The organism is Citrobacter sp. 50677481 (assembly GCF_001463265.1).
GTDB classification, from domain to species: Bacteria; Pseudomonadota; Gammaproteobacteria; order Enterobacterales; family Enterobacteriaceae; genus Citrobacter_A; species Citrobacter_A sedlakii.
In genome coordinates, this window is the sequence record NZ_LNHZ01000075.1 from 1 (window position 1) to 56,984 (window position 56,984).

Below are 56,984 nucleotides of genomic sequence, written 5' to 3' on the forward strand. Positions count from 1 at the left end.
GACACCTCGGCGATGCTCGGCATTAAAGCGTCGTTCTGATAAATACGGCCCGGTGGCGCAATGCTTCCGGGCCTGTGACTTACTTTCCCGCCTCCGGATGCGTATCAAACGCCGCCATCACCCTTGCCAGTTCAGCTTCACTGATCCCATGCTTTGCATCGTCTACCCCGAGCCCAAAACGATCCTGGAGTAAGTCATACAGTGACGCGACGTCCGGACAGTGAATCTGCTCAACCGCGTGCCCGTGTTCATAATGGGTAAAGTGGAAATTGGTGAGCGTCAGCTTGCCGCCATCAGGCAAATGACGGCACATCAGCAAATGATGGCGAAAATGCGACTGCGGCCAGTGCGCGGACCAGAAGTTGCCCATCACATAATCGCTCTGATGCTGAGTAACCAGATCGAAACGGTACATCGACTGCCAGTGCGTGTGATGACGGAATTGCAAAATCCAGTCTTCGCCTTCCTGCAACAGTCGGTACTCACCATGCGGCGTCTGCTGTGGGATGTCCGCAAGCAGGCGAATCGGCGCAGTCAGCGTCTGTCCGCCAAAACCAACATCCGCGATCCACGCTTCGCCGTCCACTTCGACTAACAGCAGACGATGGGTTCGCGGCGGCAGGCTCGGCGGATTCGACAGCACAACCCGCCCCAGCAAGCTGCGAACGGTAAACCCCAGTTCGCGTAAGACCCGCTCGAATACGCCATTTTGCTCAAAACAGTAGCCGCCACGGCGGGCGCCGATCAGTTTCTCCGCCAGCGACTGCTCGTCCAGCTGCATTTCGCGCGGCAGCAGAACGTCCAGGTTTTCAAAAGGAATAGTACAGTTATGCTGTAAGTGCAGCGCCCGCAGCGTCTCAAGGGTGACGTCGGTCGGCCCGGACCAGTTCAGGCGGGCGAAGTAGGCATTCAGGATGGGGGTCATCGGGGTTCCTGCGGTGATCCGGTAAGGTGCGAAAGAGTATAAACGATGGATCCCGAAAGAGACGCCACTTATTGTGCAAATTGGCGCCCGGCCACTTATCATTAATACTCAGAAAACACTTTGCGAGACAACCCGATGAGTCTATTCCGCCCTGTCGAATTACGCCACGCCAGCCGCCTGCTCAATCACGGTCCCACGGTGTTGATCACCAGTCGCGACGACGCCAGCGCAAGACGCAATATCATGGCCGCCGCCTGGTCAATGCCGGTTGAATTTGAGCCGCCTCGTATCGCGATAGTGGTGGATAAATCAACCTGGTCACGCGAGTTGATTGAGCGCAGCGGCCTGTTCGGCATCGTCATACCCGGCGTAGCGGCGACCAACTGGACATGGGCTGTCGGCAGCGTTTCCGGGCGCGACGAGGACAAGTTCAACTGTTATGGTATCCCGGTGGTAAACGGCCCGGTGCTTGGCCTGCCGTTAGTCGAAGAAAAATGCCTTGCGTGGATGGAATGCCGCCTGCTTCCCGCCACCGCAGCCCAGGAAAAATACGATACTCTGTTTGGTGAAGTGGTTTCTGCCGCTGCGGATGCGCGGGCGTTCACGGAAGGCCGCTGGCAGTTCGATGACGATAAACGTAATACCCTGCACCACCTCGGCGCGGGTACGTTTGTAACCAGCGGTAAACGCGTCACTGCGGGCTAATTACGCCTTTATTACCGTCACGCCTTTCGCCCGCATGGCGGTGATCCAGCCGTTATCGGTGTTATCTTCCACCACGACGGTGTTGATCAACGACACATCGCCAATGGCGAAGGGCGAGGCCGTATTGATTTTTTCCGGTGAAGCCAGAACGATGGTTTCCGCCGCCCTGGCGGAAAATGCGCGCTTGATGCACGCTTCTTCGTAATCGCCCGTGGTTAATCCTACTTCCGGGTGGATCCCTGTTGCCCCCATAAAAAACAGATCGGCCTGAATATTGCGGATACCTTCCACCGCCGCCGCGCCAACGGTAACGATGGAGTGTTTATACACCCGACCGCCAATCAGTATGATTTCGATGAGAGGATGATTCACCAGCCCCAGCGCAATGCCCGGACTGTGCGTGACTACCGTAATGTTGAGATCGTCCGGCAGACAGGCAATCAGCTCGGTGGTGGTCGTACCGCCATCCACAATGACCACCTGGCCGTTTGAGATAAGCGTCGCGCCTTTCTGCGCCAGTCGTTTTTTAGCATCGGTTTTAAGCGTTTTTCGCTCCACAAACGTACCAACGGCGGAAGAGGCAGGCAGCGCGCCGCCGTGGACCCGCTGTAAACGCCCTTCTGCCGCCAGCTCCCGCAGGTCACGGCGAATGGTGTCCTCCGAAACCGCAAAACGGCTGCTGAGCGATTTTGACAACACCTGTCCTTCTGCGGCGAGCAGATCGAGAATCAATTTTTTACGCTGATCGGTAAGCATCGGTTTATTCCTGGTTTTGCACGATTAATCTTGATCATGCACGAATTTGCTGTTTATGATGCCTACTCTACAAATGCAGGGCCTCTCAGGCAACAAAAACGTGCAGAAATACGCAATTCTGCGCACTCTTTTTCTTTAGTGAGGACATGATGACAGCACAACTTATCTTGATCGCCGGACCGTATCGCAGCGGTACAGACGGTAAACAGGCATTGATTGATGCGAATTTTCACCGTCTGGAAGCCGCCGCGCTTGCCGTCTACCAGCGCGGGCATATCCCGGTGATTGGCGAATGGCTCGCCTTGCCGCTGGCGAAAGCGGCGGGTTCAACCTCGCTGGGCGATGACATCAGCGAAGCGATGCTCTATCCGGTCGCACATCGGTTGATCACCCGCTGTAACGCCATTTATCGTATTCCCGGCGCTTCCCGAGGCGCGGATAAAGATATCGAGATCGCCCGCCAACTGGGACTGAACGTCTACACCACTCTGGAGGCTATTCCGCAGGCCTGATGATAAATTGTGCAGATATCAATCACCTGCCGGTATCTGCACCGCCTTGCCGTCTTTGCGAAGCCCACTATAGTTAATGTTGCATTACCTCAAATTTCCACGCCAACCCTCCGTTGTGCATGACATACCTAAAAGCCTATTCGCCATTCTAAAGAGAGGTTATTCAATGCAACTCAATACCATCGCCAGAGGCTTCATCCTCGCTGGGATGCTGACGTCATATTCCCTGCCCCTTCTGGCTGTCGAAGCGCCGAAAGACGCCACAGCCGCCACCCAACAGGCCAATAACGCGCTTTATAATCAACTGCCCTTCTCGGATAACACAGACTTTACCGATGCGCATAAGGGCTTTATCGCCCCGATACCGCAGGAGGTAATCAAGGGTGAACAAGGCAATGTGATCTGGAACCCCCAACAGTACGCGTTTATTAAAGAAGGCGATAAAGCGCCGGATTCAGTCAACCCAAGCCTCTGGCGTCAGGCGCAACTGATTAACATTAGCGGCCTGTTTGAAGTGACTGACGGGGTATATCAGATCCGCAACCTCGATCTGTCCAATATGACGATTATCGAAGGAAAAGAAGGTATTACCGTTGTTGACCCACTGGTTTCAGCGGAAACGGCAAAGGTCGGCATGGATTTGTACTATAAGAATCGCGGAAACAAACCGGTTGTGGCCGTCATTTATACCCACAGCCACGTTGACCACTATGGCGGCGTGCGCGGCGTGGTGGATGAAGCGGATGTGAAGTCCGGCAAAGTGAAAATCTACGCGCCCGCAGGTTTTATGGAAGAAGCGGTGTCGGAAAATATCATGGCTGGTAATGTGATGAGCCGCCGGGCCAGTTATATGTACGGCAACCTGCTAAAGCCTGATGTCAAAGGCCAGGTAGGCGCGGGACTGGGCACCACGACGTCTGCAGGTACCGTCACGTTGATCGCCCCGACCCACTACATCACCAAAACAGGGCAAAAAGAGGTGATTGACGGCCTGACCTACGATTTCCTGATGGCGCCAGGCTCTGAAGCCCCTTCCGAAATGTTGTGGTATATCGAAGAGAAGAAAATCATCGAGACCGCCGAGGATGTCACCCACACGCTGCATAACACGTATTCTTTGCGCGGCGCCAAAATTCGCCAGCCGTTGCCGTGGTCAAAATACATTAATGAAGCGCTCAATTTATGGGGTGATAAAGCCGAAATTATCCTCGCCCAGCATCACTGGCCGACATGGGGTAACGACAATGTCGTGAAGCTGCTGAAGAGCCAGCGCGACCTGTACCGCTATATCAACGACCAGACCCTGCGCATGGCGAATCAGGGGCTCACCCGCGACGAGATCGCCGCTAACTTTACACTGCCGCCGTCGCTTGCCCACACCTGGGCGAACCGCGGCTACTATGGTTCCGTCAGCCACGACGTCAAAGCCACTTATGTGCTCTATCTCGGCTGGTTTGATGGCAATCCGGCTACCCTTGACGAGCTGCCGCCGGAAGAAGCGGCGAAGAAATTTGTCGAATACATGGGCGGCGCGGATGCCATCCTGCAAAAAGCGAAGCAGGATTACGATCAGGGGAATTACCGTTGGGTTGCGCAAGTGGTAAGCAAAGTGGTTTTTGCCGATCCGAATAATCAGGCGGCAAGGAACCTGGAGGCGGACGCGCTCGAACAGTTGGGTTACCAGGCGGAATCGGGTCCGTGGCGTAACTTTTATCTGACTGGCGCACAGGAATTGCGTAATGGCGTGCAAAAAATGCCTACGCCTAACACCGCCAGCCCGGATACCGTGCGGGCAATGACCCCGGAAATGTTCTTTGATTATCTCGCGGTTCACATCAACGGTGAAAAGGCGGCGGATGCGAAAGCAGTGCTTAATATTGACTTTGGGGAAGACGGCGGGAAATACAAAGTGGAGCTGGAAAACGGCGTCCTGAACCATACCGCAAACGTTGAAGATCCGCAGGCAGACGCGACGATCAGCCTGTCGCGCGACGCACTGAATCGCATTGTGCTAAAAGAGGAAACGCTGAAAGAGGCCACGGACAAAGGTGACGTAAAAATCACCGGCAATGCGGAAAAACTCAACGAACTGCTCGGCTATATGGATAAGTTCGAATTCTGGTTCAATATTGTCACCCCGTAATCAGCGTATGCCCGGCTCACTGCCGGGCATCGCTTTCTCTGTTTCCGCACTTACACAATTTCATTGCGCTTAAGCACCTGACGTAACGTCGGTAACTGGCACACCGCATCCGCTATCGCGCTGATATTGGGCGTGTTGTCCTGAAACCAGTCGTGTCCCGGTCCCCATGTGCGCATCACGCCGAGGTAGCAGTCCAGCAGGGTTAACTGCTCGCCAAACGCATACGGCTCAGCGCTGAGCTGGTCATTTAGCCACAGATAGAGCGATTTACGGTATTCGATAACGTTTTTTTTCAGCGCTTCTGGCGCCTGCGGCGACCAGCGTTCAGGGTAATCGGCAAAGGTATAGGTCGGATAGACGTTAGCGACCAGCCAGATCAGCAAACGTTGAAACTGCTGTCGTTCCGCACTGCCAACAGGGGGAGCCAGTTCGGGACGGCGGTCGAGGACCATTAGGGCGATGGCTGCCGTTTCGCTCATTACCGCGTCGTTTTCCAGCGTTAGCGTCGGCACCTGACACAGCGGATTCAGCTTTAACAGTAAATCGCGCTGCGGCCCGTCGCGGTCAAATCCGCTGACGTCAACGAACTGATAGGGAATGTCCGCCAGCGTAAGCATCAGCTCGCTAATCGCCGAACCCCAGCCCGGCGCGCCGTAGATCTTAATCATACTGCCTCCACCCGGTTAAAAGAGTAAGTGTAGAGTAACCTGGCAGATGCCGCCCGTAGCCCGATCCGGCGCGTTGCAGGTGCGCATTGCTTATTTATTACGCAGACTGACCATTCGTATTCGTATATTTTGCGCCGTTTATTATTTGCAGGTAGGATGCTTCGCCGGTGGTTTTATCCGTACACAGAATGACGGGAAAAATTAACCGCGTCGCGGCGGCTGTCGCGACAACAGTATTCTCACTTAGACAGGTAACAGGAAACGGAATGAATACACAAGACACCACGGCGTCGGCGCAACACGCGGCGAAACGACGCTGGTTGAATGCCCATGAGGAAGGCTATCACAAAGCAATGGGCAACCGTCAGGTTCAGATGATCGCCATTGGCGGCGCCATTGGCACCGGGTTATTTTTAGGCGCGGGCGCACGCCTGCAAATGGCCGGTCCGGCGCTGGCGCTGGTTTATCTCGTTTGCGGGATTTTCTCGTTCTTTATCCTTCGCGCGCTGGGCGAACTGGTTCTCCATCGCCCTTCCAGCGGCAGCTTTGTCTCTTATGCCCGCGAATTTCTCGGTGAAAAAGCCGCTTATGTGGCCGGGTGGATGTATTTCGTCAACTGGGCGATGACGGGAATTGTCGATATCACCGCCGTGGCCCTGTATATGCACTACTGGGGCGCGTTTGGCGACGTACCGCAATGGGTCTTTGCTCTCGGCGCGCTGGCCATCGTCGGCACCATGAACATGATTGGCGTAAAATGGTTTGCCGAAATGGAGTTCTGGTTCGCGCTGGTGAAAGTGCTGGCAATTGTGATCTTTCTGGTGGTGGGCACGGTCTTTCTGGGGTCCGGCAAACCGCTGGACGGCAACGCCACCGGTTTTCATTTGATCACCGATAACGGCGGATTCTTCCCTCATGGCCTGCTGCCCGCGCTGGTTCTGGTGCAGGGTGTCGTCTTTGCGTTTGCCTCTATCGAACTGGTCGGCACCGCCGCCGGTGAGTGTAAAGATCCGCAGACCATGGTGCCTAAAGCCATTAACAGCGTGATCTGGCGTATTGGCCTGTTCTACGTGGGTTCCGTGGTGCTGCTGGTTCTGCTGCTGCCGTGGAATGCCTACCAGGCCGGTCAAAGCCCGTTCGTCACGTTCTTCTCAAAACTTGGCGTGCCCTATATTGGCAGCATCATGAACATTGTGGTGTTGACCGCCGCGCTCTCCAGTCTGAACTCCGGCCTGTACTGCACCGGACGGATTCTGCGCTCAATGGCGATGGGCGGCTCCGCCCCGAAATTTATGAGTAAGATGAGCCGCCAGCATGTGCCCTGGGCGGGCATTATGGCGACGCTGGCGGTGTATGTTGTGGGCGTCTTCCTCAACTACCTGGTGCCTTCCCAGGTTTTTGAGATCGTCCTCAACTTCGCCTCGCTGGGCATTATCGCGTCGTGGGGATTCATTGTGGTGTGCCAGTTGCGCCTGCGCAAGGCAATCAAAGAGGGCAAAGCCGCCGATGTCAGCTTCAAGCTGCCGGGCGCGCCGTTCACCTCCTGGCTGACGCTGCTTTTCCTGTTAAGCGTACTGGTGCTGATGGCGTTTGACTATCCGAACGGCACCTATACCATCGCTTCCCTGCCGCTGATCGCCATTCTGCTGGTTGCCGGTTGGTTTGGCGTTCGTAAACGCGTTGCGGAAATCCATCGCACTGCGCCATAAAAATGACAAAGGCCTGACCGACGACGCCGATCAGGCCTGCTTTTCAACGGCGTCGACTAATCCGCTTCGATAAGCTGCGCCACGTCATTCCTGTTGATTTCCCGTGCATTCCCGTCCTGATCGGTATAGCGGGTCATTCCCGTCTCTTTATCAAGCTGCGGTTTTCCCTTCGTGACGATGGTTTGCCCGCTTTTGGTAGTCATAACGTAATTCGTGGAGCAACCTGCCAGCGCGAACAGCATCACGCCAGCGCAAAGGCAGAACAGTGGCTTTTTCATAGCATTCCCAAGTGATTCATTTAACCGAAGCGGGACAGTGTAATTCCCTGGGCTTATTCAGGCTATCAGCGGGATGTAACGAGGCGTATCGGCGGGTATGGGAACGTGAATGGAGGGGTTTCCCCCTCCTGCGGGTTTACAGCGCAATACGAATCACGTCGTCTGGCTGCGTGGCTTCTTTTTCGCGTGTCGACTTCTGCTTCACACTCACGTACAGGGTCTTGCCGTCTGCCGACAGCGCCAGACTGTTCGGGAAGGTCGGCGTATCGAAGGTTTTCACTACCTTGTAGCTTTTCGCGTCAATCACGCTCACTTTACCGGCCTGACGGTGGGTGACGTAGGCTTCATTACGCGCCGGGTTAAACAGCACGGCCAGCGATTCCGGCGCAGCGACTTTCGCCAGCACGTTGCCGTTGCGGGTATCAACAACCAGCACTTCCGCCGCTTTCGAGTCGGTAATAAACGCGCGGTGACCGGCGGTGTCCAGGCTCAGATTAATAAAGAAGTGCTCTTTACCGTCATCAAGCAGTTTCTTACGGCTGATGATGTTGTTCGTGGCGGTATCGATGGTGATCAGCTCGCCGTCCGCATTGGTGGTGTAAAGACGCTTCGCGCCGCTGTCGATAGCCAGACCCGTGCTCATTTTACCGGTGTTTTCAATGGTCGCTTTCAGGGCGATCTTTTCGCCGTCCACCACCCAAATCGCGCTCTCTTTGCCAATCCCGCTGATATACACCGTATTCGTTGCTTCATCGGCAACCAGCTCACGCGGCTGCAGCGGACGGACATCTTCGGAGCGTTTGCGGGCGTCCAGCACCAGTCGTCCTTTCACTTCGCTGGTCTTCGCATCAATGGCTGTGACCGCGCTATTCACCGTGTTACCAAACCACAGCGTCTGGGTCGCGTTATTAATGGTGGCGCCAAACGGTTTGAGATCGTTGTGAATGATCTGCGTCACGTCCAGCGTGACCGGATCGAGACGATAAACAATACCGCCTTTATCCAGCTTGCGACTTTGCGAGGTGGCGAGCCACAGCGCGTTTTCCTGTTGGCTGTAGGCCATTTCGTAAGCGCCCTTGCCCACGCCTTTACGCAGCATCTCTTCTGCCGCCTGAGTGCTGAACGATGAGGCAACCAGCAGTGAACCTAACAGTAAAGCACCACGCAGGCGCGGGGAAAACTGATGACGAAAATGCATGACGACTCCCTTTGATATATCGCTATTTTGCTGCTTCACATCGCTTCGCTGAGCAAGATCATGGTTTTGCTCTCTTTTATAAATGGGAATGGTAATCATTATTTGTCAGAAAGTGGAGCACTTCTTCGCATCCTGTCTACAATCTTCTTAATTTCTCCATTAATTATTAACGCATTGTGCCGTTAAAATTTTCAAAATTTTACAAACGAATTAACATGTAACTTACATACCTATGGGTACGTTCACTTTAACTGGCCTTTTTTCATGAAGATTATTTCCATACGATATACCGCAGTTCCCGCTCTGCTCTTTCCACTCGTGTTCTCTCCGCTGGCCGCAGCGGACAGCGAAGCCGATGAACAAACGCTGATCGTCAGCGCCTCACCCCAGGCCGTTTCTGAACTGGATACCCCCGCCGCCGTCAGCGTGGTCGAGGGCGAAGATATGCGCCGGGCGGCGCCGCGCATCAATCTTTCCGAATCCCTGACCCGCGTGCCGGGCCTGCAGGTGCAGAACCGACAAAACTATGCTCAGGACCTTCAGCTTTCTATCCGTGGCTTTGGGTCGCGTTCAACTTATGGCGTGCGCGGCATTCGTTTGTATGTTGACGGCATCCCGGCAACGATGCCGGACGGACAGGGGCAGACGTCAAATATCGATCTCAGCAGCGTGCAAAACGTTGAAGTACTGCGCGGTCCCTTCTCCGCGCTTTACGGCAATGCTTCCGGCGGGGTCATGAACGTGACGACACAAACCGGACAACAGCCGCCGACCATCGAGGCAAGCAGCTATTATGGAAGTTACGGCAGCTGGCGCTACGGGTTAAAAGCGACCGGCGCGTTGGGCGATGGCACCCAGGCTGGCGATGTGGACTACACGGTGTCGACGACCCGTTTTACTACCCACGGCTACCGCGATCGTAGCGGCGCGCAAAAGAATCTCGCCAATGCGAAACTGGGCGTGCGTCTCGACGAGGCAAGCAAGCTGAGTCTGATTTTTAACAGCGTCGATATTAAAGCTGACGATCCCGGCGGCCTGACCGAAGCCGAATGGCGCGATAACCCGCAACAGTCGCCGCGCGCGGAGCAGTATCACACGCGTAAAACCATCAAGCAGACGCAGGCCGGACTGCGCTATGAACGACAGCTTAGCGCCCAGGACGACATGAGCGTGATGATGTATGCCGGGCAGCGTGAAACCACCCAGTATCAGTCGATCCCGATGGCCCCTCAGCTCAGACCGTCCCATGCGGGCGGCGTAATCTCGCTGCAGCGTCATTACCAGGGCATCGACAGCCGCTGGACGCACCGTGGGGAACTGATTGTGCCCATGACGTTTACTGCCGGACTGAACTACGAAAATATGAGTGAGAACCGTAAGGGCTACACAAATTACCGTCTCACTGACGGCGTACCGGAGTACGGCCAAAAAGGCGAGCGCCGCCGGGACGAGCGCAACCTGATGTGGAACGTCGACCCCTACCTGCAGACGCAGTGGCAACTGACCGACAAACTCTCCCTTGATGCAGGCGTGCGCTACAGTTCGGTCTGGTTCGACTCTAACGATCACTACGTGACGCCGGGCAACGGCGACGACAGCGGCGATGCCAGCTATCATAAATGGTTGCCAGCCGGATCGCTGAAGTATGCCGTGACGGACGCCTGGAACCTCTATCTGGCAGCGGGCCGCGGTTTTGAAACGCCGACCATAAACGAGCTTTCCTACCGTGCGGATGGGCAAAGCGGGATGAATTTCGATCTTAAACCTTCCACTAACGATACGATAGAAATTGGCAGCAAAACCCGTATCGGCAACGGACTGCTGACGGCGGCGCTGTTCCAGACCGACACGGACGACGAACTGGTGGTGGATTCCAGCAGCGGCGGTCGGACAACGTATAAGAATGCGGGCAAGACCCGGCGTCAGGGGATAGAACTGGGGTGGGATCAGCGTTTTGGCGAAAACTGGCGCGTCAACGCCTCCTGGACCTGGCTGGACGCCACCTACCGTAGCAACGTCTGCAACGACCAGAACTGCAACGGTAACAGGATGCCGGGGATCGCCCGCAACATGGGTTTTGCGTCCCTGGGTTATGTGCCGGATGAAGGATGGTATGCCGGGGCTGATGCCCGCTACATGGGAGATATTATGGCTGACGATGAAAACACCGCCAAAGCGCCCTCTTATACTGTCGTAGGGCTGAATACCGGATATAAAATCAACTACAGTAATCTGACGGTGGATGTGTTCGGGCGGGTCGACAACCTCTTTGACAAAGCGTATGTTGGCTCGGTCATTGTGAATGAATCGAACGGCAGATACTACGAACCTGCTCCGGGGCGAAATTTCGGCGTGGGTGTAAACCTCGCATGGCGTTTTGAATAACCTGCGTAATAAGGGTAGTCATAGCGGGGAGATTCCCCGCTAAATTTAAGCAGTACTTAATTAAGGTATTGTCGTTTAACGATGGCGACATTTTTATTGATGATGTCGATTAAACAGTCGCGACTGGCCTCTTTATTTCCTTGGGCAATAACCTTAAATAATTGATGGTAATGATCGACACTGTGTGGATACGCGCCCTCTTTTTCCAGATCATAGAGAAAATGCAGGCTTGGCCCCATTTGTACCCACAGCTGTTCGATCATTTCGCACAGCGTCGGCATGTTGGCGAAGTGATAAATTTTGAAGCGTAACGCCCGGTTTGCCCGCAGTCGCTCGGCTACCGAGCCTCTTTCATGCGCCTGCTGATACGTCGCAAGCAGCGCCTCCAGGAGTTCCATCCGTTCCGGCGTAATCCGCCCCGTGGCTTCCATAACCGCCATCCCTTCCAGTTCACAGCGAATACGGATGATTTCCGCGAATCGCGCCATATTGATTTCCGGCACCATGAAGGCTTGCGCGGGCGCAATGGTTAACGCGCTGGCAGACACCAGACGTAACAGCGCCTCACGCACCGGCGTGATACTGATCCCCAACTCCTCAGCAATATTTTTGGTAATTAATCTGGCGCCAGGCTTCAGCTCGCCAAGACTTAATCGATCTTTTAATCCTCTTTCAACGTGTGTTGTCAGACTGATGTGCTGCGACTTTTCCGTACCAGGCATTCTATTTCTTCACCTCATCATATAGCCAATCGCAATTAAACCTGAAAGATTTAATTGTTTAAGATTTCGCCTGGTAAAAAAATAAAACGACAACCGTGATCATTTACCCGCGTTATTTTAACGGCCCTGGCAATTTAATTTGCCTTGCACGCGGTGATTTAATTAAAGCCGGAAATTTAAAAACTGCCCATTTTTTTATGGCGGCCAAGGCCGCCATGTTTGTCAGTCATCTTCCGCGACGCGAATCACGACTTTGCCAAAGTTTTTACCACTCAACAGACCGATGAAGACCTCTGGCGCGTTTTCCAGTCCTTCCGTCACCTGTTCACGGTAATGAATCTTACCTTCTTTAACCCAACGTCCCATCTGCTGTTGGAACTCATGAATACGGTGACCATAATCCTGCGCAATGATAAATCCCTGCAGACGAATGCGTTTCTTCAGTATCGTCGCCATCAGCAGCGGCAGTCTGTCCGGACCGGCGGGGAGTTCTGTCGCGTTATAGCCGCTGACCAGGCCGCAAAGCGGGATCCGCGCGCAGGTATTCAACAACGGAAGTACAGCGTCGAAGACTTTACCGCCGACGTTTTCATAATAGACGTCAATCCCCTGTGGACAGGCATTTGCCAGTTGCTCTGCAAAGTCATCCGCATGGTGGTCCAGACAAACGTCAAAACCCAGCACTTCAGTGGCATGACGACATTTTTCCGCGCCGCCGGCAACGCCGACCACACGGCAGCCTTTGATCTTGCCAATCTGCCCCACCGTCGCCCCGACTGGACCGGTTGCGGCGGCAACCACCAGCGTTTCCCCCTCTTTCGGCTGACCTATATCCAGCAAGCCCATGTAAGCGGTAAAACCGGGCATCCCCAATACGCCGAGCGCCCAGGATGGCTGTTCAGGATCGTTGCCGAGCTTCACCAGCCCCGCGCCGTCGGAAATATCATAATCCTGCCAGCCGCTGTAGCTCAGTACCCATTCACCAGGCTTGTAGTCTGGATGGTTTGACGACACGACGCGGCTCACCGTTCCGCCGACCATGACCTCACCCAGCGCGACCGGCGGCGCGTACGACGGTTCGTCGCTCATTCGTCCGCGCATATACGGATCGAGGGAAAGGTAAACCGTGCGCAACAAAACCTGGCCTTCTCCCGGGGTGGCGACCTCATCCTCTTCAAGACGGAAATTGTCCGCCACGGGCGCGCCATGGGGTCGGGAAGCTAAAACCCAGCGACGATTACGGTGTTCTTGTTGACCCATGATGTTCTCCTCAGCGTTTGGCATGAATCCATCAATAGTAGCAGGCCGCGCCTGTCTTTAACGTCCCGCGAGGTTTAAACGCACAACGAGGTAAACGCAGGTTTGCGCTGTTTCATTGATAAAACGGCAATCATTGGGCGGTCCCAGCTCAAGACAATCGCCCGCTTTCATCTCGTGGCGGGTTTCACCCTCAACGAACACCAGTTCCCCGTGCTGAAGCCAGATCAACTGCCGCGCCTGTACATAGGCTGAGGCGGGCATCGGGATATCACTTCCTGCGGGAAGCTCAATTTGCACCAGATCGAGAGGCAAGTCGCTGTGTGGCGAAACGTGGCGGCGCAAATACTGGCTTTGCGGATCGTGCCAGACGGGCTGATCCGCCGCACGCAGCAGTTTGCCTTCCTGCATTTCGGCGCGCGCAATCAGCGTTGACATACTGATGCCAAAGGCGCCGGAAAGCCTGCCGAGCAGCGTCGCCGTCGGGCTGCTTTCCGCACGTTCGATTTTATGGATCATCGCCCGTGAAACGCCCGCGCGTTCAGCCAGTTCAGTCAGCGACCAGCCGCGGGATTCTCGCTCAATGCGAATTCTTGCACTGATGCGTTGATTTATGCTGTCTTCAATAGTATTCATATCGTAATACTATAGTGAACATTTCCTGAGGTTCAAGATGCTTATTCGATTCGCGAGCAAAGAGGATTGCGGGGATATCGCAGCGATCTACAACCACGCCGTGTTACACACGGCGGCGATCTGGAACGATCAAACCGTAGACGCCGATAACCGCATGGCCTGGTTCGAAGCGCGTCAGTTGCTGGGGTATCCGGTGCTGGTAGCTGAAGAAAACGGTAAGGTGACGGGGTATGCCTCCTTTGGCGACTGGCGCAACTTTGACGGATTTCGCCACACGGTGGAACATTCGGTGTACGTTCACCCGGATCATCAGGGGAAAGGAGTGGGACGCCAGCTATTGAGCCGCTTGATTGAGGAAGCGCGCGCCTGCGGCAAGCACGTGATGGTCGCGGGCATCGAGTCGCAAAATCAGGCTTCGCTGCATCTTCATAGCACGCTCGGGTTCAAAATCACCGCGCAAATGCCGCAGGTAGGGACCAAATTTGGCCGCTGGCTGGATCTGACATTCATGCAGCTTCAGCTTGACGATCGTCTGCAACCGGACGCGCGCGGATGAACACATCGCTGACGCTCGCCTTTCTGATCGCCGCGGGTATCGGCCTGGTGGTGCAGAACACCCTGATGGTGCGCATCACCCAGACCTCTTCCACTATTTTGATCGCCATGCTGCTGAATTCGCTGGTCGGCATCGTGCTGTTTGTCACTCTATTGTGGTTTAGGCAGGGTATGGCGGGATTTGGCGAACTGGCCTCCAGCGTTCGCTGGTGGACGTTAATTCCTGGTCTGCTGGGTTCGTTTTTCGTGTTTGCCAGCATCAGCGGCTATCAGCATGTGGGGGCGGCGACCACGATTGCCGTGCTGGTCGCCAGTCAGCTTATCGGCGGACTGGCGCTGGATCTCCTGCGCAGCCACGGGGTACCGCTGAGGGCGCTGATTGGTCCGGTTTGTGGCGCGGTGATGCTGGTGGTGGGCGCATGGCTGGTGGCAAGACGTTCGTTTTAACGACCGCCCTGCCGCCATCTGGCCCATCACAGGATCGTGCCGCCTTTTGTCAACTGCTCGCGGCGCGCTTCGGCGTCTTCTTTATGCTGCCGGCCATGATGCGCGATGGCGGTTCTCAACCGTTGCTGCTGGGTGTAACGATCTTCGCGACTTAATTCGCCATCGTCGCTCAGGGCGATCAACAGCGTGTTCATCTGGGCAATAACGCTTTCCGCAATCGCGGCATCAACGCGGGCGCTAACCTCATCCAGGTGCGACATAGCTTCTCCTTTTCAACAGACTGATGAAACCTTCATCATACGCTGAAATCCGTTCGCTTGCGGCATTTAATCCGTAATGCATATCCGCCAGTTTCCCTTAAGTCTTTTTCACAACGTCAACCCCTCTATGGCGGGATAATTCGCCCCTTTATGCCTTTCTTCCACCGTTTGCTCGCGTTATGTCGCCGTAAAGTAGATGCGTGAAAAAGTCTTAAGGACCCTAACGTGGCAAAAACTCTCTTGCGCAGCGGCAATCTTGATGACTATCAGGCCGTCGGCGGTGGCGGCCAGGCCGTCTTTGATTCAGCGCTGCAAATTCGTGAAACACTCCGGCTGCGAAAGCAACTGGCGATGGTCGATTGTCTCGCCATTCCGCAAATTAACGACAGCGGTGACCGGGTGGACTGGTATTCTCCTGTAGAAGGCCAGGCCGTTGCGTGGAAAGCGGCTGACGTTGATGCGCGCCGTCGCGCCCTCCGCACGCTTTCCGCGACGCTGGACAGCGCCGCCGCCCTGAGCCGCAAGAGCCTGCAATCCGGAAAAACGGCGTTACAGCTTTTCGGCTCCTTGCTCGAAAAAGCCGTACAATTTCCCGGTGAAAACCACGTCTTCCTGGTGGATGGGAAACCGGTTATCACCTTCTGGGGTTTTATCAACCTTAACGAAAACGTGCGTGACGATGTGCTGGCATGCCTGTATCTCGAAGATTCGCCCGAAGCGGACATTCACGCTGACCCCGTCCCTGCAGAAGAAACCGCGCCAGAGAACGCTTTTCCCCAGGCGGATGAACCGCTACTGTCAGTCCCCGTCGTGCCGGTAACTCCGCCCGTCTCTGAAACCATCAGCCCGCCCGTCGCGCCGTCCGTCGTGGCGGAGGAAAAAGCGTCCGCGAAACCGGCGCGCCGACTGCCGCTGTGGAGCGTGCCGGTTGCCGCCGTCACCATTGCCGCGCTTGCCGCGCCGCTGCTCTGGCACGCGCAAACCCCCGCGGTCGCGACGGAAAGCGCCAGTGCGCCGCAACCCGCAATGCCTGCTCTGCCGGAACTGACCGCCACGCTACCGCTGCAGCAGGCGCACGTTATTCCGGAGGAGAAAAAGACCCCGCTCGCCGACGCACCGGTGGTCATTGCTGCGATACCGAAAGACGCGCTGGTCATGGAGGCTAATCAGGTGAAGGCCGGTACGACCCGTTTTCTCAACGGTCGCTGGCGCGTAGTAATGGAGGTGAAAGACCCCGCGACCGGCAAAGCGCCCTCGTTGCGCTATCAGATCCAGAATAACAAAGGGACAGCGCGACTGGTGCATGGCGACAGTATTGTCTGTCGCGCCGAGCTTTTTTCCGGTCTGCATCAGAGCGGCGAGCTCATGATCAAAAGCCGTGGAAATGCGCGCTGCGCCGATGGCTCCCGCTATCCGATGCCGGAAATCACCTGTAAAGCCGGGACAAATGACGTCGCCGCCTGTACCGCCCGCTTCGACGGGCAAGCGGAGATCCCGTTGACGTTTAAAAAGATAGGTGCCTGATCTTATGCTGGTGAATTTGTGTGATTACAAACAGAGCGTCACGCTCATCGCAAACAGCGGCGTTCAGTTTCTTGACTTCGGCCTGACGCCGCAGGAGTCGGCACATCATGGCCGTTTTGTGCGGAAAACCGCTAATGGCCCGCTGCTGCGTCTGGACTACGATCTGGTAAACGGTCGCTACACGCTGCCGGCGCGTCCGGGAATGCAGCCAGAAGTGGTTAAACCCGAAAGCACACAGTCGCTACAGTATTCGCTTTCGGTACTGGACGGCGTCTGGCTACCGCTGCCGTTTCTGCGCTTTAACCCGCCGCGCACCTTTGTTGAAGGTCCGGATAACTGGGCGCGCGTGCAGGTTCGCAAACTCGCCTTACCTGACAGCGCAGGTCATACCCACCGCGTTACGCTCGCGCTCGACAGTCAGTTGAGCGACGCGACTCCCTCCGCGCTCGCCCCCAGTGAAAACGATGTACTGAACGGTACCCGCTTTGCGCTGGCCTGGCGCGATGACGAAGTGGCTGATTTTCTCGATCAGACGTGGATTGATGGCTGGCTACGCGAGGTGTTTTTGCATCATGTCAGCCAGGTGGAAAACCGTCCGGAACAGGCCATCAATCAGGCGCTGCGCAGTTTTGAATATCAGGCGCACTGGCTGAATCTGCTGGCGTTACTCGGCGAACAGCTAACGGTGCCAGAGGTCAGGCTGGTCACAGAGACGCTGAGCACTCCCGCGATTCCGGTCGATTTGATCCTTGACGTTGGCAATACCCACACCTGCGGCGTGTTGATTGAGGATCACGGCGATGCCAACGACGGCCTGCGCCAGACGGCAGAACTGCAGGTGCGATCGCTGAGCGAGCCGCAGTTTTTGAACGATCCGCTGTTCACCAGTCGCCTTGAGTTCTCGGAAGCCCGCTTCGGCAAGCAGCATTTTTCCGTCGAAAGCGGACGCGAAGACGCGTTTATCTGGCCGTCGATTGTCAGGGTCGGCGACGAAGCGCGTAAACTGGCGATGCAACGAACCGGAACCGACGGCAATAGCGGTATTTCCAGTCCCCGCCGCTACCTGTGGGATGAAACGCCGGTACTGCACGACTGGCGCTTCAGCCAGATGAACAGCAAAACCCAGCGTGAACCGCTCGCGACCGCCTTTCCGCTGATGAATCTGATGAATGACGACGGCCAGCCGCTGTACGCGCTGCCGCAGGATGAACGCCTGCCGGTATTCTCCCCGCAGTACAGCCGCAGCACCCTGATGACCCATATGCTCTGCGAGATCCTCGCCCAGGCGCTGGGGCAGATCAACAGTGTGGCGACCCGTCTGCGGCTGGGGTTTCCCGCATCGCCGCGCCAGTTGCGTACGCTGATCCTCACTCTGCCCTCGGCAATGCCAAAGCAGGAGCGGGAGATCTTCCGCCAGCGTATGTTTGAAGCCATTGCCCTTGTCTGGAAAGCCATGGGGTGGCATCCGCAGGACGACGACTTTAGCAGCCGTAAACAGCAGGAAAAAAGCCGGGTGCCAGTGCCTGAGATCCAGATGGAATGGGACGAAGCCAGCTGCGGGCAACTGGTGTGGCTGTATAACGAAGCAATCTCCCATTACGCCGGACGTAGCGAAGCCTTTTTCCGCGCAATGGCGCGTCCGGACCGCCAGCCCGAGCCGGGCGAAAGCAAAGGCCGGGCGCTGCGCGTTGCCTCGATTGATATTGGCGGCGGCACCACTGACATGGCGATTGTTCACTATCAGTTGGACGACGGCGTCGGTACAAATGTTAAAATCACCCCGCGCCTGCTGTTTCGCGAAGGATTTAAGGTCGCAGGCGATGACATGCTTCTGGATGTCATTCAGAGATGCATCTTACCGGCGCTGCAAACCCGGCTGCAGCAGGCAGGCGTCACCGATGCCGCCGCCCTGCTCGCCACGCTGTTTGGCGATTCCGGGCGCATAGATACCCAGGCGGTGCTGCGCCAGCAAACGGCGCTTCAGCTGTTTATGCCGCTGGGGCACGCGGTGCTTTCCGCATGGGAAAAGTGCGACATCAACGATCCGCTGGCCGGGGTGCATGCCACCTTTGGCGAGCTGTTGCCTCAGCGCCCAACCCGCAACGTCATGAACTACATTCAGCAGGCCGTCGACCATGCGCTGCCGCCCGGCACGCCAGCGTTCGATGTGCTTAGCGTGCCGTTACAGGTGCAGTTCAGCCAGCTGCAAGAGGCGATGCTGGCCGGGCAATTCACCCTTACCTCGCCGCTGCATGCGGTGTGCGAAGCCATTTCGCACTATTGCTGCGACGTGCTGCTGGTGACCGGCAGGCCCGCCTGTCTGCCTGCGGTGCAGGCGCTGATCCGCCATCTTCAACCTGTTCCGGTCAACCGGATCGTATGGATGGATAACTATCGGGTGCATGAATGGTATCCGTTCAACCAGCAGGGACGGATCGGCAACCCGAAATCCACTGCCGCTGTCGGTGCGATGTTGTGCAGTCTGGCGCTGGATCTGCGTCTGCCGCGCTTTAACTTTAAAGCAGCCGATATCGGCGCCTGGTCCACGGTACGCTATCTCGGCGTGCTGGATAACACCGTCAACATCCTGCGCGACGAAAATGTCTGGTATCGCGATATCGATCTGGATAAACCCGGCGAAAAGCTGGATACCCGCGTCCACTTTCCGTTGCGTGGTAACGTGACGCTCGGTTTCCGCCAACTGGCGAACAGCCGCTGGCCCGCAACGCCGCTCTATACGCTGAGCATCAACTCCGCCGAACTGGCTAAAAATATTGCCGGTGACGGTGTGCTGAGCGTGCGGCTTCAGTTGCGCGGCGGCAGCAAAGAAAACGGTCCCGAATCGTTTGTCCTCAGCGACGCCTGGTTACAGGACGGCACACCCGTTCCGGCGGATGCCCTGACCTTAAAATTAAATACCCTGGCTGACCGTCGACACAGCGGCAGTCATTACTGGATCGACAGCGGGAGCGTGTACCTGAAATGAGCAAAACGTTAACCCTTTCTCAGGCCGCTATTGCCTGGGTAGAGCGCACCCGCCGCTACGCCGTCACGCTGGATGCCGAAGCAGACGCGCTGTTGACGCAGCTTCACGCCGCGAACGCCACGGAGATTGCACTGGAGACCGCCCGTCAGTCACGCGCCTGTATCGGGCTGTACGGTTATTCCCAGTCAGCGAAAGCCCATTTACTTTCCGCCCTGTGCAGCAGTGGAAACGGCAGGATGAATGTGGTGATGCCGGACCGCTATTTCGACTATTTCAGCCATATTAACCCCGGCCATGCCGCCGCCAACATGGCGCTACGCTTTACGCGGCAGGCCAGTTCGCCCGATGACGAATGGCCGTTACGTCTGCGGCTTCTCGCCGAAGCCGAACTGGTGCAAATCTTTATTACGATGGCCCACGCGCAGCCAGCATGCCGCCAGGCAGAAAAAGCGATGATTGAATCGCGTCTCGAAAAATGGCGGTCGCTGCGCCAGCGTCATCCCGTCCCCGGCGTTACGGCGGCGGAAGTCGCCACCGTCGCCCGCTTCTGTCGTCAATGCCGACCAGCTTCTCAACAACAGATTGACGATGCGCTCTGGCATCAGTTCGCGCTTGTGCTTCCGTATGTGGATCTCACTACCCGCGCCAGCATCTGGTCGCTGCTGTGGGGCGAACAGCCGGAACTAACGCAGCAGTGGCTGGCGCTGGCGCATGTGCTGCAACAGACCGGTAACGCTGGCGAAGTTGCTGCGCCGCTCAGCCTGCTGGTCGATCAGTTTGGTTTACCGTCCGAGCGTTTTCTCACCCAGGAAGCCCATGCCTCACCGGAAGCGCAAAATGACGTGGTGGTGCATCCCGTGGTGGAAGGCGCGCTGCTGGCGGCCGTGAGCCTGCCGCAAGATCCCCTTGCGCTGCTGACCCGCGAGCTGGTGCTGAGCGTGGAGGACAGCGTACTTGACGAGGTCGATCTGCTGGATATTCCGCTGGCGCCCGTCACCTCTCCACAGCCCTTATGGCAGGCTAAACTCGGCTGGCTGCTTGAGCACTATCGTCAGCAGCGACAGCCTGACGTGTTAGTTATCTGCAATGCCACCGCTAACCGCACGCAAACACCCGCTACCGCCAGGCGGCTACTGAACTGGGTCCACGAAACCCAACCCTTACGCGACACAGCGCTACCGGGCGTGGTATGGGCGATCACCCCGCAGGACGCGCGCTTTGTAAGCGGAGAGAATCTGGATGAAACCGTCCAGCAACTGATGGGCAATCCCGGTCAGCACTGGGGCACCCTTCAGGCGCTGGATAAAAACAGTCTGCAACGATTGATCGAATGGCTGTCCCACGCCACGTCGTTCCCCCAGCGGCAAGCACGCATTGAGGCGCTTCATGCCCGGCATCGGCAGTATCTGCGTGAACTGCTGTACCTGCTGCCTGACAACCTGTCCAGCGCCGAAACGGTTGTCCGTGAATTACAGCAACAGGCAGCACATCACGGCGATCTGCTGGATGGCCTTGTTCCCGAGGTGCAACAGTTTGAGAGCCTGCTCCAGATACGCCAGCCGAGGGAAGAACAGGTTAGCGGGCTGTTCAACGACGCTGTCGATCTTTTTGCGGAGGTTCACGACGCGCCTCAAACGGTTGAGGGTAATGATACCGGCGACCGGGCGCACAAATTGTGGATCAACCATCTTCGCCAGTGGAGCCGCGACGACAGCAATGCCACACGTTTAGGTCTGAAGCCCGCCACGCTCAGGCAGGTGGTCGCAATACTGATCGCCGCCAGCTACCGCTTGCAGCTTGCGCAGCAGTTACAGCAAATTGTGCAACAGGACGAGAACTGCGGCGCGCAGTTGCACGCCAACATCGCCAACTTTGTCGCCTGGCTCGGTTATGCCGACGTTGAAGAAAGCGAACGTCCTGCCAGTCGAATGGCCAAAGGCGAGACGATTTTCAGCGCGGCAAAACGTCCACCTATGGCACGCCTGACAGCGTTAAACGACCGGCCGGTACATGCCGCCAGCCGCTACGTCTATGACTGGCTGGTGGCGCTGTATACGCGCGCCCAGGAGAACAATGGATTCAGCCATCCACATGAAGTGACGCCAGAGGATAAAAACGCGCTGAACACACTGTTGAGCGGGGGACAATAACAGGCAGGAGGTGCATCACCGCCCTCCTGTTCAGCCGTGTTAAAACAGCGAAAACAGCAATGCGACCGGGAAGCTCATAGGCCAGGTCGCTCCCACCAGAAAGGCGCTCAAAAAACGGATACGTTTTTTATCGTGCGATAAAAACCAGGTGATGAGAAAAGTCAGCGCGGCCATTACCGCATAAAAAACGAGCATTTTTTGATACAAAGACATTGACGGGACATCCGGCCAGAGAAGTGAAACGCGCGCAATATGCTCTTTTTTTTGATGTACATCAAGTTTTATCGCTCTGGTCTGGCGCTGTTCCGATTTTATCGCTGCCGATGAATAACCCCGGGTTGTCCTATTGCGCAATTTGCGATCCCGAACTATACACAAAGGGGTAATAACTCAGGGTGGCCTAAATGAATGTCTCAAGCAGAACTGTCGTAGTGATCAATCTTTTTGCTGCCGTCGGACTGGTAACGCTTATCTCATTGAGATTTGGTTGGTTTATTTAATTTCTACATCCCTGCGGCGCAGACTGGCAGAGAGATTTTTCTCTCTGCCTGCAACGTACGATCTTTTCCCGCCCCGTTCGATCCCGCACTGATCATAAAGGCTATGAATGTTTAACCATGACGTGACGAATAACAGTGTAATCTTCCAGCCCATACAGCGACATGTCTTTCCCATAACCTGACATTTTCTGCCCACCGTGCGGCATTTCGCTGACGAGCATAAAATGGGTGTTTACCCACGTACAGCCATACTGGAGCCTGGCGCTGACCCGGTGCGCGCGCCCAACATCCTGTGTCCACACCGACGAGGCCAGACCGTACTCCGAGTCGTTGGCCCACGTCAGCACCTGTTCCTCGTCGTCAAACGGCGTCACGCTCACTACCGGGCCGAAGACTTCCCGCTGCACGATTTCGTCCTCCTGTTTTGCCCCCGCCAGCAGCGTCGGCGCAAAATAATAGCCGGGACCGTCCACCTTCTGTCCACCGGTAACCACCTTAATGTGTCCAAGCGCTTTAGCCCGTTCGACCGCTTTTGCGACCCGCTCAAGGTGCGCCAGTGAACTCAGTGGCCCCAGTTCAGTAGAGTCTTCCTCCGGCGCCCCCGTTTTCAGGCTGGCAACCGCCGCCCCAAGTTTTTCCACCAGCGCGTCATAGATCCCCTTTTGCGCATAGATTCGGCAGGCGGCGGTACAGTCTTGTCCGGCGTTATAAAAGCCGAATGTACGCACGCCCTCGACCACGGCGTCAATGTCGGCATCATCAAACACGATAACCGGCGCTTTGCCGCCCAGTTCCATGTGTGTACGCTTAATGGCGGGCGCGGTATGACGGATAATGTGTTCGCCGGTGGCAATCGAACCGGTTAACGACACCATGCGCACTTTTTTATGCCCGGTCAGCAGATCGCCAACCGTTTTACCACGACCAAACAGCACATTCAGCACGCCCGCCGGGAAGATATCTTTGGCCAGTTCGGCAAGTTTCAGCGCGGTCAGCGGCGTGATTTCGGAGGGTTTTATCACCACGCAGTTACCGGCTGCCAGCGCAGGCGCCAGTTTCCACGCGGCCATCATCAGAGGATAGTTCCACGGCGCAATTGAGGCGACGACACCCACCGGATCGCGCCGGATCATAGAGGTGTGTCCTTCCAGATATTCCCCGGCAGCCATACCGTTGAGACAACGAGCGGCGCCGGCAAAGAAACGGAACACATCGACAATCGCCGGGATCTCATCATTGAGCGCGCAATGCAGCGGTTTCCCACAGTTGCGGGATTCCAGTTCGGCAAAGACCTGCGCGTTCTGCTCTATCGCGTCAGCCAGCGCCAGCAACCGTTCACTGCGCGTTTTAGGCGTCGTTTGTCCCCATTCGCTGAACGCCCTGTCGGCTGCGCGAACGGCGGCGTCAACCTGCGCAGGAGAGGCTTCGGCTATTTCCAGAAGCACCTTGCCCGTCGCCGGATTATAGACGGGCTGCCTCTCGCCTTCACCGCAGACCAGCTCGCCGTTAATCAGTAAGAGATGTTGCATAGCATTTTCCCATGTCATTGTTTATTTACCGTTTCCGGCGACACTGTCACGACAGTCGTACCGCGGAATGTTGTTCTTTCCAGAGAATAGTCGGCGCACAGAAAGCCCACCGCCCGGAGAGAAGAAATTTGACCAGGATGTGACGTAACGCGCATTACGTCGCGGACAAGGGTAAAGAGTCTCTCTTCCCTAATATAGACAAGACGTTAGCGAGCAAAAGGAAAATTGACGGGTATTGATATTTCCTATGAATGACAGGCAAAAGCAGGCTCATGGATAATCAGAACCTGTTTTACAAATTACTACGCGCTATTTCAGCTGTTCGCGAATAAGCTGACCGAGTTGTTTAACGGCGCTCTCCTCTCTTTCCCCCCACTGCCAGGCGGTGTTGAAGCGGAAAAAACGTTTCCAGGTGTCCGAGGTGGAAAACATTTTCCCGGGAGCAATACTGATTTGGTGCGCCAGCGCCTGCGCGGTCAGGTCTCCTGCATCCATTGATTCCGGCAGTTCGAGCCAGAGAAAATAGCCGCTGTTGTTATGATGGATCTTCACGTCGGCAGGCAGGTGACGCAGCAGCGATTGCCAGGCCTGTTGTTTGCGCTCAGCAAGCTGACGGCGCAAGCGTCTAAGATGGGCGTCATAGCGACGGGTAGACAGGTAATCGACCAGCGCCAGCTGCATGGGCGAACTGGTCGACAGCGTGCTCATTAATTGAAGGCGCTGAATAGTGCGGGCGTGCTTGCCGGCAGCCACCCAGCCAATGCGAAAGCCCGGAACCAGACACTTCGAGAATGAAGAACAGTGCAGGATCCGGTCGCTGCGATCCCAGGCTTTGGCGGGTAACGGTTTTTCGCGGCCAAAGTAGAGTTCGCTGTACACGTCATCTTCAATCAGCATCACATTATGCTTGTCAAGGAGCGCGACTAGCCGCGCTTTTTTCGCCGGACTAAGTGTAAAGCCAAGCGGGTTCTGACTGTTGGTCATCAACCAACATGCTTTTACCGGATAATCCTGTAACGCCTGTTCCAGCGCCGCGAGATCGATCCCCTCTTTCACGTCGGTCGCCACTGACAGCGCTTTAAGCCGTAATCGCTCCAGCGCTTGCAGCGCGCCATAGAAACAGGGGTTTTCCACAATCACCCAGTCGCCGGGCTCGGTGACCGCCTGTAAGCTCAGATTAAGCGCTTCTAACGCACCGGCGGTGATGACAATGTCATCCGGCGAGACGGTTATGCCCTGCTGGGCATAGCGACGGGCGATGGCATGACGCAGCTCTGCGTTGCCAGGCGGCAGATTTTCGAGCACGCTCATGGCGGTCGCGGTTTTGCTCACCTGCGCCAGCGAGCGGTTAAGTTGCTGGAGCGGAAACAGGCGCGGATCGGGAAACGCCGAGGCGAACGGCATGACCGAGGCATCACGGCTGGCCTGTAACATCTCAAAAATAGAGGTATTGATGTCGACAGCCTCGTCACGCATCACCTGGGCTGGCTGCACGGTCGGCTGGAGAATCGGGCGTGGCGCGACGTAATAGCCGGACTGCGGACGCGCAATAATTCGCCCCTGACTTTCCAGCAGTTGGTAAGCATGTCCGACGGTCATGAAGCTCATGCCGCTGCTGGCGACCTGTTCGCGCAGAGACGGCAGACGATCGCCGGGTTGCCAGACGCCAGAGGCGATCTGTTCGCAAAGTTGTTCAGCCAGACGCTGGTATTTTTTCATTCTGGTTTCTCGTCGGTCAATGCAGGTGAGCCTCGCAGTGTATAACAGTGAATAAAATTCACAACGATTTGAAAACTGTTATGGTTAAATATGCCTGTTCTGTTTCTGCCCCTCATTGATTCACACGTCTAGAATTGCGCTGAATCAATTTTTAGTGAGGAGTCAGGCATGTTTGGTCTTGATGCGTTTCACCTGGCAAGGATCCAGTTCGCCTTTACGGTTTCTTTTCACATTATCTTTCCGGCGATCACCATTGGGCTTGCCAGTTATCTGGCGGTGCTGGAAGGCCTTTGGCTAAAAAGCAAAAATCCGGTCTGGCGCTCGTTGTACCACTTCTGGTCAAAAATATTCGCCGTCAATTTCGGCATGGGCGTGGTTTCCGGTCTGGTGATGGCCTATCAGTTCGGCACCAACTGGAGCGGTTTTTCGGAATTCGCAGGCAGTATTACCGGGCCGTTGCTTACCTATGAGGTGCTGACCGCTTTCTTCCTTGAAGCCGGATTCCTCGGGGTGATGCTGTTTGGCTGGAATAAAGTCGGTCCGGGTTTGCATTTCTTCTCAACCTGCATGGTGGCGCTTGGCACCCTCATTTCCACCTTCTGGATCCTGGCGTCTAACAGTTGGATGCAAACGCCGCAGGGGTTTGAGATCGTCAACGGCCAGGTTGTGCCCGTGGACTGGTTCGCCGTTATCTTCAATCCTTCGTTCCCTTACCGCCTGCTGCATATGTCCGTCGCCGCATTTCTCAGTAGCGCGCTGTTTGTCGGCGCATCGGCAGCCTGGCATCTGCTGCGCGGCAACACAACGCCAGCCATTCGCACGATGTTTTCCATGGCGTTGTGGATGACGCTTATTGTCGCACCGGTGCAGGCGTTAATCGGCGATATGCATGGGCTGAACACCCTGAAACATCAGCCAGCCAAAATCGCCGCGATTGAAGGTCACTGGGAAAACCCGCCGGGTGAGCCGACGCCGCTGCTGCTGTTTGGCTGGCCGCATATGGAACAGGAACGCACCCGCTATGGACTGGCGATCCCGGCGCTGGGAAGCCTGATCCTGACGCACAGTCTGGATAAACAGGTTCCGGCGCTAAAAGAATTCGCCAAAGAGGATCGCCCTCACTCGACGATCGTGTTCTGGTCGTTTCGCATCATGGCCGGCCTGGGCATGTTAATGATCCTGTTGGGGCTCTCTGCGCTCTGGCTGCGCTACAGGCAGCGCCTCTACACCTCGCGCCCGTTCCTGCGCTTTGCGCTATGGATGGGACCCTCGGGGCTCATCGCCATTCTCGCGGGCTGGGTGACCACTGAGGTCGGACGCCAGCCGTGGGTGGTGTACGGTTTACAGCGTACTGCCGACGCGGTGTCGGCCCACGGCGATTTACATATGAGCATTTCGTTGCTCGCTTTCTTTGTTGTCTACAGCTCAGTCTTTGGCGTCGGCTACAGCTATATGATTCGCCTGATCCGCAAAGGGCCGCTGGAAGATGATTCCGCGCCGCCGCCGGGCACACCCGCCAGGCCGCTTTCCGCCGCCGTCCTCGATTCTCAACATGAGGCACATCGCTAATGGGTATTGATTTATCGGTTATCTGGTTTGTGATCATCGTCTTCGCCACGCTAATGTATATCGTGATGGATGGATTCGATTTGGGTATTGGCATTCTGTTTCCTGTCACACGAGACGCAGAGGATCGTGATGTGATGGTCAATAGCGTCGCGCCGGTGTGGGACGGTAATGAAACCTGGCTGGTGCTGGGCGGCGCGGGGCTGTTTGGGGCTTTCCCGCTGGCCTATGCGGTTATTATCGATGCGCTGACCATTCCGTTGACGCTGATGCTGATCGGACTGATTTTTCGCGGCGTGGCCTTCGAGTTTCGCTTCAAGGCCACGCCAGCCCACCGCCCATTTTGGGACCATGCTTTTCTCGGCGGGTCGATTCTGGCTACCTTCGCCCAGGGGATCGTGGTTGGCGCAGTGATCAACGGTTTCCCGGTGACCGGTCGCCGCTACAGCGGCGGGCCGTTCGACTGGTTAACCCCCTTCACTCTGTTCTGTGGCGTCGGACTGGTCGTTGCCTATGCGCTCTTAGGCGCAACCTGGCTGGTGATGAAAAGCGAAAATCCGCTGCAGGATAAAATGCGCAGCGTCGCGAAAAAACTGCTGCTGGCCCTGCTGTTGTCAATCGCGATAATCAGCCTCTGGACACCGTTAGCGCATCCGGCGATCGCCGACCGTTGGTTTACGCTTCCCAACCTGGGCTATCTGCTGCCGGTTCCGGTGCTGGTGATCGCGTTCAGCGTCTGGTTATGGCGCACACTGGGTCGTCCGGAAAACCACACGTTCCCGTTTGTGCTGACGCTCGGGCTAATCTTCCTTGGTTTCAGCGGCCTGGGCATCAGTATCTGGCCGCACATTATTCCGCCTTCGGTTACCCTCTGGCAGGCAGCCGCCCCCGCCCAGAGTCAGGGGTTTATGCTGGTCGGTGCGCTGCTCATCATTCCGGTGATTTTGGTGTACACCTTCTGGAGTTACTATGTGTTTCGCGGCAAAGTGCAACATGGCGAGGGGTATCACTGATGCAACATTCTCTCTGGAAACGCCTGATGTGGCTGGTCATCCTTTGGGGCGGCAGCGTGCTGGCGCTGGCGGCGGTGGGCATGTTTTTTCGCCTGCTCATGACCGCGGCGGGGTTTAAAGCGCATTAAGCGGACACCTCGCCGGATATCGGCTTTGGGCCAGGCGTTAACCGGCGGAAATAAATACCGACACAAAGGCCCGGTAAACGCCACCGGGCTGATGTCGCAAAGGATTAAGGTTTACGCTTCGGCAGCGTTTTCATCAGATCTTCCGGACTGACGGAACCCACCACGCTGCCCGGCAGCGGCATTTTAAGAATGTGATTTTTAATCTTGCCGATAACGTGCATTTCACACGGGCGACAGTCAAATTTCAGCGTCAGCACCTCATCACCGTTGACCAGTTGCATTGGCGTCGCTTTCCAGCTTTTGATGTTACCTTTCGCCTGTTTCGGACACAGATTAAAGGCAAAACGTAGGCAATGCTTGGTGATCATCACAGGCACATCGCCCTTTTCTTGATGCGCTTCATACGCCGCGTCGATCAACTGTACGCCATAACGATGGTAGAACTCACGCGCCTTCTGGTTATAGACGTTTGCCAGAAAACTCAGATGCGTCTGCGGGTAGACCGGCGCGGGATCTGAGACCGGTTTGCGCACGCCGCGTTTGTAGCGAGCAAGTCGCGCCTTATCCAGCATCTCAATGGCTTCCCGACGGAACGCGTTGAGCAGCCCGTTTGGCACAAACAGCGCACCGGGTAGGTTAACCTGAATGTCACGCGCGTAGTAGAGCGTCTGCCCCAGCTTCGCCAGCCCATCCTTGAGGTTACTCAGCGCTTTTTCAGCGTTGTTGGCGTCGTCAAACTGACCGTCCAGCGTGTGCGTCACGCTTACCCCTTCCTCGCTGGTTAACGTCAGGATCAGCTGTTCCTGCCAGCCGCCGAGTTCGATATCCACCGCTACCCGCCGCTCGCTGGAGGTTTTGGTTAACGCCTGCTGCCAGTTGTGATCGAGATTACGGTTCAATGGATGTCGCGGGCGCACTTTGTGCAGGTCGGCAGGCATCTCGTTCGGCCAGACGCGATAACTGTTTTCCCCGATTTTTTCAACAGTATTGGCACGAAAACCAACCACCTCACGTTTGATCAGTACGTTCAGGCCATCGCCGTTCGCCAGTGGTTCACTGGCTTCAACATCAAGGTGATCTTTCGCCACTTTCAGCACTTCACCAACGGGTAAGCCGATGAATTTTGGTGAGTCAAAGGCGCCAATATCGCCTTTGCGCGCATTGACAAAGTAATCGGTGCTGCCGCGATGGAACGTTTTATCCGTGGACGGGATAAAGAAATGCTCGGTGCGACCGGAAGACGCGCGCGCCAGATCGCTGCGCTCTTCAATGATCGCATCCAGCATTTGCCGATAGTGGGCGGTGATATTTTTTACGTAACTCATGTCCTTATAACGCCCTTCAATTTTGAAGGAGCGTACACCTGCATCAATTAACGCGCCGAGGTTAGCGGTTTGATCGTTGTCTTTCATCGACAGCAGATGTTTCTCGTAAGACACAACCCGGCCCTGATCGTCCTTCAGGGTGTACGGTAAACGGCACGCCTGGGAGCAGTCGCCGCGGTTGGCGCTACGTCCGGTCTGGGCGTGAGAAATATAACACTGGCCGGAATATGCGACGCAGAGCGCGCCATGCACGAAAAATTCGAGAGTGGCATCGGTCGCCTGATGAATCGCCTGAATTTGCGCAAGGCTCAGCTCGCGCGCCAGCACAATCTGGGTGAAACCGACGTCAGCCAAAAATTTCGCTTTTTCGACGCTACGGATGTCGCATTGCGTGCTGGCATGCAGTTCAATCGGCGGAATGTCAAGTTCAAGAATTCCCATATCCTGAACAATCAGCGCGTCGACGCCGGTCTGGTAAAGATCGGTAATCAGGCGCTGGGCGGGCTCCAGCTCATCGTCATGAAGAATGGTGTTCAGCGTAACAAAGATTTTCGCGCCAAAGCGATGGGCAAACGGCACCAGTTCGGCGATATCTTTCAGGCTGTTGCTGGCGTTATGACGCGCGCCGAAACCGGGACCGCCAATATAAACGGCGTCCGCGCCGTGTAAAATGGCTTCGCGGGCGATGGCGGTGTCACGTGCCGGGCTTAACAATTCAAGGCGATGTGGGTGCTGGCGCATAGCGTTGTTTTTATCCAGTAGCAGCAAAATGGCGGCTATTGTAGTCAGAAGCGCGGCATTGCGAAATAGTTTTCCCGCTTAACTGCGCGGGTAATGAATCAGCGAATGAAAATGGACAGTGTGCGCGCTGGTGTTGCGATAGGCATGGGCGTGATCACCGGCGAAACGAACACCTTCTCCGGTTTTGATCGTCCGCCACTGCGCGTTAATACACATCTCCAGCTCGCCATAGATCACAACGACGTGCTCAATTACCCCCGACTCGTGCGGCGTGGATTCGCTGAGCGCGCTGGGCGCCAGAAGAATGGAAAAATGGTCGAAGCAAAGTTCCGGATCCCACGGAAACAGCGGCGTCACCACCATTTCCTGCTGCTGAGGATCAAACGTCGGCAAAGGCGTCGATTCCGGCGGTGAAATAAATGTAGAAAACGGGACATTCAGCCCGGTGGCGATCTTCCACAGGGTCGCCACGGTCGGGCTGGATTCGTTCCGTTCGATCTGCCCAAGCATGGCTTTCGACACCCCTGTCGCGTCCGCCAGGCGCGACAGGCTCCAGCCGCGCTGGGTGCGCAACGTTTTCAGCGTGCTCGCCAGATACTGTGTGAGATTGTCCATACGCCTCCTCCCAAAAACAGCAGTTTACCACTTGTGCGCTATAACGCTCAAATGGTAGATTCAAGCGACCGTTATAACGCACAAGAGGTTGCTATGCGCGCTTTCTCGCTTCCGCTACCGACGCTTCTGTCAGGGTTTGTGGCGGTCCTCATCGGCTATGCCAGCTCGGCTGCTATTATCTGGCAGGCCGCCGTGGCCGCAGGCGCCAGCGCCGAACAGATCGCTGGCTGGATGACCGCGCTCGGCATCGCAATGGGCGTCAGTACGCTGGGCCTGTCACTGTGGTATCGCGCTCCGGTATTGACGGCATGGTCTACACCTGGCGCGGCGCTGTTGGTCACGGGCTTGCAGGGGGTAACGCTGACGGAAGCGGTTGGCGTGTTTATCGTCGCCAACGCGCTGATTGTCATCTGCGGAATGACAGGTCTGTTTGCGCGCATGATGAGGATTATCCCCCACTCGCTCGCCGCCGCGATGCTGGCTGGCATTCTGCTGCGTTTTGGTTTGCAGGCCTTCACCAATCTGGAGGGCCATTTGATGCTGTGCGGCAGTATGTTGCTGGCCTGGCTGGCGTTAAAGCGAGTTGCTCCGCGCTATGCCGTCATTGCCGCACTGTTCACGGGCGCACTGGTGGCATGGCTTGAGGGCGAAGTGGTGACCCGTACGTTGAGCGTCGCTCCGGTTATACCGACGTTTATTGCGCCTTCGTTTTCTCTGGCGCACGCGTTAGGCGTGGCGGTACCGCTATTTCTGGTCACAATGGCGTCACAGAATGCGCCTGGGGTGGCGACAATGAAGGCCAGCGGCTATGACGTGCCTGTTTCACCGCTGATCGTGGTGACGGGCCTGCTGGCATTGCTGTTATCGCCATTTGGCGTGTATTCCATCTGCATTGCCGCCATCACAGCGGCAATCTGTCAAAGTCCGGATGCGCACCCGGATGCGTCAAAGCGCTGGCTGGCGGCAGCGTCAGCCGGGGTGTTTTATCTTCTGGCGGGGATTTTCGGCAGTTCGGTTACCGGCATAATGGCGGCGCTACCGGTGAGCGGCGTGCAGATGCTGGCAGGATTAGCGCTGTTAAGCACCCTCTCCGGCAGTCTGTATCAGGCGCTGAACCATGACGCGGAACGCGATGCGGCTATCGTCACGTTCCTGGTCACCGCCAGCGGTGTGACGCTGTGGGGTATCGGCTCGGCATTCTGGGGGCTGATGGCGGGTGGTGTCTGCTTCGCCACGTTAACCTTCTCCCGCCGCGCGTAGCTGCGAGGGTGTTTTCCCCGTCACCTGCTTAACGCGGTTGCTGAAATGGCTCGGAGAGCTGAACCCGCAGGCCAGCGCAATGTCGGTTAACGGTTGACGGGTGTGACACACCAGTTGCTTCGCCAGCGCCATGCGTCGCTGCATCACATATTGATGCGGCGCCATTTTCATCGACTGGCGAAACATGCGGGCGAAATGAAATTCGCTGAGCGCCGCCTCGCGGGCTAAGTCGGCAAGTGTCAGCGGTTCCGCCAGATGGGCATCGATGTACGCCAGCACGTTGCGCAGCGTCACGGGCGCCAGTCCGCCGGTTACGGTAGGCAAGCGCCACTGGACATTGCTGTAGTGCTGGATCAAGTGAGTCATCAACAGCGACGAGGCCGCGCTCAGCGTCAGGTGATTGGCGGGCTGCTGCCAGTCGTTACCGAGAAAAAACTGGCGATAGACGGCGGTGATACCCGGGTCGTTGCCAAATAACCGTTCTTCGAGAGTGAAACGGTAAGGACTCTTGTCCCACACTTTTTCGCCCACTTCGCGCAGGTGCGCATCGGTGCAGTAAAGATGCACAAAGGATAAGTCGTCACGAATATCCCACGTCGATTCGCTCTCTTTTGGCATCAGACAAAACCGATCCGGCCCGCCGCCGTTTTCCCAGCCGCTGGACGTTTTGTGATAACTCTCATAGCCATCCTCAATGTACAGACTGAGGGTGTGATGATCGCAATATTGCGTAATGGTATCGCGCTTGTTCGACCAGGCCGCCAGCTGGACGCCAGAATGCAGCGCGACTGACTCATGCAGCACAGCATTATGTTTGCGCAGGTTTTCAAACGCATCGTAGGACCGGGACATATCACCATATCGACAACATTTAGCAGATCCTCAGTCTATCGCAGGTTGCCGCGCTTACCATGCCCTCAAAGGAAAAAAGCGCAAGATTTTGCAAGTGTGGCGCAAGGGGATGAAAGCGCATTCCCGGCAATTTTGTGACAGTGAGTCATCGTTTGATAAGAGGTAAAACGTGATGAATGCATTGTTGTACTGTCTGGTGGTAATGATTTGGGGCACGACGTGGATCGCCATTTATCTGCAACAGGGCCCCGTGGCCGCCCCGGTGTCTATCTTCTGGCGTTTTGCCGTGGCGACGGCGCTGATGATGGTCATTCTTCTGGTACGGGGCAAACTGCGCAAACTGACGCCCCGCGACCATCGGTTCTGTCTGTTGCAGGGCGCGTGTGTCTTTTGTTTTAACTTCTGGTGTTTTTATACCGCCGCCGCGTGGATCAACACGGGGCTGGAATCGGTGATTTTCTCTATGGCGGTGCTGTTTAACGCGGTGAACAGCTTTATTTTCTTCGCACAAAAGCCGCCAGCTCGCTTCTTTGCCGCTGCCGCGCTGGGGCTGACGGGGATCGTGACGCTGTTCTGGCAGGATCTGGTCGGCAGCGGCTTTAGCCAGGAACTGCTCTGGGGAATTGGACTTAGCGCATTGGGGACCTTCGGCTTTTCACTCGGTAATATGATCAGCCTGCGACATCAAAAGAACGGGCTGGAAATCATGACCACGAACAGTTGGGCAATGCTGTACGGCACGCTTTTGATTGCCATCATCGCCCTGCTGCGCGGCGACAGTTTTATGCCGCAGTGGACCGTCAGTTACCTGGGCGCCCTGCTGTATCTGGCGGTTTTTGGTTCGGTGATTGCTTTTGGCGCTTATTTCACCCTGGTCGGGCGTATCGGCCCCGGCAACGCCGCTTACAGTACGCTGCTGTTTCCGCTGGTCGCGCTGTCGATCTCCACTTTCTACGAAGGCTATGTCTGGCAGATGAATGCGGTCGTGGGGCTGGCGCTGATCTTACTGGGCAATCTGGTGATGTTCGCAAAACCGCCAGCGCTTTTGCGTCGGCGGCTGGCGTAGTCACAGCGCCATCGGGCGATGGCGCGAGAAGAAAGGCGTTATTTCTGGCGAACTTCAAACATGGTGGCGTCGGTGGCCATGTTATCCACGACCTGCTTAAGCGTTTCAAACGCCATCGGCGTACTTTCGTTGTTCAGATCTTTCCCTTCGCCCTGGCGAACCACTTTAATAACAGGCTTGTTGGTCGCCGCGTCGATTAACTCGCCTTCAAAGTAGAGATGGGTGTCCATGGTACGGTGTCCCGTCGCCATTTGCGTTCCGGCAACCAGCAGCGCAACCGGCACCACTTCATAGAACTGCAACCCTTCTTTGCTGGCGTCAACACCGGTAATGGCGCCACGGAAGATCAGGCTACGCGGGCCAGGCGTGGTCACCAGCGGTTTACGCTGCGCAATGGCGCCTTTCATTTTGGTGTTGGTGTAATTCAACAACTCGTCAAGGACCTTCTGACCGACCTGCGTGTTCGGCTTGGGTACCGGGTAATACGTGATGGGCGTCCAGACAACGCTGTCGTAATTGGCGGCATTATAGTCAGGATCAACCCAACGCAGCACCGGCTGTCCTGATGCCGATGTCGTTTCCTCGAGGCTGGAGTAATCCTTTAAAAAGCCAGAATATTTTTCCGGTTGTGTGATTTTTGACGCACAACCGGATAAGGTAAGTAACCCTGCAAGCATAGCAACGCTGAAAAAAGTACGAGTACGCATGAAACGATCCCTTAAATGTGCACATATGCATGCGCAATAATAGCAAAGGGAAATCATTTATGTTGCATTAAAAATGGTAAGCAAACCACACTTTACCGACCCTTTTTTGTCCAGAAATAAATGGCGTACCCGTCCTTCCGGCATCACGCCATTTTGCGGGCTAACAGGGTGGCAAAACGCAGCTTAATCCGGTTGCCGTTCGCATCGGTACGATGTAGCTCACCGACATCTTCATTGTATTTCAGCTGCTCCCAACCTGCGTAGTAGTCGCGCAGTTCCCCTTCCCTGAAGGCAAACGGAAAACCAACGGTGCAGGGATAGTCCGCCGTATCCATCGCCGCGACGATCAGGTTATACCCTCCCGGCTTAGTACAACGCTGCATGTTAGCGATGAGCCCCGGGATCGTGTTGGCCTCAAGGAACATCAATACTACGGTCGAGAGGATAAAATCGTACTCGCCGTCAAAACGTAGAGCATTAAGATCCACCACGTTGGTTTGCAGATTCTCCAGCCCTTCGGCCGCTTTAATACGCTCAACATTCTTGATGCTCATCGGGTTTTTATCCCATGCGGTCACATCAAAACCGTTCGCCGCCAGATACAGACTATTACGGCCATTGCCGCAGCCCAAATCCAACGTTTTACCCGGCTTAACCACCCTGACAGCATCCAGCACTTCAGAATGGGTGCGGGTTAAATCATATTTTTCAGTAAAGTAATGTTCGTCGCGAAGGGTCATTTTTTATCCTCAGTTTTTAACAGCGCCGAACGTTCAGTGCGGATAAGCAGTTTACCTTCCACCAGTAACGCGAACGTACGGACCAGCAATAATGCAATAATAACATTCGTAAAGATGAATAAAGGCACGGCGAGGCTGTGGAAAAAACCGGACTCGCTGGCATGACCGAGATGCAGCCCTGTCGTGGCCAGCGCTGACACGCCGAACGAGAAACTCCAGAAGGAGGCATTAAAGGGTTGTGACAAATACCACGGCATCAGCCGCAGCATAAAAAGCAACTGAAGCAGGCCATAGCCAAACAGCATCTTCGCCAGCGTATCGCTTTCGCCGCCGTTAACGCTAAGCCAGGCGCTACAGGCCACCAGCGCGGGCGCCAGTTGAATGCCAAGAGATGTCCGCAGTACGGTGGGGAGTTCTCCGGCGCTACGCAGGCGCTGCAGGATCACCGGCTCAAGGCTGAGCCACGAAAAGACCCCCGCGCCCAGAAAGACCAGTCCGGCATCGGTATAGCCCAGCGCGCCGCAGGCCATCGCGCTGATAAAATTATTGGCGACGGTCGGCAGATACAACCCCGGCGTGGTGGCCTCCTGTGGATGTGCGCCGCGCCACAGCCCCGCCGTTTGCCAGGCGGCATAGGCCAGTTGGATCACCACGCCTATGCTGAACAGCGCCACCGCCAGCGGCCGGCTCCAGGGAACAAACCCGATAGCGACCAGCATTGTGGTCGCCGGAAACAGGCTGACAAAACTGCTCATGACCGGATGGCGAATTTCCGCAATCACGCTGTGCGGAAAACGCACCAGCCGGGTCATAAATGCCAGCGTCAGCAGTCCCCATATCACCATCGCCAGGATCACCAGCGCGTCGCCAATCCAGTGGCTGACGGCCCAAATATGACTGGCATAGCGCCAGGCAAAGCCCATCCCAATAGTCCCCAGCACCATGCCAAAATAGCCGGCGGGCAAATTCAGAACACAATCACCTGCTTTTTCTTTACGCATTTTGTTTAATTTATAAAGTATATTTGAAATGCATTTTATGTAATTTCTCTGCGTTTAGCCAGCGGCGTAAAATTTGCTACGGTTATAGTGAGCGAAACCACGGATACCTTGTATGCAAAAATACCGCCTTGATGAGACCCCGCGCGCCTTCAGCTATCAGGAAAACGATCGGAAACAGCATGTCCTTTTGCGCCAGATTATCGCCCTGATTGACTTCAACGATGTCAAAGCCGGCGATGTCGGCGGCTGGCTCGATCACGAAAGCGCATTGTCTCAGGAAGGCACGTGCTGGATCTATGATGAAAATTCGCTGGTTTTTTCTGGCGCTAAAATCAGCGGAAACGCCCGCATCACCCAACCCTGCGTCATTCGCGACGGCGCACGTATTGGCGATAATGTCTGGATAGACCACGCGGAGATAAGTCACGGCGCTGAAATAAGTGACAACGTCACTGTTCAGGCGTCCACCGTACGCGGTGAGTGTCGGTTGTCCGGCGATGCACGCATTCTGCACCAGTCAGAAATTTTTGCCGCGCGGGGAATGACGACCGAATGCGATCAACGTTTACAGATTTACGATCGTGCCACGGTCGCTCATTCGCAGATTGTACATCAGGCGCAAATCTATGGGGACGCCATTGTCACCCATGCGTTTATCGAACACCGGGCCGAAGTGTTTGATTTCGCGCTTGTTGAAGGCAACGCTGAAAATAACGTCTGGTTGTGTGATTGCGCCAAAGTATACGGCCACGCGCGCGTCATCGCGGGTTTCGAGGAAGACGCGATCCCCACTCTACGCTACAGTTCGCAGGTTGCCGAACAGGCGACGGTAAAAGGCAACTGCGTGCTCAAACATCACGTGATGGTGGGCGGAAAGGCGCGACTGTGCGGCGGCCCGATATTACTTGACGATCACGTGCTGGTTGAGGGCGATGCGCGTATTAACGGCGAAGTAGTGATCGAAAATCACGTGGATATTGGCGGTTCAACCGTTATCGAGGCTTCAGGCGATGAGGCCATTCATCTGCGTGGCCCCAAAGTCTACCACGGCGAGCAGTATATCACCCGCACCCCGCTGGTTGGCTCAGTCTGATGACGCGCTGATAATACGGGCATAAAGGTTCACGTCGTCATAGCGGCCGTTCAGGTATTCAGCCTGTTTCAGACAGCCTTCCAGTTCAAAGCCGTTGCGCCGGGCAACCTGATTACTGGCGTGATTGGCCACCCGACATTTAATCACAAAGCGCCTCACCTCGCCGCGCTCAGCGTAGTGGCACATTAGCGCCTGAAGCGCGCGTGACATCGTGCCTTTTCCCTGATGCGACTCATCCAGCCAGTAACCGATATATGCCGCCTTATTTAATGGCTCAATCTGATTAAACGACAGCACGCCCACCAGTTCATCGCCGGCCATAATCATGTACATTTTCGCATAGCCGCGTTGATGCAACAGGATATTCCCCTGCACGCTTTTACGCGTGTCTTCTTCCCCGCGCACTGACGCAGGCCAGTTCAGCGACTGCTGCAGCCAGGCGCTGTTTTTGCGTACCAGCTGATGCAGTGGCGCAATATGATGCTCCGCAACCGCCTGCAGTTGCAGGTTCTCGCCCGCGTTGATTGTTTCTGTCATATTGACTCCTGTTTTGCCGTACCGCCGCCCAGCATTCTGTTTAGCAGATTTTTCAGCGGTAATGCAAACACTTAGCCAAAACAAGAAGGGCCTCCCGATGCGTGGGAAGCCCTTTTCAGAGAACGGGAGCGGTTATACCTGGCTCTCGTTAGCACTCTCTTTCTGTAAGATTTTGAGCATATCGTCCTTTAGCTGGAGTTTCTGTTTTTTAAGGCGAACGACTTCGAGATTGTATCCCCGACCATCGGCGCCTTCCAGCCTGGCTATTTCGTGATCAAGGTTATTGTGCTTTTCGAAAAGAGACAGAAAGCGAGGGTTCTCGGTTTTCAGTCGGGAAATCAGATCTCTGTATTCTGGAAACATACGCTCTCCCTGTTAGTGAACAAACGCGTGTATAAGAAATACACATCTTCAGCTTACTCATTTGACTCAGGGAAAAATGCGAACGGGATCGTGTTTAGTTCTTGTACAGATATTTCGGGGAAACGCTGACGCCCCTTGCCTTGCAAAGGGCGTCGCGAGGATCAACGCATCACGCGATCATCGACATAGCGACGCTTGTCCGGCGCGGGAGGAAAATACTGATACAGCCAGGTTTCGCTAATCGCCTCGCCCTGGCAACGCAGGAACATGCGCATATCCACCGGTTCGGTCGAATCAGAGGTAGGATACCAGTCAAACTGGATGCGGTAGCCGTCGAACGGTTCAACGTAGAGAATTTCAATCTGCTTCGCTTCGCCGCTGGAAAGCGTAATCACCGGCTCAATGCCTTTAGGCGCCGCAGCTTTCAGATCGCCGCCAACGAAATCAATGGCAAAACGACGCGCCCATTTTTCCGGATAATGCTCGCCCGGCGCCCAGCCTTCCGGAAATCCGCCCATACCGGTACGGGTAGCCATCACGCGCGCCAGCGGCGAACGAACCGGCGGCTGCGCGCTCCAGTACAGTCGGTATTTGTACGTCAGTTCATCTCCCGCCTTGATCGATTTTTCCGGCTGCCAGAAACAGACCACGTTATCCAGCGTTTCGCCCGTGGTCGGGATCTCCATCAGCCCGATGGTGCCCTTGCCCCACTGGTTACGGGGCTCCACCCACAGGCTCGGACGCTTGTTGTACCAGCCCATAATGTCCTGATAGTGGCTAAAGTCCCGATCCAGCTGCAGCAGACCGAAGCCTTTCGGGTTGTTGTCGGTATAGGCGTTAAACTGCAATTTTTGCGGGTTGTTCAGCGGGCGACAGATCCATTCGCCGTTGCCGCGCCACATCGCCAGTCGGTCAGAGTCGTGGATCTGCGGATGAATGGTATCGCACATGCGGCGTTCGTTATTGCCGCAGCTGAACATGCTGGTCATCGGCGCAATACCCAGTTGTTTGATGTCCTTGCGGGCGTACAGGCGATTTTCCACGTCCATGATCACCTGGCTCTTCTCACAGTGGATCACGAATTTATAGGCGCCGGTAATGCTTGGGCTGTCTAACAGCGCATACACGGTAAACGTGGTGGCCCCCGGCTTCACTGTATCGAACCAGAAAGCGGTAAAGTCCGGGAACTCCTCTTTCGTGTCGGTGTAGGTGTCAATCGCCAGACCACGGGCAGACAGGCCGTACTGATAGGTATCGTCCACCGCGCGGAAATAGCTGGCGCCAAGGAATGACACGACGTCACGTCGCGCCAGTTCGGGCGCTTTGAATACGCGGAAACCGGCAAAACCGAGGTCGGTTTGGCCCTCAAGCTGTTTAGTGTCCACGCCCGCGTCGTTATATTTGAACAGCTCCGGGCGGAAGTGGATTTCACGCGCCATATGCGTGGCGGCGTCGACAGAGAACATGCGCACCCGGCGACGGAAGCCCATCCCCACGTGGAAGAACTGAGCATCCAGTTGGCGGCCCTCGACGTTATTCCACAGCGACCGGGCGGCGTCATACTGAATGCTGTTGTAAGCCTGAGGCGTCAGATTCGCCAGGGTGTCCGGCAACGCGCGTGGCGCGCCGCCCCACGGTTTCTGCGCGAGATCGTGGGCCATGGATTGCAGCACCGAATAATCAAACCGCACAGTTTGCCCGTCGGCGATATCTGATTCGGCCGCGTATGCGGCGCGGGTAAAGAGTGAAGCAATACCGCCGGTACCGCACACGGCGGCCATTGCCATTGAACCTTTAATAAATCGTCTGCGATTCATACCTGAAAATCAGTCCTTCTGGTCTCGTGAATGGTCCCGCGCTGGCGCTCGACAGCGGCAAGAGGAAGCATAATTCTGACCGCTCACTCTAGACAAATTTCATTAATAATCCAATTGTTGGCCGCTGATTATCTGAGCAAAACGTAAAATATTTTCTGTCGATCGGAACTGACTGATTCCCATGTAAACTTGCTTCTCGCGACCTTCAACTTTTGCAAAGCTAGTCGAGACTGACGTGTTGGGTCATGACTCGCTTAAACAGCGCCAGACGCGCGCGCATAAACCGGTTTTCAACCTTGAAACCCGCTCGCTTGTTCAGGCCGATTCGCAGCAGCCGGTCGCGTCCTTTGATACAGGCAGGCCAGCGTACCGGGCCGTGAAGCGTATCGCAGGTACGGCTGGCGTGACGGGCAAAGTTGACCCAGTAGTCGGCGACCTGCGCGGCGAAGGCCAGATCGTTTTCATTCACGTAGTCTCGCGCAGGCTCGGCGAGCGTGAGGGTATCAAACACATAAGGCACCTCGTTGCCATGCCACGCGCCGTTGGCGTAGGTATCGTGCTCGGCTTCCGCCACATAATCGAACCAGTAGCGCCAGCAGGGTTCTCCTACCCGCTGCTGCGCCTGCATCACCACATAGCCGAGCGCGGTAAAGGCCATGTCGCGACACACCTGACGCCCCAACTCTTCGTCCCCTTTCACGCCGGGATAGAGCAATTTAATCAGGCCGAGACCCAGCCTGCGCTCACGGCGCAGTTTCTGGATTTGTTCAGCCAGATCGACGCCGAAAACGGCCATCACACTCGCTTCGTCACTGTTGGAACCGATCATCAGCGGGACCGGATGCTGCTTCGCCGCAAAAAAGACATCCAGCATCGGTTCGGGCAACACGGCGTCGCCAGAGATCGGCGTCGGGGCGATTTTGTACGGCGCGCCGAGCGGCCAGAAAGCCTCTGCCGGAATCGCACGCAGCTGTTCAGCCGTCGCGTTTTGCAATCCGAAGTGCCCCGCCAGCGCAATACCGTTTTCAAGGGCAATCTCGCGCGGCGTATCCGGTAAGGTGTAACCGCTCTGCACAATCGCTTTGTGAAACAGGCCGTTGCCCTTAGGCGACGCCAAAAGGGAAAGTACGCTGCGCGCGCCTGCGGATTCACCAAACAGCGTCACGTTCTGCGGATCGCCGCCAAACGCAGCGATATTTTCCTGTACCCAACGCAGCGCGGCGATTTGATCGAGCAGCGCAAAATTATTCACGCACTCATCGCTTTCCCCTTCCAGCGCCGGATGGGCGAAAAAGCCCAGGTGACCCAGACGGTAATTGACGGTGACGACCACAACCTCGCGCTTCGCCAGCGCAAGGCCGTCATACGGTGGAAGGCTTGCAGCGCCCAGGGTATAGCCGCCGCCATGAAGCCAGACCATCACTGGCAGCGGTGCGCGCCGCCCGGCAGGAGACCAGACGTTTAGGTAAAGACAGTCTTCAGAGAACGCGCCCGGATCGCCGCCGCCCAGCGCTTTACAGTATTCGATGTCCTGCCAGCTGGCACGGGAAAACGTATCAGCCTGACGCGTACCGGACCAGGGGGTGACCGGCTGCGGCGCGCGCCAGCGCCGTTCGCCGACCGGCGGCGCGGCATAGGGAATACCGCGCCAGATATGAATGTCTTTGTCAACGACACCGATCAGTTTTCCCTGTACGGTATCGGCCAGCGGAATAGTGGGATTTACCATGTCCATGTTTACCCGGTAATTGCAAATTCCTACAGCATACCTTGATTAAAGCAGGCCGCAACGCCGTTTACTGCGCTCCTCCGCCTCCTGGTACAGCGTAAACTCGTCCAACACCGGGCATCCCAGCGCCTGCTCAAACGCGTCGCGGCTGGCATTACCATGACGGCGCGCCTGGGTTTCATTTCCCAGGTTTGACTGGAAAATGCCCGCTGCGCTGACCGGTAAAAAATCTTCGTAGGTAATGGGCTGCGCCGCCACCCAACCGCGTTCAATGTGGGGCTGCGGGTCGTCACCAGGGTGAATGGCATGACGATGCGCTTCGCCCGTCGGCGTCAGTCGATAGCGGAACCAGGCCAGCCCTTGCTGGCGCAACAGGAATTCGCTGTCGGGAAATGCTTTAAACACCTCCTGCAAATGCAATTGATGCGTCAAATTGTCTTTCCCGGTCCCGGCGCGCTGGAGCAGCGCGTCATAAAGCTGCCGTCCTTTGACGGTCAGCGCCACCCCACGCTGCTCAATTTCGCCAAAGCGCGCGGTATGTGTGCCCTGCTTTTCGCCAGCAAACAACACGGGTTCTTCCAGCGCTTTAAAGCTGGTCTGGCGCAGCAGGATCGGCACGTCGCGACGCGGCGGGCCTTCAATCAGTATCTTGGGTTCGATACCGCATTCCGGCATCATCGCCTGTACACGGTCAATATCCAGCGTGCGCGGCGTGAGATGATTAATATGGCAGCCAGGAAAACAGACCACGTCGGCAATCAGCCGGTGCTCATTATGCAGCGCCAGATAGGTTTGCGCGTCCACGGTAGCATGACGGTGCCAGCGGAACGTTTCCAGCGCTTCCTCGACGAACTCTTGTGCCTGTGCCGCGTCGAAACCGTTTTGCTTGTCCCAGACATCAAGCAGTTCCCGGCAACGCGGCGTAAAAATATCACGTTGGGCGAGGATTTCCGCCGCGCGCTGACGTAACGCCGCATTTTCAATCAGCTCCAGGCGAAGCAGCGAAGTAAAGACCCGAAATGGGTTTCGCGATAACGAGGCGTCATCGACGGGCCGGAACGCCGTCGAATGCACCGGTACGCCAGCCTGAGAAAGATCGTAATAGCTGACCGGAAACATGCCCATGATCGCAAACATGCGCCGTAGCGTGGAAAGTTCCTCTGCCGTCCCGACGCGTATCGCCCCGTGCCGTTCTACGTTCAGGCGGGCCAGTTCGTCGGCGTTAGCCAGTTTTTCGTGCAAGGTGGGGTTATTTTCCAGTACCGCCAGATTGACATCAGCGACCAGTTCGAGCAGCGTGCCGTACTGCGGAACTTCCTGCTGGTACATCGCTGACATTGCTTGCGAAAAATGTTCCCGAATCTCATCTGCCGTGATGCTGTTCGCCATAATGTCATGTCTCCAGTGAATGTTACCTGGAGTGTAGAAAAGGCCGTTCATTCCGTGGGGAAGAATTTACAAAGTGTGATCCCGCCGAAACTCGTCCCGTCGCGTTGCGCCCCCCCTTCTATAACTCACGGCTATGTAATAATCGACATAAATTCACTTTTAATTAACATTGTATTTACAGAAACTCTGGCAGGCGACCTGAAAACAATAATTCTCTTACCCGTACAGGAGCCCGCTATGCAAGATAACCGTTTCGCCCGCGAGGTCATTCATCGCGACTACTACAGCCATCCGCCGGCCTTTGCCCCTGGCTACAAAACCAGCGTGCTGCGTTCGCCGCGCAATGCGCTGATCTCTTTGCAAAACTCATTATCGGAAATCACCGGTCCGGTATTCAGCGATAGCGATCTGGGTCCGCTGGACAACGACCTGATCATGAATTACGCCAAAGACGGTTTACCGATTGGCGAACGTATTATTGTCCACGGCTATGTTCGTGACGGCTTCGGTCGTCCGATGAAAAATACGCTGGTTGAAGTCTGGCAGGCGAATGCGGGTGGCCGCTACCGCCACAAGAAAGATCAGTATCTCGCGCCTATCGACCCCAACTTTGGCGGCTGCGGACGCGTGTTAACCGATGAAAACGGATACTATTTTTTCCGCACCATCAAACCAGGTCCCTATCCGTGGCGTAATCAGGCCAGCGACTGGCGTCCTTCGCATATTCATTTTTCACTGTCCGGCGATGCCTTCGCCCAGCGTCTGATCACCCAGATGTATTTTGAAGGCGACCCGCTTATCAGGCAGTGTCCCATTGTCAGAACCCTCAACAACGACGACGCTGTTCGCACCCTGATTGCCGAACTGGACACCCACACCGCCGTTCCGCTGGACTGTCTGGCGTACCGTTTCGATCTGGTGCTGCGAGGCCAGCGCGCCACACTGTTTGAAAACCGGACTCAGGGGGTCGCACGATGAAAGATTATTTACCGGAAACCGCCTCACAAACGGCGGGACCGTATGTGCATATTGGATTAGCGCCGGACGCGGCAGGCTTTCATATCTTTGAGAAAAACGTCAGCGCCACGCTGACCAACAGCCATACCGAAGGTGAGCGTATTACCCTTGAAGGCCGGGTGATCGACGGTTCCGGCACACCGGTGCGCGATGTGCTGCTGGAAATCTGGCAGGCCAATGCCCACGGACGGTATAACCATCCAGCCGACCATCAGGAGGATAAGAAACTTGACCCGGATTTCCGCGGTTGGGGACGCGCCTGTTCCGACTTCGACAGCGGCGTCTGGCGCTTTGAAACCATCAAACCGGGATGCGTCGTCGGGCGTGACGGCAGGGTCATGGCGCCGCACGTTAACCTGTGGATTGTCGCCCGGGGCATCAATATTGGCCTGCACACCCGGATGTATTTTGCCGATGAACCTGAGGCGAACCAGCGCGACCCGGTGCTAAACCTGATCGAATGGGAAGTTCGCCGCCAGACGCTCATTGCCCGGCGTGTTCAGCGCGGCGACGAGACGGTCTATACCTTTGATATTCATCTGCAGGGCGAAAAAGAAACGGTCTTTTTTGACGTTTAATGGTAGCAGCGGGCTGACGCTTCAGCCCGCTGACGTTTTGCATCAGGCCAGATGCTTCTCCAGCCAGGGCAACATCTGTTTCTTGCGACTCAGCATACCCTCGACCGTCACGGGCTGCGACAGCGGCGGCTGATGTGAACCGGCAAACCACAGCTGCGAATGCCCGGCGTTAATATCGGTCAGCATCAGCGCCACCAGATCCGCGCCGCTGCGGGTAGCGTATTCCGCCATCTCGCCTCGCAGGGCTTCCAGCACGCCGGATACCTGATCCAGAGAGTAAAGCTCGATCTGCGCGACGCTGACCTGCAACCCATGAAGAGTGAAGCGCTTGATATCCTTTTGCAGAAGCGCGCTGGCGGTTAAGCCTTCCACGCTGGTTTTCGCGCTTAATAATCCCTCACTAAAGGCGCTTAACGTCACGCCTGCCTGTTCCGTCAGTTCGGCTACCGCCTGACGATCGTCGTCAGTGGTCGTGGGCGATTTTAGCGTGACAGTGTCACTTAACAGGGCGCCCAGCAGTAATTGCGCTTGCGCGGAGGTGACCTGCGCCCTGTGCTGCGGCGTCATTAACTGCCATAGCAATGTGGCGCTGCTACCAACCGGTTTAATCCACACCTCCGGCGGCAGGCGGGTCATTAGCCCGCCCAGTCGGTGATGGTCAATAATGCCAACAACATTGCTGGACTGAAGGGTTTCCGGCCCTTGTGATGGCTCCGTAAAGTCCACCAGCCAGACGTCAAGCCCGGTGAGCGGCAGGGTCAACAACGGCGGCATGTCCAGCCCCGCCTGTTCGAAGATAAAGCGGGTTTCGCGATTCGGTTCGCCGAGACGCCAGGCCGTGGCCGGTAAGCCGCGCATCTGAAGCCAGCACGCGGTCATATACGCCGAGCATATCGCATCGCTGTCTGGATTAAGGTGGCCTATGACATGAATCATTTTCCCCTCCGCAGAGAAATCGCTGTCACTTAAATGAGTTAAATGTTAATTATATTTTGCAATCAAGTTATCAAAAACAAACAACTTTACTTGTCACCGGCACGGCTCTGTTTTTAACATCGCTTATGGAAAAAAATAGTTTGTTCAGTCAGCGCATCCGATTGCGCCATCTTCATACATTTGTCGCTGTCGCTCAACAAGGAACACTGGGGCGTGCAGCCGAAACCCTTAACCTCAGCCAGCCCGCGCTGTCAAAAACGCTGAACGAGCTGGAGCAGTTGACCGGAACCCGCCTGTTTGAACGCGGACGACTTGGCGCCCAACTGACCCTTCCGGGGGAGCAGTTTCTGACCCATGCGGTAAAAGTGCTTGATGCGCTCAATACGGCCGGACAGGCGCTAAACCGTAAAGAAGGTCTAAACAATGATGTAGTGAGAATCGGCGCGCTGCCCACCGCTGCGCTGGGTATCCTGCCTGCGGTGATTGGCCCGTTTCATCAACAGCAAAAAGAGACCACCCTGCAGGTGGCCACCATGAATAACACTATGCTGCTGGCGGGACTGAAATCCGGCGAGATTGACATCGGCATTGGCCGGATGTCCGATCCGGAACTGATGAGCGGCCTGAACTACGAACTGCTGTTTCTCGAGTCATTAAAGCTGGTTGTCCGCCCCGGCCATCCGCTATTGCAGGAAAATGTCACTCTCAGTCGGGTCATGGAGTGGCCCGTGGTGGTGTCGCCGAAAGGCACCGTGCCACGGCAAAACGCCGAGGCGTTATTGCAAAGCCAGGGCTGCAAGCTGCCCACCGGCTGTATCGAAACGCTTTCGGCCTCGCTGTCGCGCCAGCTTACCGTCGACTACGACTACGTGTGGTTTGTGCCATCCGGGGCGGTGAAAGAAGATCTGCGCCAGGCGACACTGGTCTCTCTGCCGGTGCCGACCCAGGGCGCGGGCGAGCCCATTGGTATTCTTACCCGCGTGGACTCACCGCTTTCTTCCGGCGCGCAAACGCTGATAGGCGCGATTCGTAAATCCATGCCGCTATGAACGCAACCGCCTGGCCGGATGGCGGCGTGAATGCGCCCTATCCGGCCAGGCGGTTGATAACCGTCAGAAGGTTTCCCAGTTGTCTGTGCCAGCCGTGACCGGCGTCGGAACAGGTTCCGGCGCGCGGCGGGCCGTTGTCGTCCGCGTGACGCCGCTTCCGCTCTGTAAACGAAACGCGCCTACGGCTTCCGTCAGTCGTGCGGCCTGCTCTTCCAGTGACGCGGCGGCGGCAGAAGCTTCTTCCACCAGTGACGCATTCTGCTGAGTGACTTTATCCATCTCGGAAATCGCCTGGCTTACCTGGACGATGCCGCGACTTTGTTCATCCGACGCCGCCGCAATCTCCAGCATGATATCGGTCACCCGTTTCACCGCGTCGACAATATCGGTCATGGTGTTCCCCGCCGCCACCACTTCGCCAGACCCCTGATCGATAAGACGCACCGATTCGCTGATCAAGCCTTCTATCTCTTTTGCCGCCTGGGCGCTACGGCTGGCGAGTGTACGCACTTCGCTGGCGACAACGGCGAACCCGCGTCCCTGCTCACCAGCGCGGGCGGCTTCAACCGCCGCGTTGAGCGCCAGGATATTCGTCTGGAACGCAATGCTGTTAATCACGGCGGTAATTTCGGAAATCTTCTTCGAACTGGTGGAAATATTGCCCATTGTCTGCACGACGCCGGACACCATCTGGCCGCCACGGCTGGCTTTACCAGACGCGTCTTCCGCCAGTTTACTGGCGTGGTGCGCATTGTCGGCGTTTTGTTTTACCGTCGCGGTCAGTTGTTCCATGCTGGCGGCGGTCTGTTCGATTGCCGCCGCCTGCTCCTCGGTACGCGACGACAAGTCGGTATTGCCTGCGGAGATCTCGCTCGTGCCGCGATAGATTTCCTCTGCCCCCTGACGCACCGCGCCGACGGTGTTTACCAGCGAACGCTGCATCTGCTGCAAATGGCGGCTCAGACGGCCAATCTCGCTGCGACCTGTCGGCTCATCCTGCATGGTGAGATCGCCCGCCGCGATTTGCTCAATGCGCTGGGCGGCATGTTGTAACGGACGAATCACGGTGCGACGCAGGACGATAAAGGTCATCAGCGTCAGCAGTAACGCCAGCGCAAAGGCGCCAATCATAAACATTACCCCTAAACGGGTGCGTTGATGCGCCTGCTCGCTTAAGTGTGTAGCGCGCGCCGTGCGTATCTCAATGGCCTTCAGAAGGATTTTGTTGTAGTTGGCGTCAAGCTGCCGCGCCTGTTCGCTTTCGTGATTAATGATAGCTTCGAACATGCCGTTTTTGGCGTATTTCAGCATAGGCTGCAGACCGGCCAGGTATGCCTGAAAACTGCTGTTCAGATCGCCATCCAGCGCTTCATCAGCAGGGGTTTTCACCGCCCGCGCCATATAGGTATTAAATCCATCTTCAGACTGTTTAATCCGCTTTTCCGCCGCCGCGATATTCGCTTTCATGTCGTCCATTTCGGCAATACGGCTTGCCGCACCGGCGTGGATCATGTTGATCCGCGCGGTACGCAGATGGTTAGAACTGTTTGATAACCCCATTCGCACCTGAATTTCATCCGTGACGTCGCGCTGATCGCGGTCAGCCTGCATCAGAAAATAGCCGGCCAGGCCGGAGCTCAGCGCGAAAAGTAAAAGGATGCCACCGAGAATGGAGGAAAACAGCGGAACCAGCCTGATTTGATGCAGGAAGCCCAGCTTATGCGGTGCTTGCATCGATGATGTGTTGTCCATGACCGTCGACTCTCTTATTGGATTTATGCGTGATACACGCCCGTTAGATAGTCATCGGCATTCAGGAAGGTTTACTTATCGCAAAAAGCGCTGACTTCGTCACACTTTGACAACATTTTTGCTAAAGAAAGGAAAAATGCCAGCGGAGGCTCCGCTGGCAAAGGGATTACTTATCGCCGAAATGGATAACGGTACGAATCGATTTGCCTTTATGCATCAGGTCAAAGGCCTCGTTGATTTGTTCCAGCGGCAGACGGTGCGTAATAAACGGATCCAGTTGGATCTTACCCGCCATCGCCTCTTCTACCATCCCCGGCAGCTGCGTACGCCCTTTTACACCGCCAAACGCGGAACCGCGCCAGACACGGCCAGTCACCAGCTGGAACGGACGCGTTTTGATCTCCTGACCCGCACCGGCTACGCCAATGATGATGCTCTCGCCCCAGCCTTTGTGGCAGCATTCCAGCGCGGCGCGCATGACGTCGACATTACCGATACATTCAAAGCTGAAATCCACCCCCCCGTCGGTCAGGTCAACAATCACGTCCTGGATCGGCTTATCGTAGTCCTTCGGGTTAATAAAGTCGGTCGCACCCAGCTCGCCCGCCAGGGTGAATTTCTCCGGATTCGTGTCAACGGCAATAATGCGCCCGGCTTTCGCCTGAACCGCCCCCTGAATGACAGCCAGACCAATTCCGCCAAGCCCAAAGACCGCAACGGTATCGCCTTCTTTTACCTTCGCCGTGTTGTGTACGGCACCGATACCGGTGGTCACGCCACAGCCCAACAGGCAGACTTTGTCCAGCGGTGCCTGGGGATTCACCTTCGCCAGCGAAATCTCGGCGCACACGGTGTATTCACTGAAGGTGCTGGTGCCCATATAGTGATAAATGGGTTCGCCTTTATAAGAGAAACGGGTAGTACCATCCGGCATCAGACCTTTACCCTGCGTGGCGCGTACAGCCTGGCACAGGTTGGTTTTTCCGGATTTGCAGAATTTACATTCGCCACATTCTGCGGTGTAAAGCGGAATAACGTGATCGCCGGGTTTCAGGCTGGTGACGCCTTCCCCCACCTCGACAACCACACCGCCGCCTTCATGGCCGAGCACGGCCGGGAACACGCCTTCCGGATCGTCGCCGGACAGGGTAAACGCATCGGTATGGCAAACCCCGGTATGGGTAATCTTCACCAGTACTTCGCCTTTTTTGGGCGGCGCAACGTCAATTTCAACAATTTTAAGCGGTTGACCAGGGCCAAAAGCAACTGCTGCACGTGATTTCATATCTCTCTTCCCTATTATTGCGAGGTGATGTGTTTATTTTAGATAAGCGCGAAGAAGGTGACCGATTTCCGCCATTCGCACAGCACGCTGGTCCGGCGTGGTTTCTCCACTCACCAGTTCATCTTTGAGATGGATTTCAACCATTTCGCCCATCAGACCATTAGACGCACCGCGGACAGCGGCAATCTGTTGCAAAATAGCCAGACAAGGTTCGCCAGACTCCAGCGCGCGTTCGAGCGCATCAACCTGCCCTCGTATGCGCCTGACGCGGGTCAGGATCCGTTTTTTATCTTCAGGTGAATGCGGCATAGGCCCTCCTGCATACTATAGGGGGGTATAGTAACAGGAACAGGTCATCATTGAAATAAAGAGATCCCTGAAAGACATAAGCCCCGGTTGATCTTTTTCTCCACCGGGGCCGAAAGGTACAGCAGACAATATCAAAGCCAGCATCTTACATAGCGCACGCCAGACCCCGCGCGTTCGACGATCAGCGTCCGTTTTTATCCCCGCTTACGGGGCATCATGCGCAGCAACGTATTGTCCTTCCACATATAGTGATGCATCAGCGCGGCGGCGGCGTGTAACGCAATGACCAGGTAGCCCAGGTTCGCCAGCACAATATGCCAGGATTTCAGCATAGCCACGGCATCTGCATTGGCCTGAGCCGCATGCGGCATCACCATCCCAAACGCGAACCACGGATTTCCGCGGTTATACATCATCATCAGGCCTATCACCGGCAACGCGATAAACAACAGGTAAATGATCAGATGCCCAAGATGCGCCAGGCCGGTCATCATCGGCTTAGGCTTTGGCTCAATCGGCGGCGCGGGGAATTTCAGTCGAACGACGAGCCGCGCGACCATCAGCGCCAGTATGCTCATCCCACATGAAACATGCACCATATTGATAACCGGACGGTAGCTGCGAGGGAAAAGCCCACGAAACTCCATCGCGCAGTACGCCACAATCACCAGTAAGAATACCAGCCAGTGAATTCCAATCTGCAGGCCTGAATACTTATTGCCCATAATACGTCCTGAGTAAATTCGTAAAGCGTCAACATAGCGAGCTTTTGTTAAAAATTCATTAACTTTTCTTCATCGTTTTTCAGTCAGTTAGGCTTAACGGCAAGAAGTGCGATTGCTCATCCCGCCAGAGTGAACTAAGCCTGGAAAGGAAAAAGAGACCGCACTGCTACATCCTGACAGGAGTAAACCATGAGTAAAATTGGCATTAACGGTTTTGGTCGTATTGGTCGTCTGGTACTGCGTCGTTTACTGGAGGTCAAAAGCGACGTCGATGTCGTCGCCATTAACGATCTCACCTCGCCGAAAATCCTCGCTTATTTGCTGAAGCATGATTCCAACTATGGTCCTTTCCCGTGGAGCGTTGACTTCACCGAGGATGCGCTGATTGTCGATGGCAAAGAGATTGCCGTGTATGCGGAGAAAGACGCGAAAAATATCCCATGGAAGGCCAAAGGCGCGGAAATTATCATTGAATGCACCGGATTTTACACCTCGAAGGAGAAATCTCAGGCGCACATTGATGCCGGGGCTAAAAAAGTGCTGATTTCCGCCCCCGCTGGCGACATGAAAACCATCGTCTATAACGTTAATGATGACACGCTGCAGGCAAGCGATGTGATTGTCTCGGTCGCATCCTGCACAACTAACTGTCTGGCGCCAATGGCTAAAGCGCTCCACGACAGCTTTGGCATTCAGGTGGGCACCATGACCACCATTCACGCCTATACCGGCACCCAGTCACTGGTCGATGGTCCCCGAGGAAAAGATCTGCGCGCCTCCCGCGCGGCAGCGGAAAACATTATCCCCCATACCACCGGCGCGGCGAAAGCCATTGGTCTGGTGATCCCGGCGCTGAGTGGCAAGCTGAAGGGCCATGCTCAGCGTGTCCCGGTGAAGACGGGCTCCGTTACGGAACTGGTCTCCATTCTGAATAAAAAAGTCACCGCCGAAGAGGTGAACAACGCACTGAAACAGGCCACCGATAACAACGAATCTTTTGGTTACACCGACGACGAAATCGTCTCATCGGATGTTATCGGCTCGCACTTTGGCTCTGTGTTTGACGCCACTCAAACAGAGATTACCGAGGTGGGCGATCTGCAACTGGTGAAAACCGTGGCCTGGTATGATAACGAGTACGGATTCGTCACCCAACTCGTTCGTACGCTGGAAAAATACGTTACGCTTTAACAACAAGGCGGAGAGGCTCCTCCGCCCTTTTTTCTTCTGCTCGCCCGCGCTGTGAATACCCCGGCCTTTACGCTACGACTGGAGATAAACCACCTGCGTTTGCAGATACTCGTTCAGTCCGTGCTTACCGTCCGCGCCACCGATACCTGATTTGCGCCAGCCCGCGTGGAAACCCTGCATGGCTTCAAAGTTCTCACGGTTGATGTAGGTTTCGCCGAACCTGAGTCCCTTGATAGCTTTCATCGCCACATTGAGATTCTGCGTATAAATCGACGAAGTCAGGCCATAGTCGCTGTCGTTCGCCATGGCCAGCGCGTCATCCAGCGTATCAAAGACGACGACGGGCAGCACCGGACCAAAAGTCTCTTCATGCATGATCGCCATCTCCTGGCGCACATCCACCAACAGCGTCGGTGGATAGAAGTAGCCTTTCCCTTCCACCGCGTTACCCCCAAGCACCACTTTCGCGCCTTCTTCAACCGCACGCGTCACTTTTTGCGCCACACGTTCCAGCGCAGCCGCATTAATCAACGGTCCCATCGCAATGTCGTTACGCTCGGCGGGATTGCCAAACTGAACCGCTTTCATCGCGTCAGCCAGACGCGTGACAAACCGATCGTAAATGCCTTTCTGGACATACACCCGCTCGGCACAGTTACAGACCTGCCCGCTATTAATGACGCGAGAATCAACAATCGCCTTCACCGCCAGCGCCAGATCCGCATCGTCCATAACGATAGCTGGCGCTTTGCCCCCCAGTTCAAGGCATACTTTGGTGATGTTCTTCGCGGCGGTGGCCATAATTTTTTCTCCCGCCGTCACGCTGCCGGTCATGCTGACCATCGCCACCTTAGGATTCCCCGCCAGCTCCTGTCCGACTGTTTCACCACGACCGAGCACAAGGTTAAAGACGCCGCGCGGCAAACCAATATCATCGACGATCTTCGCAAAAGCGATGGCATTATTCGGCGTAAACTCGCTCGGCTTGATCACGATGGTATTGCCCGTGAGCAACGCGGGCGCCAGTTTTCGGGCGATCAGGAAGAACGGGAAATTCCACGGCAGGATACCGGTGGTCACGCCCAGCGCGCGCTTAAACAGCAATATATTCTCGCCGGGGCGATCGCTTTGCAGAATCTCGCCCTCGTAGCGGCGCGCCCACTCGGCCATATAGTCAAGATAATCGGCGGTAAATGACACTTCCACCTCCGCCAGCTGTTGGATCTTGCCGCCCTCGGCAACAATCAGCGCGCTGATCTCATTAGCTCGCTCGCGGATGCCAGCGGATATTTTGCGTAACCATCTTGCGCGTTCAATGGCCGGCAGCGCTTCCCAACCGATCTGCGCCCGTTCTGCCGCCTCAATCGCTTTACGCGCATCTTCCGCCCGCCCGTCCGGGATACGGGAAATCACCTCTTCCGTCGCCGGGTTGATGACATCAATCCAGGCTTCTCCGTGCCAGGTCACAAACTGTCCGTCGATATACATAGGATGTTGTACGGGTACTGACATGCGCTACTCCTGTGATTGAAATGTTTTTAACAAGTGAAATTGTTGTTAATAAACATCAATCATGCCGTCAGTATTCCAACTGGTGTTTTGATAATGTGAGCGGCCTCATAAAAGAGGCCGCTCAGGGGCAAAGAACGCCGCTGGCAAGGGCAGGAAAAATGCCCGTTTGGGAGAAAACAAGGCTAAACGGGCAGGGTTCAACGCAAAGCGCGATCGCTGAGGGCCGCATAGAGTGCTTCATCGTCGTGCAGCGTTTGCCATGCGGCTTCCACGTCCGCCGGAAAATCAACGTGAACAATAAAGTCGCGACCGCAAGGTCCGTAGCCCGATTCGTCGTTACGCAGGCGTGGTATTTCGCCCGCCACCAGCGCTAAATAACGCTCAATGGTCCATACGCGATCATCAATGTTGGAAAAAGCAAGACCGTCGTCATGCCGGTAAAGCAGCGGTGTGAAGCCAGGATGACTTAACCAACGCGGCGCATCCGGGTTGTCACGGGTTACCCGGCGAAACGTCGCAATAGTGCGCCGCTGCATGGTGGGGTCCTGAACCACAATCGCCGTATTGATGGGATCGGTGACCCCGGTAAGCAGGCTGACGCTAAAACGTGCATTTTCACCGCAGTTAGTGGAACGTTCTTCCAGCCAGATTTTATCCGCCGGGATCTGCCAGAACTGGCGTGCGATATCTGCAAGGATAGCCGCTTCGGTGCGTCCGGTGGTACGAATCGTATTGTAACGGGGATGCTGCGCAATGGCGGCATACAGAAAGGTCGTTGAGTGCCCGATCCCGCCGGTAATCAACAGCGGAACAGATTGCTCTTTCGCGATGCGGCAGGCGGCATCAATGGTGGGGATCACGGCATTACCGGCAAGCACGACGCAGTCGGCCGGATAAGCCGCACCGCCGTGAAAGTCATCCTGCGCCAGCCACTGCCCTACAGTATTAATCGCCTCAAGGGAGGCGTCGGAAATGTTCAGGAACGTTCGCATAGTGGGCTCCTCCTCTTTCTCAGCAGCCTACCGCAGCCCGACAGGATAAACAGCAGATCTCTCTGAAAGGTTAAGCGTTAAATTTCGCCGCTTTTTTTGTCACATTCATGAAATAACCAGAAACGTCTAAAAACGTATCGGTTGCACCTGTCGATTATCCTGTTTTTAAGCCGTTTAATAAATCATCCCTGTCATATCTTCTGCTCTCACAGAAAATTCGCCTGGTAAATTGCCTTATTTTTGGCGCATGTCTTTCGCCTCCCTCTTGTCAAATGTAACCAATCTGCCTAGTTTGATTAACAATTTCACAACCAACCGACTGTTTCAGGTTGCACCTTCCGCACCGCCAGGTGTCACCTTTTTCTACTCTCTGGCTGAGGTTTAACGTCAATGACAACGCATGAAAGTAGCACTGCCATTCTGAAGAAAAACAAAAAAGTCCTCATCGCCAGCCTGACCGGCAGTGCGATTGAGTGGTTCGATTACTTCCTGTATGGCACCGCCGCCGCGCTGGTGTTTAACAAGATTTTCTTTCCGATGGTTGACCCGGTTATCGGTCTGATCCTCTCGTATCTGTCTTTCTCTCTGACCTTTTTCATTCGCCCGATCGGTGGTGTTGTTTTTGCCCATATCGGCGACCGGATTGGCCGTAAGAAAACGCTGGTCTTAACGCTGTCGCTGATGGGCGGCGCGACGGTGATGATTGGCCTGTTGCCAACCTACGAGATGATTGGTATCTGGGCGCCCATTTTGTTGATTCTGATGCGTATCATTCAGGGCATGGGGATAGGTGGCGAATGGGGCGGCGCGCTGCTGCTGGCCTATGAATACGCGCCGGAAAAACGTAAAGGCTTTTTTGGCAGTATTCCCCAGGCGGGGGTCACCATCGGCATGCTGATGGCGACGTTTATCGTGTCGTTAATGACGCTGTTCAGCGAAGAGGATTTCCTCTCCTGGGGCTGGCGCATCCCGTTCCTGCTCAGTTCCGTACTGGTGCTGCTGGGGCTATGGATCCGCCGCGATATTGACGAAACGCCGGATTTTCAGAAAGTGAAGCAATCCGGACAGGTCGCCAAAGCGCCGCTTCGCGAGACGCTCACCCATCACTGGCGTGAAGTGCTGATCGCCGCAGGACTCAAAGTGGTAGAAACCGCGCCATTTTATATTTTTTCGACCTTTGTGGTCAGTTACGCGACGACAACGCTCACCTACCAAAAGTCGCAAGCGCTGGAAGCCGTTACCCTTGGCGCGCTGGTGGCTACGGTAATGATCCCGCTGATGGGCCTGTTGTCGGATAAAGTGGGCCGTAAACGGATGTATGCCGTCAGCGTCTGCCTGCTCGGTCTGTTTATCGTGCCGTGGTTTCTACTGCTCAATACCGGCACGACCTGGGGAATCGTACTGGCGACGGTGGTGATGTTCGGCATTCTCTGGGCCCCGGTCACCGCGGTTCTCGGCACGCTCTGCTCTGAAATTTTCAGCGCTAACGTTCGTTATACCGGGATCACCCTGGGTTACCAGATTGGCGCGGCACTGGCTGGCGGCACTGCCCCGCTTATCGCGACGGGCCTGCTGGCGAAATATAACGGCGACTGGGTGCCGGTGGCGTGGTATTTGCTCGTCACTGTCGCTATCTCCCTCACCGCCATCTTCTTTGCAAGTCGGGTAAAACGGTCTTCTGCTATTCACGCTCAGCCGAACGAACTGTAATAGTCATAAGCCTCACCCGGTATTCGCCGGGTGAGGCGCTACGTTCACGTCACAGTGCAAACAATTACCCGTTTATCTGCTCCATCGCCTGTAAAATACGCTTATCTGAAATCGGATAAGGCGTACCGAGCTGCTGCGCGAAGTAACTGACGCGCAGCTCCTCTATCATCCAGCGGATCGCCTTCACATCTTCATCTTCACGTCGCGCAGGGGGCAATTTATTGAGCCACTGCTGCCACGCCTGCTGCACGCTCTCTACTTTCAGCATTTGGGCGCGGTCGCGGTGCGGATCGACCGCCAGCTTCTCAAGCCGTTTTTCGATCGCCTGTAAATAGCGCAGCGTGTCGCCGAGACGTTTGAAGCCGTTTCCGGTGACAAAGCCGCGATACACCAGCCCGCTCATTTGCGCTTTAATATCCGAC

The 56,984-nt window shown here is 55.9% G+C and carries 53 protein-coding genes (1 of these 53 running past the window's edge); 22 read left to right on the forward strand and 31 right to left on the reverse strand.

The features are described from left to right. Positions 1-79 precede the first annotated feature (79 nt). Positions 80-925, reverse strand: coding sequence for an N-hydroxyarylamine O-acetyltransferase (gene nhoA / locus APU02_RS21770; RefSeq protein WP_060571211.1), 846 nt, complete (start codon positions 923-925; stop codon positions 80-82). A 135-nt stretch (positions 926-1,060) separates the two neighbouring features. Here nhoA and APU02_RS21775 point away from each other — a divergent pair, with 135 nt between their 5' ends. Next, positions 1,061-1,630, forward strand: coding sequence for a flavin reductase family protein (locus tag APU02_RS21775; RefSeq protein ID WP_060571212.1), 570 nt, complete (start codon positions 1,061-1,063; stop codon positions 1,628-1,630). On the opposite strand, the gene APU02_RS21780 is transcribed toward APU02_RS21775, so the two are convergent. After that, positions 1,631-2,386, reverse strand: coding sequence for a DeoR/GlpR family DNA-binding transcription regulator (locus APU02_RS21780; protein WP_060571213.1), 756 nt, complete (start codon positions 2,384-2,386; stop codon positions 1,631-1,633). A 149-nt stretch (positions 2,387-2,535) separates the two neighbouring features. On the opposite strand from APU02_RS21780, the gene APU02_RS21785 reads away from it, so the two are divergent. Beyond that, positions 2,536-2,898 carry a DUF4406 domain-containing protein gene (locus APU02_RS21785; protein WP_060571214.1) on the forward strand — a complete coding sequence of 121 codons (363 nt, stop codon included), beginning with the start codon at positions 2,536-2,538 and terminating at the stop codon, positions 2,896-2,898. Between the two features lie 166 nt (positions 2,899-3,064). Continuing rightward, positions 3,065-5,041 (forward strand): alkyl sulfatase dimerization domain-containing protein, encoded by a 1,977-nt coding sequence (locus APU02_RS21790; RefSeq protein ID WP_060571215.1) that lies wholly within the window; start codon positions 3,065-3,067, stop codon positions 5,039-5,041. Positions 5,042-5,091: 50 nt separating this feature from the next. Here APU02_RS21790 and APU02_RS21795 read toward each other — a convergent pair whose 3' ends face one another. Next, positions 5,092-5,709 carry a glutathione S-transferase family protein gene (locus APU02_RS21795; RefSeq protein ID WP_060571216.1) on the reverse strand — a complete coding sequence of 206 codons (618 nt, stop codon included), beginning with the start codon at positions 5,707-5,709 and terminating at the stop codon, positions 5,092-5,094. A 266-nt stretch (positions 5,710-5,975) separates the two neighbouring features. Between APU02_RS21795 and ansP the strand changes: the two genes are divergently transcribed. Continuing rightward, entirely contained in the window at positions 5,976-7,418 is a 1,443-nt protein-coding gene (gene ansP / locus APU02_RS21800) for an L-asparagine permease (RefSeq protein ID WP_042283115.1), read from the forward strand. 56 nt (positions 7,419-7,474) lie between these two features. Here ansP and APU02_RS21805 read toward each other — a convergent pair whose 3' ends face one another. Together APU02_RS21805 and APU02_RS21810 are read right to left on the reverse strand one after the other, a co-directional pair. After that, the gene (locus APU02_RS21805) at positions 7,475-7,696 is read right to left on the reverse strand and encodes a YgdI/YgdR family lipoprotein (RefSeq protein WP_060571217.1); all 222 of its coding nucleotides are present in this window, start codon (positions 7,694-7,696) and stop codon (positions 7,475-7,477) included. 136 nt (positions 7,697-7,832) lie between these two features. Next, positions 7,833-8,894 carry a YncE family protein gene (locus tag APU02_RS21810; protein WP_042283119.1) on the reverse strand — a complete coding sequence of 354 codons (1,062 nt, stop codon included), beginning with the start codon at positions 8,892-8,894 and terminating at the stop codon, positions 7,833-7,835. 264 nt (positions 8,895-9,158) lie between these two features. Between APU02_RS21810 and pqqU the strand changes: the two genes are divergently transcribed. Then, on the forward strand, positions 9,159-11,279 hold the full coding sequence (pqqU, locus tag APU02_RS21815) for a TonB-dependent receptor PqqU (protein WP_060571218.1): 2,121 nt from the start codon (positions 9,159-9,161) through the stop codon (positions 11,277-11,279). Positions 11,280-11,335: 56 nt separating this feature from the next. Here the strand turns inward: pqqU and APU02_RS21820 are convergent, their stop codons facing one another. The 3 genes from APU02_RS21820 to APU02_RS21830 all read right to left on the reverse strand — a co-directional run bounded on the left by APU02_RS21820 (position 11,336) and on the right by APU02_RS21830 (position 13,894). After that, entirely contained in the window at positions 11,336-12,001 is a 666-nt protein-coding gene (locus tag APU02_RS21820) for a GntR family transcriptional regulator (RefSeq protein ID WP_042283124.1), read from the reverse strand. A 222-nt stretch (positions 12,002-12,223) separates the two neighbouring features. Continuing rightward, positions 12,224-13,261 carry an NADP-dependent oxidoreductase gene (locus APU02_RS21825; RefSeq protein WP_060571219.1) on the reverse strand — a complete coding sequence of 346 codons (1,038 nt, stop codon included), beginning with the start codon at positions 13,259-13,261 and terminating at the stop codon, positions 12,224-12,226. Positions 13,262-13,318: 57 nt separating this feature from the next. Beyond that, positions 13,319-13,894, reverse strand: a complete 576-nt coding sequence (locus APU02_RS21830; protein ID WP_042283127.1) for an XRE family transcriptional regulator — start codon at positions 13,892-13,894, stop codon at positions 13,319-13,321. 37 nt (positions 13,895-13,931) lie between these two features. On the opposite strand from APU02_RS21830, the gene mddA reads away from it, so the two are divergent. Beyond that, positions 13,932-14,450 (forward strand): L-methionine sulfoximine/L-methionine sulfone acetyltransferase, encoded by a 519-nt coding sequence (gene mddA / locus APU02_RS21835; protein ID WP_060571220.1) that lies wholly within the window; start codon positions 13,932-13,934, stop codon positions 14,448-14,450. Further along, positions 14,447-14,896 (forward strand): DMT family transporter, encoded by a 450-nt coding sequence (locus APU02_RS21840; protein WP_042283132.1) that lies wholly within the window; start codon positions 14,447-14,449, stop codon positions 14,894-14,896. Before mddA ends, APU02_RS21840 begins: the two co-directional genes overlap by 4 nt. 26 nt (positions 14,897-14,922) lie before the next feature. Here APU02_RS21840 and APU02_RS21845 read toward each other — a convergent pair whose 3' ends face one another. Further along, complete coding sequence (locus tag APU02_RS21845; RefSeq protein ID WP_060571221.1) at positions 14,923-15,156, reverse strand: YdcY family protein; 234 nt, start codon at positions 15,154-15,156, stop codon at positions 14,923-14,925. 225 nt (positions 15,157-15,381) lie between these two features. Between APU02_RS21845 and APU02_RS21850 the strand changes: the two genes are divergently transcribed. The 3 genes from APU02_RS21850 to APU02_RS21860 are packed head-to-tail and all read left to right on the forward strand — an operon-like array spanning position 15,382 to position 21,816. Then, positions 15,382-16,680 carry an SrfA family protein gene (locus APU02_RS21850; RefSeq protein ID WP_060571222.1) on the forward strand — a complete coding sequence of 433 codons (1,299 nt, stop codon included), beginning with the start codon at positions 15,382-15,384 and terminating at the stop codon, positions 16,678-16,680. A 4-nt stretch (positions 16,681-16,684) separates the two neighbouring features. Beyond that, positions 16,685-19,666, forward strand: a complete 2,982-nt coding sequence (locus tag APU02_RS21855; RefSeq protein ID WP_060571450.1) for a virulence factor SrfB — start codon at positions 16,685-16,687, stop codon at positions 19,664-19,666. Further along, positions 19,663-21,816, forward strand: a complete 2,154-nt coding sequence (locus APU02_RS21860; protein ID WP_060571223.1) for a virulence factor SrfC family protein — start codon at positions 19,663-19,665, stop codon at positions 21,814-21,816. The genes APU02_RS21855 and APU02_RS21860 overlap by 4 nt, the downstream gene beginning before the upstream one ends. 39 nt (positions 21,817-21,855) lie before the next feature. Here APU02_RS21860 and ortT read toward each other — a convergent pair whose 3' ends face one another. Continuing rightward, positions 21,856-22,029, reverse strand: a complete 174-nt coding sequence (gene ortT, locus APU02_RS21865; protein WP_042283144.1) for an orphan toxin OrtT — start codon at positions 22,027-22,029, stop codon at positions 21,856-21,858. 191 nt (positions 22,030-22,220) lie between these two features. Here ortT and yncL point away from each other — a divergent pair, with 191 nt between their 5' ends. Continuing rightward, positions 22,221-22,316, forward strand: coding sequence for a stress response membrane protein YncL (yncL, locus tag APU02_RS25515; protein ID WP_072014929.1), 96 nt, complete (start codon positions 22,221-22,223; stop codon positions 22,314-22,316). Between the two features lie 101 nt (positions 22,317-22,417). Here the strand turns inward: yncL and patD are convergent, their stop codons facing one another. Next, a complete protein-coding gene (patD, locus tag APU02_RS21870; RefSeq protein WP_042283146.1) occupies positions 22,418-23,845 on the reverse strand; it encodes an aminobutyraldehyde dehydrogenase in 1,428 nt (475 codons plus the stop codon). Between the two features lie 309 nt (positions 23,846-24,154). Next, a complete protein-coding gene (locus APU02_RS21875; protein WP_060571224.1) occupies positions 24,155-25,564 on the reverse strand; it encodes a PLP-dependent aminotransferase family protein in 1,410 nt (469 codons plus the stop codon). Positions 25,565-25,732: 168 nt separating this feature from the next. Here APU02_RS21875 and APU02_RS21880 point away from each other — a divergent pair, with 168 nt between their 5' ends. The 3 genes from APU02_RS21880 to APU02_RS25520 are packed head-to-tail and all read left to right on the forward strand — an operon-like array spanning position 25,733 to position 28,271. Further along, positions 25,733-27,133, forward strand: a complete 1,401-nt coding sequence (locus APU02_RS21880) for a cytochrome ubiquinol oxidase subunit I (RefSeq protein ID WP_060571225.1) — start codon at positions 25,733-25,735, stop codon at positions 27,131-27,133. Next, positions 27,133-28,143, forward strand: a complete 1,011-nt coding sequence (gene cydB, locus APU02_RS21885; protein ID WP_042283154.1) for a cytochrome d ubiquinol oxidase subunit II — start codon at positions 27,133-27,135, stop codon at positions 28,141-28,143. Before APU02_RS21880 ends, cydB begins: the two co-directional genes overlap by 1 nt. Next, positions 28,143-28,271, forward strand: a complete 129-nt coding sequence (locus APU02_RS25520; RefSeq protein WP_001164804.1) for a DUF2474 domain-containing protein — start codon at positions 28,143-28,145, stop codon at positions 28,269-28,271. The genes cydB and APU02_RS25520 overlap by 1 nt, the downstream gene beginning before the upstream one ends. Before the next feature lie 104 nt (positions 28,272-28,375). Here APU02_RS25520 and APU02_RS21890 read toward each other — a convergent pair whose 3' ends face one another. Together APU02_RS21890 and APU02_RS21895 are read right to left on the reverse strand one after the other, a co-directional pair. After that, positions 28,376-30,337 carry a U32 family peptidase gene (locus tag APU02_RS21890; protein ID WP_060571226.1) on the reverse strand — a complete coding sequence of 654 codons (1,962 nt, stop codon included), beginning with the start codon at positions 30,335-30,337 and terminating at the stop codon, positions 28,376-28,378. Positions 30,338-30,415: 78 nt separating this feature from the next. After that, entirely contained in the window at positions 30,416-30,952 is a 537-nt protein-coding gene (locus APU02_RS21895) for an XRE family transcriptional regulator (RefSeq protein WP_060571227.1), read from the reverse strand. Positions 30,953-31,045: 93 nt separating this feature from the next. On the opposite strand from APU02_RS21895, the gene APU02_RS21900 reads away from it, so the two are divergent. After that, on the forward strand, positions 31,046-32,212 hold the full coding sequence (locus APU02_RS21900; RefSeq protein ID WP_060571228.1) for a benzoate/H(+) symporter BenE family transporter: 1,167 nt from the start codon (positions 31,046-31,048) through the stop codon (positions 32,210-32,212). On the opposite strand, the gene APU02_RS21905 is transcribed toward APU02_RS21900, so the two are convergent. Further along, the gene (locus APU02_RS21905) at positions 32,189-33,064 is read right to left on the reverse strand and encodes a helix-turn-helix domain-containing protein (RefSeq protein ID WP_060571229.1); all 876 of its coding nucleotides are present in this window, start codon (positions 33,062-33,064) and stop codon (positions 32,189-32,191) included. The genes APU02_RS21900 and APU02_RS21905 overlap by 24 nt on opposite strands. Before the next feature lie 172 nt (positions 33,065-33,236). On the opposite strand from APU02_RS21905, the gene APU02_RS21910 reads away from it, so the two are divergent. Next, positions 33,237-34,130 (forward strand): DMT family transporter, encoded by an 894-nt coding sequence (locus APU02_RS21910; RefSeq protein ID WP_060571230.1) that lies wholly within the window; start codon positions 33,237-33,239, stop codon positions 34,128-34,130. Positions 34,131-34,168: 38 nt separating this feature from the next. Here APU02_RS21910 and APU02_RS21915 read toward each other — a convergent pair whose 3' ends face one another. The 3 genes from APU02_RS21915 to tehA form a co-directional block, all read right to left on the reverse strand. Further along, complete coding sequence (locus tag APU02_RS21915) at positions 34,169-34,837, reverse strand: DUF3313 domain-containing protein (protein WP_042283170.1); 669 nt, start codon at positions 34,835-34,837, stop codon at positions 34,169-34,171. 143 nt (positions 34,838-34,980) lie between these two features. Beyond that, positions 34,981-35,577, reverse strand: a complete 597-nt coding sequence (gene tehB, locus APU02_RS21920) for a tellurite resistance methyltransferase TehB (protein ID WP_042283172.1) — start codon at positions 35,575-35,577, stop codon at positions 34,981-34,983. Then, on the reverse strand, positions 35,574-36,578 hold the full coding sequence (gene tehA, locus APU02_RS21925; protein ID WP_060571231.1) for a dicarboxylate transporter/tellurite-resistance protein TehA: 1,005 nt from the start codon (positions 36,576-36,578) through the stop codon (positions 35,574-35,576). The genes tehB and tehA overlap by 4 nt, the downstream gene beginning before the upstream one ends. Before the next feature lie 112 nt (positions 36,579-36,690). Between tehA and ydcK the strand changes: the two genes are divergently transcribed. Next, on the forward strand, positions 36,691-37,671 hold the full coding sequence (gene ydcK, locus APU02_RS21930; RefSeq protein ID WP_060571232.1) for a YdcK family protein: 981 nt from the start codon (positions 36,691-36,693) through the stop codon (positions 37,669-37,671). On the opposite strand, the gene rimL is transcribed toward ydcK, so the two are convergent. From rimL to APU02_RS21955, 5 genes are all read right to left on the reverse strand, one after another. Continuing rightward, positions 37,663-38,208 carry a 50S ribosomal protein L7/L12-serine acetyltransferase gene (gene rimL / locus APU02_RS21935; RefSeq protein WP_060571233.1) on the reverse strand — a complete coding sequence of 182 codons (546 nt, stop codon included), beginning with the start codon at positions 38,206-38,208 and terminating at the stop codon, positions 37,663-37,665. The two genes, ydcK and rimL, sit on opposite strands and share 9 nt — an antisense overlap. Positions 38,209-38,340: 132 nt before the next feature. After that, positions 38,341-38,571 carry a YdcH family protein gene (locus tag APU02_RS21940; RefSeq protein WP_042283183.1) on the reverse strand — a complete coding sequence of 77 codons (231 nt, stop codon included), beginning with the start codon at positions 38,569-38,571 and terminating at the stop codon, positions 38,341-38,343. A 161-nt stretch (positions 38,572-38,732) separates the two neighbouring features. Next, complete coding sequence (locus APU02_RS21945) at positions 38,733-40,388, reverse strand: glucan biosynthesis protein (RefSeq protein WP_060571234.1); 1,656 nt, start codon at positions 40,386-40,388, stop codon at positions 38,733-38,735. A gap of 220 nt (positions 40,389-40,608) precedes the next feature. Continuing rightward, a complete protein-coding gene (locus APU02_RS21950) occupies positions 40,609-42,117 on the reverse strand; it encodes a carboxylesterase/lipase family protein (RefSeq protein WP_060571451.1) in 1,509 nt (502 codons plus the stop codon). A gap of 45 nt (positions 42,118-42,162) precedes the next feature. Then, positions 42,163-43,506: a VOC family protein gene (locus APU02_RS21955; RefSeq protein ID WP_042283188.1), complete on the reverse strand. Its 1,344-nt coding sequence runs from the start codon at positions 43,504-43,506 to the stop codon at positions 42,163-42,165. Between the two features lie 237 nt (positions 43,507-43,743). Between APU02_RS21955 and pcaH the strand changes: the two genes are divergently transcribed. Then, complete coding sequence (gene pcaH / locus APU02_RS21960; protein ID WP_060571235.1) at positions 43,744-44,484, forward strand: protocatechuate 3,4-dioxygenase subunit beta; 741 nt, start codon at positions 43,744-43,746, stop codon at positions 44,482-44,484. After that, a complete protein-coding gene (pcaG, locus tag APU02_RS21965; RefSeq protein ID WP_060571236.1) occupies positions 44,481-45,101 on the forward strand; it encodes a protocatechuate 3,4-dioxygenase subunit alpha in 621 nt (206 codons plus the stop codon). Before pcaH ends, pcaG begins: the two co-directional genes overlap by 4 nt. 42 nt (positions 45,102-45,143) lie before the next feature. Here pcaG and APU02_RS21970 read toward each other — a convergent pair whose 3' ends face one another. Beyond that, complete coding sequence (locus tag APU02_RS21970; RefSeq protein WP_060571237.1) at positions 45,144-46,037, reverse strand: manganese-dependent inorganic pyrophosphatase; 894 nt, start codon at positions 46,035-46,037, stop codon at positions 45,144-45,146. A gap of 125 nt (positions 46,038-46,162) precedes the next feature. On the opposite strand from APU02_RS21970, the gene APU02_RS21975 reads away from it, so the two are divergent. Beyond that, on the forward strand, positions 46,163-47,086 hold the full coding sequence (locus tag APU02_RS21975; RefSeq protein ID WP_060571238.1) for a LysR substrate-binding domain-containing protein: 924 nt from the start codon (positions 46,163-46,165) through the stop codon (positions 47,084-47,086). A gap of 63 nt (positions 47,087-47,149) precedes the next feature. Here APU02_RS21975 and APU02_RS21980 read toward each other — a convergent pair whose 3' ends face one another. The 4 genes from APU02_RS21980 to cybB all read right to left on the reverse strand — a co-directional run bounded on the left by APU02_RS21980 (position 47,150) and on the right by cybB (position 51,157). Beyond that, on the reverse strand, positions 47,150-48,838 hold the full coding sequence (locus APU02_RS21980; RefSeq protein ID WP_060571239.1) for a methyl-accepting chemotaxis protein: 1,689 nt from the start codon (positions 48,836-48,838) through the stop codon (positions 47,150-47,152). 166 nt (positions 48,839-49,004) lie between these two features. After that, on the reverse strand, positions 49,005-50,123 hold the full coding sequence (locus tag APU02_RS21985; RefSeq protein WP_060571240.1) for an S-(hydroxymethyl)glutathione dehydrogenase/class III alcohol dehydrogenase: 1,119 nt from the start codon (positions 50,121-50,123) through the stop codon (positions 49,005-49,007). A gap of 33 nt (positions 50,124-50,156) precedes the next feature. Then, positions 50,157-50,432 (reverse strand): metal/formaldehyde-sensitive transcriptional repressor, encoded by a 276-nt coding sequence (locus APU02_RS21990; RefSeq protein WP_003833178.1) that lies wholly within the window; start codon positions 50,430-50,432, stop codon positions 50,157-50,159. A 194-nt stretch (positions 50,433-50,626) separates the two neighbouring features. Then, complete coding sequence (gene cybB, locus APU02_RS21995) at positions 50,627-51,157, reverse strand: cytochrome b561 (RefSeq protein ID WP_060571241.1); 531 nt, start codon at positions 51,155-51,157, stop codon at positions 50,627-50,629. A gap of 189 nt (positions 51,158-51,346) precedes the next feature. Between cybB and gap the strand changes: the two genes are divergently transcribed. Beyond that, positions 51,347-52,348 carry a type I glyceraldehyde-3-phosphate dehydrogenase gene (gene gap, locus APU02_RS22000; RefSeq protein ID WP_042283212.1) on the forward strand — a complete coding sequence of 334 codons (1,002 nt, stop codon included), beginning with the start codon at positions 51,347-51,349 and terminating at the stop codon, positions 52,346-52,348. A gap of 72 nt (positions 52,349-52,420) precedes the next feature. Here the strand turns inward: gap and aldA are convergent, their stop codons facing one another. Together aldA and APU02_RS22010 are read right to left on the reverse strand one after the other, a co-directional pair. Then, positions 52,421-53,860 (reverse strand): aldehyde dehydrogenase, encoded by a 1,440-nt coding sequence (gene aldA, locus APU02_RS22005; RefSeq protein WP_060571242.1) that lies wholly within the window; start codon positions 53,858-53,860, stop codon positions 52,421-52,423. Between the two features lie 197 nt (positions 53,861-54,057). Next, positions 54,058-54,852: a YdcF family protein gene (locus APU02_RS22010; protein ID WP_060571243.1), complete on the reverse strand. Its 795-nt coding sequence runs from the start codon at positions 54,850-54,852 to the stop codon at positions 54,058-54,060. A 390-nt stretch (positions 54,853-55,242) separates the two neighbouring features. Between APU02_RS22010 and APU02_RS22015 the strand changes: the two genes are divergently transcribed. Next, positions 55,243-56,562: an MFS transporter gene (locus tag APU02_RS22015; RefSeq protein ID WP_042283219.1), complete on the forward strand. Its 1,320-nt coding sequence runs from the start codon at positions 55,243-55,245 to the stop codon at positions 56,560-56,562. 64 nt (positions 56,563-56,626) lie between these two features. Here the strand turns inward: APU02_RS22015 and hrpA are convergent, their stop codons facing one another. Continuing rightward, positions 56,627-56,984, reverse strand: partial view of an ATP-dependent RNA helicase HrpA gene (hrpA, locus tag APU02_RS22020; protein ID WP_042283221.1) — the 3' portion only. It continues 3,545 nt past the right edge of the window; the window shows 358 of its 3,903 coding nt (coding positions 3,546-3,903); the start codon falls outside the window, past its right edge; its stop codon occupies positions 56,627-56,629.

Bases quoted from the DNA above. Each gene is read 5' to 3' on its own strand.
- nhoA (WP_060571211.1), bottom strand. From the start codon at position 925: ATGACCCCCATCCTGAATGCCTACTTCGCCCGCCTGAACTGGTCCGGG.
- APU02_RS21775 (WP_060571212.1), top strand. From the start codon at position 1,061: ATGAGTCTATTCCGCCCTGTCGAATTACGCCACGCCAGCCGCCTGCTC.
- APU02_RS21780 (WP_060571213.1), bottom strand. From the start codon at position 2,386: ATGCTTACCGATCAGCGTAAAAAATTGATTCTCGATCTGCTCGCCGCA.
- APU02_RS21785 (WP_060571214.1), top strand. From the start codon at position 2,536: ATGACAGCACAACTTATCTTGATCGCCGGACCGTATCGCAGCGGTACA.
- APU02_RS21790 (WP_060571215.1), top strand. From the start codon at position 3,065: ATGCAACTCAATACCATCGCCAGAGGCTTCATCCTCGCTGGGATGCTG.
- APU02_RS21795 (WP_060571216.1), bottom strand. From the start codon at position 5,709: ATGATTAAGATCTACGGCGCGCCGGGCTGGGGTTCGGCGATTAGCGAG.
- ansP (WP_042283115.1), top strand. From the start codon at position 5,976: ATGAATACACAAGACACCACGGCGTCGGCGCAACACGCGGCGAAACGA.
- APU02_RS21805 (WP_060571217.1), bottom strand. From the start codon at position 7,696: ATGAAAAAGCCACTGTTCTGCCTTTGCGCTGGCGTGATGCTGTTCGCG.
- APU02_RS21810 (WP_042283119.1), bottom strand. From the start codon at position 8,894: ATGCATTTTCGTCATCAGTTTTCCCCGCGCCTGCGTGGTGCTTTACTG.
- pqqU (WP_060571218.1), top strand. From the start codon at position 9,159: ATGAAGATTATTTCCATACGATATACCGCAGTTCCCGCTCTGCTCTTT.
- APU02_RS21820 (WP_042283124.1), bottom strand. From the start codon at position 12,001: ATGCCTGGTACGGAAAAGTCGCAGCACATCAGTCTGACAACACACGTT.
- APU02_RS21825 (WP_060571219.1), bottom strand. From the start codon at position 13,261: ATGGGTCAACAAGAACACCGTAATCGTCGCTGGGTTTTAGCTTCCCGA.
- APU02_RS21830 (WP_042283127.1), bottom strand. From the start codon at position 13,894: ATGAATACTATTGAAGACAGCATAAATCAACGCATCAGTGCAAGAATT.
- mddA (WP_060571220.1), top strand. From the start codon at position 13,932: ATGCTTATTCGATTCGCGAGCAAAGAGGATTGCGGGGATATCGCAGCG.
- APU02_RS21840 (WP_042283132.1), top strand. From the start codon at position 14,447: ATGAACACATCGCTGACGCTCGCCTTTCTGATCGCCGCGGGTATCGGC.
- APU02_RS21845 (WP_060571221.1), bottom strand. From the start codon at position 15,156: ATGTCGCACCTGGATGAGGTTAGCGCCCGCGTTGATGCCGCGATTGCG.
- APU02_RS21855 (WP_060571450.1), top strand. From the start codon at position 16,685: ATGCTGGTGAATTTGTGTGATTACAAACAGAGCGTCACGCTCATCGCA.
- APU02_RS21860 (WP_060571223.1), top strand. From the start codon at position 19,663: ATGAGCAAAACGTTAACCCTTTCTCAGGCCGCTATTGCCTGGGTAGAG.
- ortT (WP_042283144.1), bottom strand. From the start codon at position 22,029: ATGTCTTTGTATCAAAAAATGCTCGTTTTTTATGCGGTAATGGCCGCG.
- yncL (WP_072014929.1), top strand. From the start codon at position 22,221: ATGAATGTCTCAAGCAGAACTGTCGTAGTGATCAATCTTTTTGCTGCC.
- patD (WP_042283146.1), bottom strand. From the start codon at position 23,845: ATGCAACATCTCTTACTGATTAACGGCGAGCTGGTCTGCGGTGAAGGC.
- APU02_RS21875 (WP_060571224.1), bottom strand. From the start codon at position 25,564: ATGAAAAAATACCAGCGTCTGGCTGAACAACTTTGCGAACAGATCGCC.
- APU02_RS21880 (WP_060571225.1), top strand. From the start codon at position 25,733: ATGTTTGGTCTTGATGCGTTTCACCTGGCAAGGATCCAGTTCGCCTTT.
- cydB (WP_042283154.1), top strand. From the start codon at position 27,133: ATGGGTATTGATTTATCGGTTATCTGGTTTGTGATCATCGTCTTCGCC.
- APU02_RS25520 (WP_001164804.1), top strand. From the start codon at position 28,143: ATGCAACATTCTCTCTGGAAACGCCTGATGTGGCTGGTCATCCTTTGG.
- APU02_RS21890 (WP_060571226.1), bottom strand. From the start codon at position 30,337: ATGCGCCAGCACCCACATCGCCTTGAATTGTTAAGCCCGGCACGTGAC.
- APU02_RS21895 (WP_060571227.1), bottom strand. From the start codon at position 30,952: ATGGACAATCTCACACAGTATCTGGCGAGCACGCTGAAAACGTTGCGC.
- APU02_RS21900 (WP_060571228.1), top strand. From the start codon at position 31,046: ATGCGCGCTTTCTCGCTTCCGCTACCGACGCTTCTGTCAGGGTTTGTG.
- APU02_RS21905 (WP_060571229.1), bottom strand. From the start codon at position 33,064: ATGTCCCGGTCCTACGATGCGTTTGAAAACCTGCGCAAACATAATGCT.
- APU02_RS21910 (WP_060571230.1), top strand. From the start codon at position 33,237: ATGAATGCATTGTTGTACTGTCTGGTGGTAATGATTTGGGGCACGACG.
- APU02_RS21915 (WP_042283170.1), bottom strand. From the start codon at position 34,837: ATGCGTACTCGTACTTTTTTCAGCGTTGCTATGCTTGCAGGGTTACTT.
- tehB (WP_042283172.1), bottom strand. From the start codon at position 35,577: ATGACCCTTCGCGACGAACATTACTTTACTGAAAAATATGATTTAACC.
- tehA (WP_060571231.1), bottom strand. From the start codon at position 36,578: ATGCGTAAAGAAAAAGCAGGTGATTGTGTTCTGAATTTGCCCGCCGGC.
- ydcK (WP_060571232.1), top strand. From the start codon at position 36,691: ATGCAAAAATACCGCCTTGATGAGACCCCGCGCGCCTTCAGCTATCAG.
- rimL (WP_060571233.1), bottom strand. From the start codon at position 38,208: ATGACAGAAACAATCAACGCGGGCGAGAACCTGCAACTGCAGGCGGTT.
- APU02_RS21940 (WP_042283183.1), bottom strand. From the start codon at position 38,571: ATGTTTCCAGAATACAGAGATCTGATTTCCCGACTGAAAACCGAGAAC.
- APU02_RS21945 (WP_060571234.1), bottom strand. From the start codon at position 40,388: ATGAATCGCAGACGATTTATTAAAGGTTCAATGGCAATGGCCGCCGTG.
- APU02_RS21950 (WP_060571451.1), bottom strand. From the start codon at position 42,117: ATGGTAAATCCCACTATTCCGCTGGCCGATACCGTACAGGGAAAACTG.
- APU02_RS21955 (WP_042283188.1), bottom strand. From the start codon at position 43,506: ATGGCGAACAGCATCACGGCAGATGAGATTCGGGAACATTTTTCGCAA.
- pcaH (WP_060571235.1), top strand. From the start codon at position 43,744: ATGCAAGATAACCGTTTCGCCCGCGAGGTCATTCATCGCGACTACTAC.
- pcaG (WP_060571236.1), top strand. From the start codon at position 44,481: ATGAAAGATTATTTACCGGAAACCGCCTCACAAACGGCGGGACCGTAT.
- APU02_RS21970 (WP_060571237.1), bottom strand. From the start codon at position 46,037: ATGATTCATGTCATAGGCCACCTTAATCCAGACAGCGATGCGATATGC.
- APU02_RS21975 (WP_060571238.1), top strand. From the start codon at position 46,163: ATGGAAAAAAATAGTTTGTTCAGTCAGCGCATCCGATTGCGCCATCTT.
- APU02_RS21980 (WP_060571239.1), bottom strand. From the start codon at position 48,838: ATGGACAACACATCATCGATGCAAGCACCGCATAAGCTGGGCTTCCTG.
- APU02_RS21985 (WP_060571240.1), bottom strand. From the start codon at position 50,123: ATGAAATCACGTGCAGCAGTTGCTTTTGGCCCTGGTCAACCGCTTAAA.
- APU02_RS21990 (WP_003833178.1), bottom strand. From the start codon at position 50,432: ATGCCGCATTCACCTGAAGATAAAAAACGGATCCTGACCCGCGTCAGG.
- cybB (WP_060571241.1), bottom strand. From the start codon at position 51,157: ATGGGCAATAAGTATTCAGGCCTGCAGATTGGAATTCACTGGCTGGTA.
- gap (WP_042283212.1), top strand. From the start codon at position 51,347: ATGAGTAAAATTGGCATTAACGGTTTTGGTCGTATTGGTCGTCTGGTA.
- aldA (WP_060571242.1), bottom strand. From the start codon at position 53,860: ATGTCAGTACCCGTACAACATCCTATGTATATCGACGGACAGTTTGTG.
- APU02_RS22010 (WP_060571243.1), bottom strand. From the start codon at position 54,852: ATGCGAACGTTCCTGAACATTTCCGACGCCTCCCTTGAGGCGATTAAT.
- APU02_RS22015 (WP_042283219.1), top strand. From the start codon at position 55,243: ATGACAACGCATGAAAGTAGCACTGCCATTCTGAAGAAAAACAAAAAA.